This is a genomic window from Xanthomonas sp. CPBF 426, from assembly GCF_903989465.1.
Lineage (GTDB): Bacteria > Pseudomonadota > Gammaproteobacteria > Xanthomonadales > Xanthomonadaceae > Xanthomonas > Xanthomonas euroxanthea.
In genome coordinates this window covers 861,712-919,382 of record NZ_LR861805.1, presented here as the reverse complement: position 1 = coordinate 919,382, position 57,671 = coordinate 861,712, and the positions used below count along the sequence as shown (strand labels likewise).

Below are 57,671 nucleotides of genomic sequence, written 5' to 3'. Positions count from 1 at the left end.
CGATGATGACGCTCTCGCCCCAGCCCTTGTGGCAGCACTCCAGCGCCGACCGCATCACATTGACGTTGCCGATGCACTCGAAGCTGAAGTCCACGCCGCCATCGGTCAACTCGACGATGACCTCCTGGATCGGCTTGTCGTAGTCCTTGGGGTTGATGCAGTCGGTGGCGCCCATGCTGCGCGCCAGGTCGAACTTGCCCGGGTTGGTGTCGATGGCCAGGATGCGCCCGGCCTTGGCCTGCACCGCGCCCTGGATCACCGCCAGACCGATGCCGCCCAGGCCGAACACCGCCACGCTTTCGCCCGGCTTGACCTTGGCGGTGTTGTGCACCGCACCGATGCCGGTGGTGACGCCGCAACCGAGCAGGCAGACCTTTTCCAGCGGCGCGTCCGGGTTCACCACGGCCAGCGAAATCTCCGGCACCACGGTGTACTCGCTGAAGGTGCTGCAGCCCATGTAGTGGTAGATCGGCTCGCCGTTGTAGGAGAAGCGCGTGGTGCCATCGGGCATCAGGCCCTTGCCCTGGGTGGCGCGCACCGCCTGGCAGAGGTTGGTCTTGCCGGACAGGCAGAACTTGCACTTGCGGCATTCGGCGGTGTACAGCGGGATCACGTGATCGCCCACCTTGACACTGGTCACGCCCTCGCCCACTTGCTCGACAATGCCGCCGCCTTCGTGGCCCAGCACGGACGGGAAGATGCCTTCCGGGTCATCGCCAGACAGGGTGAATGCATCGGTGTGGCACACACCGGTATGGGTGATGCGGACCAGCACTTCGCCGGCCTTCGGCGGTGCGACGTCGATCTCGACGATTTCCAGCGGCTTGCCGGGTCCGAATGCAACTGCTGCACGGGATTTCATGTGATGGCGCTCCTGACGATGAGATTCAAGGACGGGCACGGCATGCGCCGGCCCGGTGGGAGTTCATTTGAGGTAGGACCGGACCAGCCCGAGCAATTCCTGCACCCGCTCGGCACGCTGCGCATCGGAAGCGGCGGCGTGGCCGAAGTCTTCGCGGATATGCGCTTCGAGCACCTGCGACATCAGTCCATTGACGGCCCCCCGGATCGCGGCGATCTGCTGCAGGACAGGCGCACAGTCTGCGCCCGCCTCCAGCGCGCGCTCAAGCGCGTCGCATTGCCCGCGCAGGCGTCGCACGCGCGCAAGCGCCCGCTTTTTCTCCTGTGGCGAATGCGGCATGGCGCCCCCGGTCAAATACTGGGGGGTAGTATATGGATCCGCTCGAAAAAAGCCACGCCTGCGAACACGCCTGCCCGAACAAAGCCCGGGCGGCCGCAGCCGGGGCCGGTCGTCCGTTGCGGCACCTTTGGCGTCAGCCATGGCGCTGGACATCCATCCAGGCGCCTGCAGGTGGTCGACGCGTTGTACCGGGGTGCTGCGGATTCCGCGCGCCTGCAGCCGCTGTCGTCGCACTGCAGCACGGCACTGGCAGGCATGTGCAGGCGCAGCACGCGTGTGTCAGCCCTCGTCGCGATCCAGGCGCATGCTCTCCGACACCGGGAGCTCGATGGTGCAGCGCACCCCGTCCGCCCCCATCACGTAGGTGGTCTCGGCCTGCAATTGGTACGGCAGCGCACGTTCGATCAGCTCGCGGCCGTAGCCGGACCCTTGCGGCGCCTCGCCAGGCGCCGGCATGTGCACGCCGGTCTCGCTCCACTCGATGCGCAGGCGGGTGCCCTGGGCCGGACGCAGCAAGCGCCAACGCACCTGCAACTGTCCGCCGGCCTGTGCAAGCGCGCCGTACTTGGTGGCGTTGGTGGCCAGTTCGTGCAGGGCAAGTGCGAAGGTCTGCACGGTGCTGGAGCGCAGACGCACGCCGTCCGGGCCGTCCAGGGTGACGCGGTCGCCATGGCCGTGGGCATTGATCGCGCCCATCGCCGACAGCTCGGCCCGGATCAATTCATCGAACAGGATGCGATCGCCTTCGTTCAGGCGCGACAGCAGCCCCTGCACACGCGCCAGGGCGTCCAGGCGGTCGTTATAGATCAGTGTCAGCTCGGCGATGGTCGTGCTGCTGCGTTGCGTGCGATTGAAGACCACGCGCACCACCCCCATCAGATTGCGGGTGCGGTGCTGCAGCTCGGCCAGCAGCACCTGCTGGCGATCTTCCCACTGCCGTCGCCGGGTCACGTCCTGGCCGATCTTGAGATAGCCCAGCGGCTCGGCGCTGCCGTCGCGCAGCGGCCGCGTCGCGCCTTCGATGAACACGCGCCGGCCGTCCTTGCGTTGATGCCAGCGAACATTCGGCGCGCCGCCGGTGTAATGCGCCTGCTCGATCTCGCGCTGCGGCACGCCGGTCAGGCGGTCCTCGGCCACGAAGGTCATTGCGATGTGCTGGCCGATCGCCTCCTCGGCGGTCCAGCCGAAGACCGCTTCGGCACCCGGCGGCCAGGTCTGGATATGCCCGCGCGTATCGGTGGTAAAAATTGCGTAGTCGAGCGCGCTCTCCACGATCACCCGGTAGCGCTCTTCGCTTTCGAGCAGCGCGGCCTGCGCGCGCGCACGCTCCAGCGCCGCCCAGGTGCGCTCGGCGGTCTCCTCCGCCAGGCGGATCTCGGCCGCACTCCAGTTACGCGCGGTCCGTTGATTGACCACGAAGGTGGCCACCAGCTGCCCGCCCTTGATCAGCGGCACCACGATCAGCGCGCCGATCTCGTGGCCCGCATCGGCCGGGCGCCGATCGTCGGGCAATGCAGGGTCAGCGACGGCATCGCGCACCACCCAGGTCTGCGCGTCGAGCAGCCAGGGCATCGGCCAGTCCGTCGACGCGAAGCGACGCGCATGACTGGTTTCATCGGGCTGATGCCAGTCGCGTTCAACCACGTACTGGTGCGCCCTGGCATCCACGTCCACGTAGTAGGCGCGGCCGGCGTTCAAATGCTCGCCGAGCACGCGCGCGGCCTCGGCCTGGATGGCGGCCGGATCGGGCAGCGGCCGCAAGGCGTCGGAGAGTTTCAGCAGGAAGGCATTGCGGTCCTGCACCTCGCGTAGCGCCGCCTCGGTGAGCTTGCGGTCGGTGATGTCGAGTACAAACTCGAAACCGGTGCCATCCGGCAGGCACTTGGACGCAAACAGGGCCCAGCGCCGGGTTCCGTCCTTGCACAGATATTGGCGCTCGTAAGGCGTGGCACTTCCCTTGCTCTTGAGCTCCTCGAAGGCCTGCTCGCACACGCCCCTGAATTCGGGTGGCGTCAGCGCCTGCCAGGAAAGCGTGCCCGCTTCCACGTCGGCACGGCTGTAGCCGCTCATCTTCAAGAACGTGTCGTTGGCATCGGTGAGGCGACCGCCCATGTCGAAATACGTCGCGCCGACGGTTTCGATCGTCAACGCGGTGCGGAAGCGTTCTTCGCTGGCACGCAGCCGCTCGTCGGCCCGGCGCTTGTCGGAGATGTCGCGAAAGTAGACCGACATTCCGCCATCGTTGGTGGGGTAGATGCTGACATCCACCCAGTACCCCAATGCCGGCGACACGGTTTCCAGCCTGACCACCTGGCGGGTCTGCGACGCCTGCACATAGGCCTGATACGGCAGCGACCCGATCGAGTCGGGAAATTGTTCCCACAGCAAGGTCCCGAGCAATTGATCGCGCGCGCGCCCCCACAGCAACTCGGCCTTCTGGTTGATGTAGGTGAAGCGCCCGTCCGCATCGACGCCGTAGAACGCGTCGGAAATACTTTCGAGAATGTCGCGATTGCGCTCGGCAAGCGCGCCCACCTCCATCTGCACCCGGCGTTGCGCAGTGACATCCTGCAACACTGCAACGCCACCGGTGACGCGGCCGGCTTCGCGCAGCGCTACTGCGGTAATCCGCAACCAGCGCTGTGCAGCGTCATGGGGGTCGAGGAAGTCCACCGGCGCGATCGTGTCTTCGCCACGCAGCGCGCGGGCGCAGGGAAAGTCCTGGATCGCAACCGCCTGCCCTTGCTGATCGACACCGGCGCGCGGCTGCTTCAGCGGCTGCGCGCACGAGGGGACCCGCGCAGCCAGCTGGTCCCGCAGTTGTGGATTCCGGTAGGTGAAGCGACCTTGCAGATCGAACAGGCCGATCCCGATGGGGACCTGGTCGAGCACGTACGTCAGCCGCGCCTCGCTATCGCGCAGGCATTCCTCGGCCTGCTTGCGCGCCGTGACGTCGGTTCCGGCACCGAACCACTCGGTGATGCGTCCCTCCGCATCCAGTGCCGGGACCGCCTTGGTCGCCATCCACGCAATGCTGCCATCGGCGCGTCGTACCCGGTGCTCGAACACGATCGCGCTGCGCGAGCGGATTCCTGCATCGATCCTGCTGCGCACCAGCGCCTGATCCTCTGCGGGAATGTAATCCATGATCCATGAACGACTGGTCGCCGGCGCATCGGCGGCACGCGTGCCGGCGGTCAGCTGGTGCATCTCGTCCCAGTCCGCGCTCATGCGGTAATGCACCTCGGAACTTGCCGCCGACAGCGCGGCCAGCCGCGACTCGCTGGTGCGCAATGCCAGCTCGGCCCGATGGCGCTCGATGTAGTCGGCGGCCGTCCATGCGAGCAGTTCGAGCAATCTGAGTTCGTGTTCCGCGGGCCGATACGGCACGGTGAACTGGGTTCCGAGCAATCCCAGCAGGCCACCGGCACGATTGAACAACGGTGTGAACTGGGCAGCACGGATGCCGCTGCACAGCGCTGCCTCGTAATCGGGCGTTCCCTTCAACGGGGTGAAGGTTTCGATGTCCTCGATCACCAACTGCCGGCGTTCGCGCCGCACGGTGTCGCAGGTGGCCTGGAAACCGTCTTTCAGGAATTGCTGGACGAAGGCGCTGCGTTCGTCATGTCCGCGATAGACGCGCAACTCCATCTCACTGTTGTGTGCGCTGACCAGTTGCACGCAGCCGCAGTCGGTACGCGCGAAGACGCAGGCAAGCGCTGTGATGTCCTGCAGCGCGATACGGGCGTCGGCCTGTGCCGCCAGGCTGACCTGCAAGGCATGCAGGCGACGCATGCCGGCGAGTTCGTCCTGCAGTGCCGCGTTGTCCTGCCTGGTGTTGTCGGGCATGGCACTCATCGTGTCCGGCCCTGGCCTGCGCCCATCGTGATCAATCATTCGTACCGGGTGAGCCCACACAGTGCGCACTCGATGGCGAAGGGCTTGTCAGTAGCGTGCTCGACACAGCGGGTTGTTGCCGGTGCCGCGCGTGCGGACAAGACGGCTGAAGCGAAGCCGAGGGGAATCGTTTAATTCGGCCTGCCGGCTGCCGGACCTCCGGTGCAGAGACCGCCAAGCGCGGCAAGCGTCCGCTTCGCTCGGGTTGCGCATTACAGCGAGCAGGGCGACTGTCGCACGTGCGGAGTTCACCAGCTGCAGCATCGCCGTGGGTAGCTGGCAGCGACGGTGGACGTGATCTCCACACCAGCAGGATCAGCCATGCCGGGGCGGCGGCCCGAAACCCTGGGCCTGCAGGCATTGCAGCAGCGCTGGCGATGGCGGGCCGAGGGACGATGCGTCAGGCGCAGCCCATGCGATGCCTTGCACGGTGGCACAGGCCTGCAACGCGGCGTCGAAGTCGGAATCATGGGGTGGCGGGCCACGACGTGCCTGTGGCGGCGCAGGCGGCGGCGGTGGCCCGCCGGCAGGCGCGCCGCAGACACTGGCGCAGCCGCCCAGGCCGAGCACTGCCAGCAGTGCGGTGATGGCGGCTGTGGTGCGTGTCTGGACCATCGTCGATCTCCCTGGCTGGATGGCGCACATGCGCGTCCTGCACGCACATGGCACTGCGGGACGTCCCCGCTTGGTCAGGGAGAGCGTCGCATCGCGCCATGTCGTGCATTTGCCGCTGCGCGCCGCCCGCTGGCGTACGCCGCCACGCGGCGCACAAGGTCTGCAACCACGCGGGCACTGCAGGCGATGTGCCCGGACCGTGGTGAAGGCCAGGCCGGGCGAACGTGTCAGTTTTCGACGATTGCCGGGGCCACGCCCGCGCTGAGGTCCGCCACCTCTGCGGGCAACGACGCCAGCACCGCAGTGCGAAAGCGCGCTGCGAATGCGGCATTGTTGGCCTGGTAGAACGCGCGCGCATTGGCCGACAACCGATCCAGCTGCGCTTGCGGCAACGCCAGCGCGGTTTCCACCGCCTGCGCGATGCCCGCCGCATCCACGTAGTAGTACGACGCCAGACGCCGCTGGCGCACCTCGGCCACCGGGATCAGCACGCCGTGCTCGGGCCTGACCAGTTCGTTCATCGGCTCACCGTCGGTGGCCAGGGTCACCGCGCCCACGCTCAGCGCTTCCATCAGGTAATGCCCGAAGCCTTCGGCCTCGGACGGACACAGATGGAACAGATGTGCGTTCTGCAGCCGCCGCAGTTCGGCATCGTCGAGATAGCGGACGCGGTGGTCGATGTTCGGCGCCACCACCGGCTTGCCGGCGGTACGCGGGCTCTGCACCACCGTCAGCAGCGGCCACTCCGGATGCCGTTGCCAGGTCTCCAGCAGCACCTGGGTGCCCTTGGCGGTGCTGCGCCCGGCCAGGTGGAAGAACGCACGCTGACGCGGGACCTGCGCGTCGTGGCGATCCGGGCTGGTGAAGCCGATGAAGCGCGTGGTGCAGCCCAGGCTGCGAAAAATCCGCTCCGCGTGATGGGTCTTGCACAGCACCGCGTCGAACTGCGGCAGCCGTGGCAGCCACTTGGGCAGCAACCATTCCGGATTGGGCACCAGCAGGTTGGTCTGGCCCAGCGGCAGGCAGCGCGCATACACACGCTCGGAAAAGATCTGCACCGGCACCCGCCCGAACAGCGCGCGACTGGCCCACAGACGGGCTTCGCGCGCGGTGTCGTGCAGCCGCTGACTGGTGAAGCCCACTTCCTGCACCGGGATGCCGCCGGCGCGCAGCGTCTGCGCCATCAGCACCATGTCCCGGGTCAGGCCCACGCCGTTGTCGCGGCTGATCACCCGCATCATCGGAAACGCCTTGTCATGCGTACACTCGCCATTGCAGCGGCGCAGTGTCGTTTGCCCGGTTTCCTGCACGATGTTCCGTTCTGTCATGGTGCGTCACGCGTGTGCCAAAGGTTGACAAATTCAATCATTATGATGCGTGCTCCAGCCTTGCAACTGCGAGCACCATGTATCCGGTAGCCACCACCCTGCGCGGGCCAAGCTCCGCGCCACCGACGATGACCTCCATGGACATGCAACAACCCTGCGTTCTCGTGGTCGACGACGACCCGGACCTGCGCAAGCTGATCGGCGAGTTCCTCAGCGCCCACGGCTACCAGGTCGAGGTTGCCGAAAACGTGGCGGAGATGCGCAAGCGCATCGCGCAGCGCCGCCCGGACCTCATCGTACTCGACGTGATGATGCCGGGAGAAGACGGCCTGAGCGCGGCGCGGGCGCTGGCCAGCGAGCGCGGTTCACCTGCGGTCATCATGCTCAGCGCGCTGGGCAACGACACCGACCGCATCATCGGCCTGGAAGTGGGTGCCGACGATTACCTGGCCAAACCCTGCAATCCGCGCGAGTTGCTGGCGCGGGTGCGCGCCCTGCTGCGCCGCAGCCAGGCCAGTAGCGAGCAGGCCGACCAGCGCGGCAACGTCTACGAGTTTGCCGGCTGGCGGCTGGACGTGGTCCGCCGCGACCTGCGCGACCCCACCGGCATCTTCATCAATCTGTCTGATGGCGAGTTCGCGCTGCTGCGCACCTTCGTCGAGCATCCGCAGCGGGTGCTGAGCCGCGACCAGTTGCTGGACTACGCCCGTGGCCGCGACACCGACGTCTACGACCGCGCCATCGACAGCCAGATCAGCCGCCTGCGCCGCAAGATCAACGAGCGCGTGCATACCGAGTTGATCCGCACCGTGCGCAACGAGGGCTACATGTTGCTGCCGGGCGTTTCGCGTCTGTGAGCAAACCGGCACGTCGCGGGCTGTCGATCTTTGCCCGTACCTTTGTGTTGCTGGCGGTGGCGCTGCTCACCGCCCAGGCGGTCGGCATCGCGCTGCTGGTGATGCGCACCCCGGTCTACGAGCCGCCGGTGCATCCGCCGGAGGTGGTGGCGCTGCTGTCCACCCGCATGCCGGCCGGCACCCAGACCCTGACGGTGCGCGAATCGGCCCAGGCCCCGCTGCCGCCGGCAGGCCATGTGCGCGATGGGTTTGCGGAAATGCTGCTGGCCCATTGGCTGGATGTCCCCGAACAGCGCGTGCGCTTCTACCGCAGCGCCGACGATCGCCAGGGCCCGCAGCTCGGCATGGCGCGGCCGCCGCGCATGCCCGACCAGCCGCAGCGCCCCGGGGCCGCTGGCGCCGATGCCAGCCCCGCCGGCGATCGCCGCGATGCCGCGCAGCGATCGCCGCCAGCGCCAGGCGCCTGGCCGGGCGATCCTGCCCCCGGCACCCCGCCGGTCGGCAACGGGCTGGGTCCGGACGCTCCCCCCGCCGCCTGGGAAAGCGAGCGGCTGACCCCGGGCGTGCCGTTGCTGGATGGCTTCACCGCCGCGCTGCAGCAGCCCGATGGCCGCTGGCGCACGGTCGAATCGCCGCCGCGCCAGCTGTCGGCCGAGTTCAAGACCCACGTGGTGCTGCTGTTCCTGGCCGGCCTGCTGGCCAACGTGCCGCTGGCGTGGTGGTTCTCGCGTGCGCTGTCAGCGCCGATCAAGCGCTTTGCCGAGGCCGCCGACCGGCTGGGCCGCAATCCGGATGCGGCCGCACTGCAACGCAGCGGCCCGCCGGAGATCGTGCGCGCGGCCGACTCGTTCAATGCGATGCAGGCACGCCTGAATCGCCTGATCAACGAGCGCACCCACATGGTGGCGGCAATCGCGCACGACCTGCGCACGCCGCTGGCACGTCTGTCGTTCCGCCTGGACGGCCTGCAGCCACCGTTGCGCGACAAGGCGCTGGCCGACATCGACGAGATGAAGGCGATGATTTCCGCCGCGCTGGATTTCATCCAGAACGATCGCCACCGCGGCAAGCGCGCGCCGCTGGATCTGCGCCTGCTGGTGGAAAGCGTGGTCGACAATGCCACCGACATCGGCGCCGATGCCGAACTGCTGCCCGGCCCGGAAATCACCCTGGATGGCGACCCGCTGGCATTGCGTCGGGCGGTGATGAATCTGCTGGAGAACGCGCTGAAGTACGGCAAGCGCGCGCGCCTGCAGCTGCAGCGCGATGGCGAGGACGGCGTGCTGTGGATCGACGACGACGGCCCCGGCATCGACCCGACCCAGCGCGACCAGTTGCTGCTGCCCTTCGTGCGCGGCGAGTCCTCGCGCAATCGCGACACCGGCGGCATCGGGCTGGGGTTGTCGGTGGCGCACAGCATCGTGCTGGCGCATGGCGGCGACCTGCGCCTGGACAACCGTGCGGCAGGTGGCGGCCTACGCGTGACGGTGCGCCTGCCGTGCATGCCGGAGCGACGCTAAGCCGGGCGGGAATGCGGTCTTGCGCATGCGCGCTCGGCGGTACCGTCGCGCCCGGGTCCATGCCTGCCAGCAACGCGCCGCGTGCCAGCCCGGCGAGGCGCTACGGCTGCGGCACTCCGCAAGCGCTCAGTACGCGAACTCGCGGAACACCCGATCGATATCGCCGTTCCATGCGCCGTGATACAGCGCCAGCTTGCGCTCGGCGGCGGTCACGCCGCTCTCGGCGATCTCGGCGATCACGTCCACAAAGCCGGTCTCGTCCTGGCCATCGGCATTCAGCCGCGCACGCCGGCGCAGGCCCTCGCGGGCGATCTTGACCGCTTCCACGGCCAGCTCGCGCAGCGTGCCGTTGCGGAATGGCAGGCCGAGTGCCTGCCTGGGCACCCCGTCGCGCAGCGCGTGACGCTCGGCGGTGCTGAAATCCTTGACCAGATCCCAGGCCGCATCCAGCGCGGTGTCGTCGTACAGCAGGCCGACCCAGAATGCCGACAGCGCGCACAGCCGATCCCACGGGCCGGCGTCGGCGCCGCGCATTTCCAGGTACTTCTTCAGACGCACTTCCGGGAACGCGGTGGTCATGTGATCGGACCAATCGCGCAGCGTCGGCAACGCGCCCGGCAGTGCCGGCAACCGGCCCTGCATGAAATCGCGGAAGCTCTGCCCGCTGGCGTCGACATAGACGCCGTCGCGGTAGGAAAAATACATCGGCACATCGAGCAGGTAATCGACGTAGCGCTCGTAGCCGAAGCCGTCTTCGAACACGAAATCCAGCATGCCGGTGCGATCGGCGTCGGTGTCGGTCCAGATGTGCGAGCGGTAGCTCAGGTAGCCGTTCGGCTTGCCTTCGGTGAACGGCGAATCGGCGAACAACGCGGTGGCGATCGGTTGCAGTGCCAGCGACACGCGGAACTTCTTCACCATGTCCGCTTCGGTGGCGTAATCCAGGTTGACCTGCACGGTGCAGGTGCGGGTCATCATGTCCAGGCCGAGCGAGCCGACCTTGGGCATGTAGTTCTTCATGATCTGGTAGCGGCCCTTGGGCATCCACGGCATTTGGTCGCGGCGCCACTTCGGCTGGAAACCCATGCCCAGGAACCCCAACTGCAACTCGCCGGCCACCTGGGCCACTTCGTCCAGATGGGTGCCGGTTTCCACGCAGGTGTGATGCAGGGTTTCCACCGCCGCGCCGGAGAGCTCCAGCTGGCCGGCCGGCTCCAGCGTCACCGAGGCGCCGTCGCGCAGCAGCGCAATGGTGTGGCCGTTTTCCTGCACCGGCTCCCAGCCGAAGCGGGTCAGGCCGGTCAGCAGCGCCTGGATGCCGCGCGCGCCTTCGAACGTGGGCGCGCGCAGGTCGTCGAGCTGGAAGCCGAACTTTTCGTGCTCGGTGCCGATCCGCCAGTCAGCACTGGGCTTCTCGCCGGAGGCCAGCACCTGGACCAGTTCCGCGCGTTCGGTGATCGGCGTTTCGGCAACGTGGCTGGGACTCGACAAGGGCAGGCTCGCAGGAAAAATTTAGGGGAACGATGTGGGGATCCTCCCCTGCCACCGCAAGGCCCGCACTATAACCGCAGGGCATGGAAAGAATTGCTGCCATCGACCGGGTCTGAGATTTCCATCCATGCGCACGGCGTGGCCGACGCAGCAGCAAGCGCGACCCCACCGCCCGAGGGCAGGCGTGACGGAGGGTGCGGCAGGCCGCAGCCGTTCACGCTGAACGCGGACACCCGCAAATCCCCGCAGGCAGGATGCACGGCGTTCGATTACCCAGGCCGCGCACCCGCGATCCTGTAGCATCGCCCGGCCATGACCGTTGCGCCCACCCCCACCGACGCCCTGCTCGCGCAGATGACCACTCTGATGCACTGCGAGCGCGCCGACGGCTACGCCTGCGTGAGCGCACGGCGCGAACACGGGGCGCGCTCGGTGGACCTGACCCAGCCGCAGTTCGCGATTGTGCTGCAGGGCCGCCAACAGGTGCGCAGCGCGACCCAGTCGCTGCAACTCGTGCCGGGCGATCTGTTCCTGGCAACGCGCCGTTGCCGGATCGATCTGATCAACACGCCCGACCCGCAGACCGGGCTCTACATGAGCGCGGTGGTACCCCTGTGCGAGGAGGCACTGGCCGCTGCGCGCGCGTTGTGGAACGAGCCGCTGCCCGAGGCCGGCGCCGACATCGCGCGGCTGCCGGCGATCGATGTCGCACTGCCGCTGCGGCAATGGCGCGATGCGCTGCAACGCGGCCTGTATACCGAAGCACGCCTGGCGCTGGCCTCACTGGTCATCCACGTGTGCCGTCGCGGCCATGGCGGCCTGCTGCTGCCGCCGGCGCCAAGCATCGCCGAGCAGGTGCGTACGCTGATCGTCGCGCAACCGCAGCGGGCGTGGCGCTCGCGCGATATCGAAGACAGCCTGGGCATCAGTGGCGCCACCTTGCGCCGGCATCTGGCCGCCGAACAACGCTCGCTGCGCGAACTGATCACCGATGCGCGGCTGGCGCACGCGATGGCCCTGCTTTACAGCACGCGCTGGCCGCTCAAGACCGTGGCCGCGCGCGCCGGCTATCGCTCCACCCGCAGCTTCAGCCAGCGCTTCCAGCAGCGCTACGGGCTGGATCCGGCCAGCATCGGCAATAGCCGCTAGGGCGCCAACGCGAGCGCTTGGCGCAGCGCATTGAGCGAATCGCGCAGCTCGCTGCCGCCAGCATGGCGACACCGCGGCGGTTGCCGCCTGTCCTGGAGTTGCTCATGTCTGTTTCCGTCCTGCGTACGCTGGTGCCGCTGCTACTGGCCGCAAGCGCCACGCTGGCGCACGCCGCTGCGCCCGCATCCCCCCACGCGCAGGTTCCCGGCTTCTACCTGCAGCGCATCGGCACGCTGCGCGTCACCGCGTTGTTCGACGGCCGCGTGGGGCTGACGCGTCAACAACTGTCCAATGTGGACCCGGCAGAGCGCGACCGCCTGCTTGCGCGGGGCTACGTGCCTGAAGACGCCAAGGGGCTGCAGACCGCAGTCAACGCCTACCTGATCCAGGACGGCAGCCACCTCAGCCTGGTCGATACCGGCACCGCGCAGTGCCTGGGGCCCGGCCTGGGCCAGGTGCTGACCAACCTGCGCGCCGCCGGTGTCGACCCCGCCCAGGTCGACGATGTGCTGCTCACCCACGCGCATCCGGACCACCTGTGCGGCCTGCTCGATGCGCAGGGCACACCGGCCTTTGCCAACGCCACGGTGTGGCTGTCCGACGCCGATGCCGCGTACTGGCTGGATCCCGCCTCGGAGGCCGCTGCCGCGCCGACGCTGCAGTTCGCCTTCCCGTTGGCGCGCGCGGCCGTCGCGCCCTATCAGGCCCAGGGTCGGCTGCGCCGTTTCCAGCCGGGCAAAACCACATTGCCGGCCGGCATCACCGCCCTGGACAGCCAGGGCCACACGCCCGGCCACGTCTCCTACCGCTTCGACGGCGGCGCTGGCAGCACCCTGCTGGTGTGGGGCGATGTGTTGCACTACCACGCCGTGCAGTTTGCCCAGCCGGACGCGTCGTTCGAGGCCGACAGCGATCGCACCAAGGCAATCGCCTCACGGCGTCGCCTGCTGGCGCAGGCCGCCGACGGCCGCTGGTGGGTGGCCGGCGCGCATCTGCCGTTCCCGGGCCTGGGCCATGTCCGCCGCGAGGGCGCCGCGTTCGCCTGGGTGCCGACCGAGTTCGGCCCGGTGCCACAATGAAAAAACGGCGAGCCCTGGCTCGCCGTCCTAATGGTCTGAAGGGCCAGGCGTCATCCGCCAGCCCGTCCCGGCTCACTCTGCGGCAGGCGCCGCTACGTCCAGGCCCAGCCAGCCGCCGACGATGCCGCGCAACTCGTCCACGCCCTGGCGCGACTCGCCCGAGTAGGTCTGCACGGTCACGCTGTCGCCGAAGCGCGAGGTCACTTCCTTCTTGACCTTCTGCAGGGTCTGCATCTGCTGGCCACGGCCGAGCTTGTCGGCCTTGGTCAGCAACCCATGCGCGGGCAGGCCGCGCTCGGCCGCATAGCCGAGCATCTGCAGGTCGTAATCCTTGAGCGGATGGCGGATGTCCATCACCACCACCAGCCCGCGCAAGGCCTCGCGGGTGCGGAAATAGCGGTCGATGAAGGCCTGCCAATGCGCCTGCAGGTCCTGCGGCACCTTGGCGTAGCCGTAACCGGGCAGATCCACCAGATAGCGCTCGGGCTGGATCTGGAAGAACACCAGCTGCTGGGTGCGGCCAGGGGTCTTGGACACGCGGGCCAGGGCGTTCTGGCGGGTCAGCGCATTGAGCGCGCTGGATTTCCCGGCGTTGGAGCGGCCGGCGAAGGCGACCTCGTATCCGCCATCGTCCGGCAATTGCCGGGCGTTATGGGCGGACAGGTGGTAGCGGGCTTGTTCGATAAGGAGCGACATCGCCCTAGGATCGCACGTTCGGGGCCTGACGGTTTTGCTGCACTGTTCGTTGACCCTGGCGCAAAGGCGTGTCGATAATCGAAGCACGCCTGCCACAGCCAGCACCCAACGCGCGCGGGCCGGGTCCATACGGAGCTTTAGCTGATGCGCCATGCTCGTGTGCTAGTCCTCGCCGCCGTCGCCGTGCCGGTCATTGCCGCCGTGGCGTTTGCGCAATCGGCGGTCACGCCGATCCCCGATCCGCCGCCGGTGCGCATTGCCCCGCTGGAGGTGGACCTGTCCAAGACCACCTGGGGCGATGCCAAGGCCGGCCAGGCCAAGGCCGCCGCCTGCGCGGCCTGCCATGGCCCGGACGGCAATCCGGCGGTGGCCATGTACCCGCGCATCGCCGGCCAGACCGAGCGCTACGTGGCGCACCAGGTCGCCCTGATCGCCAGCGGCGAGCGCAATACCGGCATGTCGGCGGTGATGGTGCCGTTCGTCAAGGACCTCACCGCGCAGGACATGCGCGACCTGGGCGCCTACTTCGCCACGCAGAAATCCGCAGCCGGCGTGGCCGACGACGCGGTGGTCAACGAGGGGCCGTACCAGGGGCTGAAGTTCTACGAGGTCGGCGAGAAGCTCTACCGTGGCGGCGACATCGCACGCGGCGTGCCGGCCTGCATGGCCTGCCATGGCCCGGCCGGCAGCGGCAATCCGGGCCCGGCGTATCCGCGCCTGGGCGGCCAGCATGCCGAGTACGTGGCGCGGCGCCTGAAGGAATACCAGGCCGGCACCACCCAGGAGCGCAACCCGGCGCTGTTCAATATCATGGCGCAGGTGGCGCACCCGCTGACCGAGCAGGAGATCCAGGCGCTGGCCAGCTATCTGCAGGGTCTGCACGACCGCGCCGACGATGCGGCCGCCGCGCAGCAACCACCCACAGCAACGCCCGCACGCTCATGAACTGACTGCCGCAACCGCCACACCGTGTCACGACGCCGGTCCCGCGACCGGCGTCGTCGTTTCCCGCTCTCCCCTCCCCATCCCCACGGAGCCCGCATGAATCTGCTTTCCCGTCTGTCCCTGCTGCTGTTGGTGCTGCTGCCGCTGGCGGCCTGCGCCGCCGACAAGAACGCCCCACCGGTGGAAGGCGACGACTACATCGTGATCGACGGCGGCCAGCCGTACGCGCCACTGGCCGGCAAGGTCGAAGTGACCGAAGTGTTCGGCTACACCTGCCCGCACTGCGCGCACTTCGAGCCCACCCTGGAGGCCTGGGTGGCCAAGCAGCCGTCCTATGTGCGCTTCACCCCGGTGCCGGCGGCGTTCGGCGGGTTCTGGGATGCGTTCGCACGCGCCTACTTCGCCGCCGACATCCTGGGCGTGGCCAAGCGCAGCCATCGCGCCATGTTCGAGGCCATCCACGAAAAGCAGACCGTGCCGACCCAGAACGTCGCCCCGGAGGAACTGGCCGCGTTCTACGCCGGCTACGGCGTGCCGCAGCAGCGCTTCATCGAGACCTACAAGAGCCAGGCGGTGGATGCCAGGCTCGATGCGGCGCGCGAATTCGCCAAGCGCAGCAAGCTCCCGGGCACCCCGGCCATCATCATCAACGGGCGCTACCTGATCGGCGCGCGCAATTACCCGGACATGCTGCGCGTGGCCGATTACCTGATCGCCCGCGAACACGCCGCGCCTGCCAAGCGCTGAACCGCGTAACCGCCACCAACGGCCGCCCGTGGCATCATGCGCCCCGCGGCCGTCCGGCCCTTTCCTCGCCCCACGCTGGAGATCCAATCCGATGAAGACCCGCTTCGCCCTGACGCTGATGGCGCTGCTGCCGATCCTGGTCGCCTGCAAGGCCCAGGACGGCTCGTCCGATACCGCACCTGCAGCCACCACGCCGGCTGCCGAAACGGCGCCTGCTCCGGCCGCTGCCACGCCGGCCGCCGACCCCGCCGCACCGCCTGCGGTGGGCGAGAGCGCCAGCACCCCGCCGGCCGCCGCCCCCAGCGCCGCACCGCGGGCGCCGAACGGCCCCGAGCCGGTCGCCGGCACCGACTATCTGGATATCGAAGGCGGCCAGCCCTACCAGCAGGCTGCCGGCAAGATCGAAGTGGCCGAAGTCTTCGGCTATGTCTGCCCCGCCTGCAACGCGTTCCAGCCGCTGATCGGGCCGTGGAAGGCCGGCCTGCCGTCGGACGTGCATTTCGTCTACGTGCCGGCGATGTTCGGCGGCCCGTGGGACGACTACGGCCGTGCGTTCTACGCCGCCGAAACCCTGGGCGTGCAGGAGAAGACCCACGAAGCGCTGTACAAGGCCATCCACACCGAGCAGACCCTCAAGGGCGAGCGCGGCAAGGATTCGGTGCAGGACATCGCCGCGTTCTACGCCAAGTACGGCGTGGACCAGAAAACCTTCATCGACACCATGAGCAGCTTCGGCGTGTCGGCCAAGACCAACCGTGCCAAGCAGTTCGCCACCCGCAGCAAGCTCACCGGCACCCCGTCGCTGATCGTCAACGGCAAGTACCTGGTCAAGGGCCAGAGCTTCCCGGACATGCTGCGCATCGCCGATCACCTGATCGCGCGCGAACGCGCCACGCTGGCCAAGTGATCCTGTCGATCGCAGCCCCGTGAACGCTTCGGATTCGCGCACCCTGCGGGTGCTGACGGCCAATATCCAAGCCGGCTCCAGCACCCGCCGGTACAGCGACTACGTCACGCGCAGCTGGTCGCATGCGTTGCCGCTGGGCAGCAAGCGCACCAGCCTGGACAGCATCGCCAAACTGGCCGGCGAGCGCGACATCGTCGGCCTGCAGGAGGCCGACCCGGGCAGCCTGCGCTCGGGCTTCACCAACCAGACCCACTATCTGGCCGAGCGCGCCGGCTTCCATTACTGGAGCCACCAGCCCAACCGCCGCATGGGCGGGGTCGCCTCCAGCGCCAACGGCTTGCTGAGCAAGCTGGAACCGCTGGAAGTGCAGGACCATGCCCTGCCCGGCCGGATCGGCGGGCGCGGCATCCTGCTGGCCAAGTTCGGGCAGGGCCGCGAAGGCCTGGCGGTGGCAGTGACGCACCTGTCGCTGGGCGCCAATTCGCGCATGGCGCAGCTGGCCTTCATCGCCGAGTTGTTGTCCGAGCATCCCAACGCGATGTTGATGGGCGATTTCAACTGCATGGCCGACCGGCCGGAAATGCAGGCGCTGTATCGGCATACGCGCTTGCAACCGCCCAGCTGCGAGGTGCATACGTTTCCGAGCTGGCGTCCGGACCGGGCGATCGACCATATCCTGGTCAGCGACAGCCTGACGATCGAACATATCGAAGCGATTCCCGCAGCGTTCTCCGACCATCTTGCGGTCGGCATGGATATCCGCGTGCCGCTGCACCTGCTGCGCTGACAGCCACGCAAAGTGGCTACGGGTTCGCACTGGCGGACTCGACCGATGACACCCCCTCGACGCCGCCTGTGCGATAACGCAGGCGGTTTTTCGTTGGGAGCACAGCACGTGATACGCATCTTATGAGTGTGTCGGCATGAGTGCGGTAGCGCCGCAGCCCTTGCCGGTGCGCACCCTGCGCCCGGTGTTCGTGCTGGCGGCAACCGTGGTCTGCACGTTTGCGTTGCTGGTGTCGTTGTTTCCGCTGGATGCAGGCCGTGTGCTGCTGGATGCGCAGACCTGGGCCTCGCGCAATGTCGGCTGGTACTACCTGCTGGCGATGACGGTGTACCTGGTGTTCGTGCTCGGCGTGGCCTTGTCCAGCTACGGCAACATCAAGCTCGGCGCCGATCACGACGAGCCGGAATTCAGCTATCTCTCCTGGGCCGGCATGCTGTTCGCTGCGGGCATCAGCATCACGCTGTTCTTCTTCTGCGTCTCCGAACCGCTCACCCATTATCTGCAACCGCCGCAAGGCGGCACCGGTAGTGGTGAAGCCTCGGCGCGGCAGGCGATGCAGTTGCTGTTCCTGCACTGGGGCCTGCATGGCTGGGGCGTGTTTGCGCTGGCAGCGATGGCGCTGGCGTATTTCGCGTTCCGGCACAATTTGCCACTGGCCTTGCGTTCGGCGCTGTATCCGCTGATCGGCAAGCGCATCAACGGGCCGATCGGCTACACCGTGGATGCACTGGGCATCGTGGCCACCGTGTTCGGCCTGGGCGCGGACATGGGCTTTGGCGTGCTGCATCTCAACGCCGGCCTGAGCACCTTGATGGAGGTGCCGCACGCCCATTGGGTGCAGGTGGCGCTGATCGTGGCGATGATGGGTGCGGCGATCGTGGTGGCGGTGTCCGGCGTGGAAAAAGGCGTGCGCTGGATGTCGGACATCAACATGCTGCTGGCGATCGCGCTGCTGCTGTTCATGCTGTTCGCCGGCCCCACGCACTACCTGCTCAACGCGCTGATGCAGAATCTGGGCGACTACCTTGGCAGTGTGGTCAACAAGAGTTTCGATGTGTACGCCTACGGCGGCCGCAGCGACTGGCTCGGCAACTGGACGGTGTTCTACTGGGCGTGGTGGATCGGCTGGGCACCGTTCGTGGGCCTGTTCATCGCACGCATTTCGCGCGGCCGCACCATTCGTGAGTTCGTGCTCGGCGTGCTGCTGATCCCGCTCGGCTTCACCCTGGCGTGGCTGTCGATCTTTGGCAACAGCGCGCTGGACCAGGTGCTGCATCACGGCCAGGGTGCGCTGGCGCAACAGGCCATCGCTGCACCGGAGACGGTGTTGTACACGCTGCTGCAGGGCTACCCGTGGAGCCGCACGGTGATCACGGTGACGGTGGCGATCAGCTTCGTGTTCTTCGTGACCTCTGCCGATTCGGGCACGGTGGTGTTGTCCACGCTGTCCTCCCACGGCGGCGAACCACACGACGATGGCCCGCGCTGGCTGCGCGTGTTCTGGGGCGTGCTCACCGCGGTGGTGACCGGCGGCCTGTTGCTGGCCGGCAGCATGGACGCGCTGAAATCGGCCGTGGTGCTGGCCTCGCTGCCGTTCTCTGCGGTGCTGCTGCTGATGGCCTGGGGCCTGTCGCGCGCGCTCAGCCAGGAATCGCAACGCAAGCGTGCGCAGCTCTACAGCCCCAGCCCGCTGATCGGGCAATCGCGTCACCACCGCGGCTGGCGTCAGCGCCTGGGCCAGGCGATGCACTTCCCGGCGCGCGATGAGGTCTATCGGTTCATGCACGACCAGGTGCGCCCGGCGATCGAAGCGGTCACCGCGCAGTTGCAGGAAGAAGGCTGGCAGGTCAGCAGCCGGCTCGACGACGACGACATGGAGATCAGCGTCGACCACGGCGAGCAGCAGGACTTCCGCTACCAGGTGGTGATGCGCGGCTACCTGACACCGTCATTTGCCGCGCAGCGCCTGCGCAACCAACGCTATTACCGCGCCGAAGTGTATCTGTACGAAGGCAGCCAGGATTACGACCTGGTCGGTTACAGCCGCGAACAGATCATCAACGACATCATCGATCAATACGAGCGTCACCTGCAGTTCCTGCATCTCACGCGCTGAGGTGCCGCCGCTGCAGCGTGCGCCCCACAGGAGGTTTGCCATGCCACGTTTCCCCGACCAGTTGCTGTACATCGGCGGCCGCTACGTCCCCGCCCGCGGCGGCCACACCTTCGAGGTGGTCAATCCCGCCACCGGCGAGGTGCTGGCCAATGTGCACAATGCCGGCGCCGACGACCTGGATGCTGCGGTCGACAGTGCCAAGGCCGGCCAGCAGCAATGGGCGGCACTGACCACGGTGGAACGCTCGCGCATCCTGCTGCGTGCAGTGGCGCTGCTGCGCGAGCGCAACGACGCGCTGGCCGAGCTGGAAACGCTCAACACCGGCAAGCCGCTGAGCGAGACCCGCAGCGTGGACATCGTCACCGGCGCGGACGTGCTGGAGTACTACGCCGGCGTGGCGCAGGCGCTGCAAGGTGCACAGGTGCCGTTGCGCGAAGGCAGCTTCTTCTACACGCGGCACGAGCCGCTGGGCGTGGTCGGCGCGATCGGCGCATGGAATTACCCGATCCAGATCGCACTGTGGAAAGCCGCGCCCGCGCTGGCGGCCGGCAATGCGATGATCTTCAAACCCAGCGAGGTGACCCCGCTCACCGCGCTCAAGCTGGCCGAACTGTTCACCGAGGCCGGCCTGCCCGATGGCGTGTTCAACGTGCTGCCCGGCGACGGCGCCAGCGTGGGCACCGCACTCACCGAACATCCGCAGATCGAAAAGATCAGCTTCACCGGCGGCACCGCGACCGGACGCAAGGTGATGGCCAGCGCCTCGAGTTCGTCGCTGAAGGACGTGACCATGGAACTGGGCGGCAAGTCGCCGTTGATCGTCTGCGCCGACGCGGACCTGGATCTGGCCGCCGACATCGCGATGATGGCCAACTTCTACAGCTCCGGGCAGGTATGCACCAACGGCACGCGCGTGTTCGTGCCGCGCGCGCTGCGCACCGCCTTCGAGGCGCGGCTGCTGGCACGCGTGCAACGCATCCACATCGGCGACCCGCTGGACGCGCGCACCACCTTCGGCCCGATGGTCAGCGCCGCGCACATGCAGCGGGTGCTCGACTACATCGAACAGGGCAAGGCCGAGGGCGCACGCCTGCTGTGCGGTGGCGAACGTCTGCGCGACGGCGCATTGGCACAGGGCTGCTATGTCGCACCGACCATCTTCAGCGATTGCACCGACGTGATGACCATCGTGCGCGAAGAGATCTTCGGACCGGTACTGAGCCTGCTCACCTACGACGACGAAGACGAAGCGATCGCACGCGCCAATGCCACCACCTACGGCCTGGCCGCAGGCGTGGTGACGCCGGATCTGGCGCGCGCGCATCGCCTGATCCATCGCCTGCAAGCGGGCATCTGCTGGATCAACACCTGGGGCGAATCGCCGGCACCGATGCCGGTGGGCGGCTACAAGCAATCCGGCGTGGGTCGCGAAAACGGCCTGGCGACGCTGCAGGCCTATACCCGCACCAAATCCATCCAGGTCGAACTGGAGCGCTACGCGTCGGTGTTCTGACGGGCCGACACCACCTGGCAGGCTGCCGCCACCGGCACCGCGCCATGCGCCAGCCGCAACCTGCGGACCGCGCTGCCGGCTTGAACGCTGCCGTTTCGAACAGCGGCCGCCGGTCCACCGCGCAATCGTTTTGAAAGCCGCTTCACACCGGCACCGCAACAAGGAGAACCCCATGCAACGCGAATACGACTACATCATCATCGGCGCCGGCTCGGCAGGCAACGTGCTGGCTGCGCGCCTGACCGAGGATCCGGGCGTCAGCGTGTTGCTGCTGGAAGCGGGCGGGCCGGATTACCGGCTGGACTTCCGCACCCAGATGCCGGCGGCGTTGGCCTTTCCGTTGCAGGGCCGCCGCTACAACTGGGCCTACGAGACCGAGCCGGAGCCGCATATGGACAACCGGCGCATGGAATGCGGGCGCGGCAAGGGGCTGGGCGGCTCGTCGTTGATCAACGGCATGTGCTACATCCGCGGCAACGCGCTGGACTTCGACCACTGGGCCAGGCGCCCGGGCCTGGAGGACTGGAGCTACCGCGATGTGCTGCCGTACTTCCGCAAGGCCGAAACACGCGACATCGGCGCCAACGCGTATCACGGCGGCGAAGGCCCGGTCAGCGTGGCCACGCCGAAGAACGACAACAACGTGCTGTTCCACGCCATGGTCGATGCCGGCGTCCAGGCCGGTTACCCGCGCACCGACGATCTCAATGGCTATCAGCAGGAAGGCTTCGGGCCGATGGACCGCACGGTGACGCCGCAGGGGCGCCGTGCCAGCACGGCGCGCGGCTATCTGGACATGGCGCGCCCGCGCGAGGGCCTGCACATCGTCACCCATGCCACCACCGACCGCATCCTGTTTGCCGGCAAGCGCGCAGTCGGCGTGCACTACCTGGTCGGCAACAGCAGCGAAGGCATCGACGCACATGCGCGCCGCGAAGTGCTGGTGTGTGCCGGAGCAATTGCCTCGCCGCAGCTGCTGCAGCGCTCCGGCGTCGGCGCGCCCGACCTGCTGCGCGCACTCGATGTGCAACTGGTGCACGACCTGCCCGGCGTCGGCCAGAACCTGCAGGATCATCTGGAGGTCTACATCCAGTACGCCTGCGCCAAGCCGGTATCGTTGTATCCGGCATTGCAATGGTGGAACCAGCCGGCCATCGGTGCGCAGTGGCTGTTCGCCGGCACCGGCACCGGTGCCAGCAATCAATTCGAAGCCGGCGGTTTCATCCGCACGCGCGAGGAATTCGACTGGCCCAATATCCAGTACCACTTCCTCCCCGTCGCGATCAATTACAACGGCAGCAATGCGGTGAAGGAACACGGTTTCCAGGCGCATGTAGGCTCGATGCGCACCCCCAGCCGCGGGCGCGTGCATGCCAAGTCGCGCGACCCGCGCCAGCATCCGTCGATCCTGTTCAACTACCAATCCACCAATCAGGACTGGCAGGAATTCCGCGATGCGATCCGCATCACCCGCGAGATCATCGCCCAGCCCGCACTGGACGCCTACCGCGGCCGCGAAATCAGCCCGAGCGCAGACTGCAAGACCGATGCCGAGCTGGACGCCTTCGTGCGCGCGCGCGCAGAGACGGCGTATCACCCGTCCTGCTCCTGTGCGATGGGCAGCGATGACATGGCGGTGGTCGATGGACAGGGCCGCGTGCACGGCATGGAAGGCCTGCGCGTGATCGATGCATCGATCATGCCGCGCATCATCACCGGTAACCTCAATGCCACCACCATCATGATCGCCGAGAAGATCGCCGACCGCATGCGTGGCCGCACGCCACTGCCGCGCAGCACGGCCGACTACTACGTGGCCGGCGATGCGCCCGTGCGCGGGTGACGCTGGAAAACGCGGTGCGACGCCCGGGTCGAGTGCGCGGTGCCCTCACCAGAAAGTTGGTCGGCGCTTGTTCGAAAAGCTGTCTGTGGTGCGGTGTGCATCACGTGGAGCCGATGCTTCATGACCGAACGAGGCGCATCAGCACCGCTCTTACCCTGCAGACCGACTATCTCGACTGGTCCTTGCCCGCCCACCGTCGCGGGACCTTACGCGGCATGGATGCCGCGTAAGAGCCTACACGGACGTACTTGCGGCGTGTCCCGCGAGGGTGGGCGGGCAAGGGCCCTGCAGCCAACTCACAGCGTCGAGGGCGCGGCGAGGACACCGCACCAGACAGTTGGTCGGCGCTTGTTCGAAAAGCTGTCTGTGGTGCGGTGTGCATCACGTGGAGCCGATGCTTGATGATAGAACGAGGCGCATCAGCAACGCTCTTACCCTGCACACCGACTATCTCGACTGGTCCTTGCCCGCCCACCTTCGCGGGACCTTACGCGGCATGGATGCCGCGTAAGAGCCTACACGGACGTACTTGCGGCGTGTCCTGCGATGGTGGGCGGGCAAGGGCCCTGCAGCCAACTCACAGCGTCGAGGGCGCGGTGAGGACACCGCACCAGAAAGTTGGTCGGCGCTTGTTCGAAAAGCTGTCTGTGGTGCGGCGTGCATCACGTGGAGCCGATGCTTCATGATCGAACGAGGCGCATCAGCACCGCTCTTATCCTGCACACCGACTATCTCGACTGGTCCTTGCCCGCCCAGCATCGCGGGACCTTACGCGGCATGGATGCCGCGTAAGAGCCTACACCGACGTACTTGCGGCGTGTCCCGCGAGGGTGGGCGGGCAAGGGCCCTGCAGCAAGTCCGCAGATCAGCCGCTCTCCGCTTTACGACTGCCCAGACAGACTAAAACTTCAGGTCGACCCGCGCATACCAGAAGCGCCCACCAGGGATGTCGTAAGTGGACGCGTCATAACCATTGAGGGAGCACGACAGGCACAGCGGCGGATCCTTGTCGAAGACGTTGTTCAAGCCGGCCGTGAGTTGCAGGCCTTTGAGCCAATCGACGCGATAGCCCAGCTGCGCATCGTGATAGGTGATCGCATCCAGGCGGTTGGTGCCCACTGCAGGATCGGAGCACACCGCAAATTCCACCGCATCGCCGCATTGTTCGGTGAGTTTGGAAATGTGGCGCGCGGTCCATGATGCAGTCCAGCGGCCCAGCGACCAGTCCAGCACCGCGTTGCTGGTCCATTCCGGGATCGCGCTGTCCACCACTTCGATGCCTGGCCCCTGCGGCTGCCGTTGCCCCGCCGCACCGAGCGCCTCGTAACGGCCCACGAAGGTGTTCTGCCAGGACACCTTGAAACGGCCAAACGCCGTTTCCGGCAATGTCCAGAACAGGTCCACATCCCAACCGTCGGTCTTGATCGAGCCCAGGTTGGTCAAGCGATTGTTGAACGCATTGATGCCGCCGGTGGACGCGCGCCCGATGCCATTGCAATACAGCGCGTCCAGGGTATCCACACACAGGTCCAGCTGCGTTTGCGCATTGATCGCCTGGATCGCGCCATCGACATGGTGCCGATAGAACGTCATCTCCAGATCGAGGCGATCGGACCAGCTGGCATTGCTGGCAAAGCCCGGGCTGAACACGAAGCCGGCGCTGAAGCTGCGCGAGCGCTCCGGATCCAGCTGCTCGTTGCCGCCGGTGGTGACCGAGATCTGCTGGTTGGCCTGTTGATAGCCGGCCGGTACGCCGAGCGATGCGCAGTTGGCGGCGCTGCCGCGCGGCGCGGTGCCACCCAACCCGATCGAGCATGGATCGGACAACTGCAGATCGGCGCGCGCGGCCGAACCGAACAACTCGCCGATGGTCGGCGCACGGAAGCCCTCCGCGTAACTGGTGCGCAACACCAACTCATCGGTGACCTGCCAACGCAAGCCGTATTTTGGCGTGAACTCGCCGCCGAAGGTGGAGTAATCCGAATAACGGCCAGCGATGTTCAAGTCGAGTTTGTCGCCCAGCGACGAATTGGCGAAGATCGGGATATTGAGTTCGAGATAGGCCTCGTTGACGTCGTAGCTGCCCGAGGTCGGCAATGACGGTACACCGTTGTAGCGCCCCGCCACGGTGAGCGGATCGGGTTGGTACGACCCTTCGTACTTGCGGTACTCGTAGCCGGTGGCGAACGACACCGCGCCGCCTGGCAGCTGGAACAACTCGCTGCTGAGATTGGCGGTGAACAGGCTCAACTCGTTCTGGCTGCGGTCGCGCACCACCGGCTGGATCCACCGCAACATCTCCGGCGTGATGCTGCCGGCGCCGCCGAAGATATCCAGCGGCACGCAGCCGGCCACCGCCGCGCACGCGGCCGGATCGCCCAGGCCCAGATTGATGTTGTAGAGGTTGTAGCTGCCGTAGTTGGTCTGTTCGGCCTTGTTCTTGCTGTACATGCCGTTGACGTCCCAGTACCAGGTCCGCGCCGCGCCTTCGAAGGTGCCCACCAGGCCGGTGCCGAAATACTGCGTGTCGACCTGCTGCTCGAACCGGCGCGCGCCGCCTTCCACCGGGCGGCGGCCAATCTGGATCAGGTTGGTGGCCGAGTTCAACGCGAAGCCGAATGGATTGAAGGGATTGAGCGCGGAAATCACGATGTTGTCGGCCAGCGGATTGCCGGTGCCGGCATCGGGGCCGAGAAAGATCGGCTCGGGCGCGGCCTGGTTGGTCGACTCGCGCCGGTTGCCCAGCGCCTTGACGTACCACTGCACATCGTCGTTGAAGTAATAGCGAAATTGCGCGAACACGCCCTTGCGCTCGGACGGCGTCAGCAACAGATTCTGCTCTGCAAAGTTGTAGCGGTCCGCGGTGCCGAAACAGTGGTAATCGTCGCTGCGCGTACAGCCGGCACTGCCATCGTATTGCGGCGTGCCAACGCCGGCGTTGGGCGTGAGGTTCTGGCGCACGCCGGTGTTGGGGTCGACGAACTGGAAGCGGCCATCCGGCGTTGCCGAACTGGCGAAGGTCAGCCCGGTGCCCGGAATCGGGAAACGGGCCTGCGCACGATCGCGCGCGTAGATGGGATCCTGCTTGACGTAGCTGGCCCCCAGAAACAGGCTGAAGTCCTCGCCACTGGTACCCCAGGCCAGGTCCATGCCCTGGTTGGTGCCGTCGCCCTTGCCGTATTGCCCGTAGTTGAGCGTGACCTGCGCACCGTCGAAGCTGCGCCGGGTGATGATGTTGACCACGCCGGCAATCGCGTCCGAGCCGTACAACGACGAGGCGCCATCCTCGAGCACCTCGATGCGCTCCACGATCGCCAACGGAATGGTGTTGAGATCGGTCGACGAGCCCACGCCCGAGGCCGAGGATTCGTTGACCCAGCGGATGCCATCGACCAGGACCAGCACGCGCTTGGAACCGAGATGGCGCAGATCCACCTGCGCCGAGCCGGCGCCCACACCACCGCCATCGGGCGGAAAGCCGAAGTTGCCGGACGAATTGAATTTGGCGTTGAGCGCCGACCCCGAGGCGGTGAGTTCCTGCAGCACCTCGCCGATCGAGGTCAGGCCGGTGCGTTCGATGTCGGCGCGGTTGAGCGTCTGGATCGGCACCTGGCCCTGCAACTCTGCGGTCCGGATGCGCGTGCCGGTGACCTGTACGCTGTCGAGCGTGCGCGTGCTCGGGGCGGCCTCGGGCTGTTGCGCCCAGGCGAGTGTAGGAACCAGACACAAGGACAACGGCACGGCCAGGCATGACCGACGGGGGCCAATCAGACGCTTCATCCTTTCTCTCTCCAGAAGGATTCTTGAGTGTCCGCACGCCCCCGTGCCCTGCGGTCCGCCCCCACTTTTAAACGAAACCTTAACGCCCCGCAAGCCAGCCGTGACGCAGTGGGAAGTGGTCCGCAGTGCTCCGCAGCGGCAGGCCACGGTGCACATGCGCGGTGCGCACCGGCATCGCACGCCCATCGCTGCCGTCAGCGACGGTCGGCACCGGTCTGCTGCGCATTCACTCAGGGGCGCCGGCGTGCTTCGGTATCATCGCGCAATGACCTATACCCCCCGTCTTGCCACTGTTTTCGTCGGTTTGCTGTGCCTTGGCAGTACTGCGCTGCATGCCCAGAGCCTGGACCCGCAACTGACCGCCATGCGCGATGCCATCGCTGCTGCAGAGCGCGGCCAGTCCGATGCCGGTCAGCTGGCCGCGTTGAACCGCCACCCGCTCTATGGCTGGCTGGAATTTGCCACGCTCAAGCGCAACATCGACAACGTCTCCACGGCACAGGCGCAGGGATTCCTGCAGCGTTATGCAGGCCAGCCGGTGGCCGAGAGCTTCCGCGGCACCTGGTTGCCGGCGGTGGCACGCCGCCAGGACTGGAACACGTTGCTGGCCAACTGGAAGCCCACCGACAACCTGGGCCTGCGCTGCGCGCAGCTGACCGCGCGCCAGGCGACCGGCAAGCTGGATGCACAGTGGAGCCGCGACGCGTTGACCCTGTGGCGCACCGGCAAGGGCCTGCCCGATGCCTGCGATCCGGTGGTTGCCGGGCTGGAAGCGCGGGGCGAACTCACCCCGGCGCTGCGCTGGGAGCGCGTGGAGGCGGCGGCCGATGCACAGCAGCCTGCGGTGATGCGCACGGCCGCGCGCGGCTTGCCGGCGGCCGATCTGGCATTGGCTAACGATTACGCCGCGTTTCTGGACAAGGTGCACCCGCGTGCACTCGGTTGGCCAAAGACCGAGCGCAGCCGTCGCATCGCCGTCGACGGCCTGGCCAAACTGGCCAAGAACGATCCGGACGCGGCCGAGCAGCAGTTGCCACAGCTGGCTAGCGCACTCGGCTTCAGCGAGGCGCAGCGCGGCCAGGTGCTGTACCAGATCGCGCTGTGGACGGTGGCGTCCTACCTGCCGGATTCGGCACGGCGCCTCAATGCAGTCCCCGATGCCTCATACGACGAGCGCCTGCACGAATGGCGCGCGCGCGAAGCGATGGCGCGCGGCGACTGGCCGGCCGCCTTGGCCGCGATACGCAAGATGCCCGCCACCCAGCGCAGCGATTCGCGCTGGCAGTATTTCGAGGCGCGCCTGGCCGAGAAGACCGGCGCTGCCGCGGCCGCGCAGCCGCTGTATCGCGCAGCCGCGCAATCGCCGACCTTCCACGGCTTCCTGGCCGCCGATCGTCTGCAGCAGCCTTATCGGCTGTGCCCGTGGGAGCCCAAGGACACCCCGCAGGCCAAGGCCGCCGTCGCGCGCGATCCGGCGTTGCTCCGTGCCATCGCCTTGTTCCAGATCGACCGCCCCGGTTGGGCCGTGGCCGAGTGGAACGATGCCGCAAGCCGCTTCGACGACACCCAGCGCCGGCTGGCGGTGCAGGTGGCCAGCGAGAATGGCTGGTTCGATCGCGCAGTGTTCGCGCTCGGCAAGCAGCCGGACGAACAACGCCTGTATGCATTGCGCTTTCCGCTGCATCACGACGACAGCATTCGCCGCGAAGCGGCCAAGAACGCGATCGACCCGGCCTGGGTGGCAGCGGAGATCCGTGCCGAAAGCATCTTCAATCCGCGCGCCCGCTCGCCAGCCAACGCGATGGGCCTGATGCAGGTATTGCCGGGCACCGGCGCGGCCGTGGCCAAGGGCATCGCCCTGCCTGGTTACGCGGGCGCCACCAGTCTGTACGAGCCGGACACCAACATCGCCATCGGCACCGCCTACCTGCGCCAGTTGCTCAATACCTACGGCCTGCCCTACCTCACCATCGCCGCCTACAACGCCGGCCCGGGGCCGACCGGGCGCTGGCAATCGCAGCGGCCCAACTTCGAGCCGGACTTCTGGATCGAGACCATCAGCTACAAGGAAACCCGTGAGTACGTCGCGCGTGTGCTGGCTTTCAGCGTGATCTACGACTGGCGGCTCAACGGCGACATGCTGCCGCTGAGCGATCGCCTGATGGGCAAGCTGGTGGACAAGCGCCTGAAACCGGTGTGCACGCCAGGCCAGGCGACCAATAACGCGGCGCAGGACTGAGCTCCAAGTCAGCCGCCGAACATGGCGGCCGGATGAGGTGGTCGTGCTTGTGCGGTTGCAGGGGTTGTCTTTGCCTGGGGCGCAAGCTAGGCGATGCCGCTCTGATACTTGCCTTTCGTTCGCTCCTAGGCTTGAAGCTCTGAGGCTTCAGGCTCTCAAGCTCTGGGGCTCTGGGGCTCTGGGGCCAACCAAGCGTTCCCGTCGTTGCGTTGTTTCGGTGCATCGAAGGCTCGGGTCGTCGAGGGCGCGGTGCCCTCACCGCTTGCGGGACACGCCGTGAATCCGTCCGTGGAGGCTCGGTGGCGGCATCCGTGCCGCCACACGGTCCCGCAACCGGCAAGGACACCGCACCAGAAGGTTGGTCGGTAGTCACGTGAAAGTAGCTTGTTACACGACGTGCATTGGACGTTGGCCGTTGGGCCGGGCAAGTACATCACTATCCGAAATGCACATCACGCGCTGCTCTTACCCATGCGCAGCAGACGTCCCGACTGGTTGCCGCTCGACGTGCATCGCGCATTGAGCCGGCGCATCGGCATCAAGCAACGCGCATCAAGCATTGCGCTTAGCTGTGCACACCGACCATCTCGACGGGTCCTTGCCCGCCCATCGTCGCGGGACCTTACGCGGCATGGATGCCGCGTAAGAGCCTACAGGGACGTACTTGCGGCGTGTCCCGCGAGGGTGGGCGGGCAAGGACCCTGCAGCAAAGCCACACCGCACCGGCTCTACAGCTGATCTATCCGCAAAGCCGTAGATCGTCCACTGTGCCTTACGGCATGTCCGCGATGATGGGCGGGCAAAGGCCCTGCAGCCAAGCCGTGGATCAGTCGCTCTACGACGCACGCACCGCATCGGGCATCATGTCGCGATGAAGATCTATCTTGTTGGCGGCGCAGTCCGCGATGCCCTGCTTGGCCAGCCCGCTGGCGACCGCGACTGGGTGGTGGTCGGTGCCGATCAGGCGCAGATGGAACGCCTGGGCTTCAAACCGGTGGGGAAGGATTTCCCGGTATTCCTGCATCCGCGCAGCGGTGAGGAATATGCGTTGGCGCGTACCGAGCGCAAGTCCGGGCGCGGCTATCGCGGCTTTGTGGTGGATGCCGATCCTTCGGTGACGCTGGAAGAGGATCTGCTGCGCCGCGACTTCACCATCAACGCGATCGCACGCGACGAGGACACCGGCGAGTTGTTCGATCCGTATGGCGGCGCGCGCGATCTGCAGGCGCGCGTGCTGCGGCACGTGGGGCCGGCCTTTGTCGAAGATCCCGTGCGCGTATTGCGTGCTGCCCGCTTCATGGCACGCCTAGCACCGCTTGGTTTCACTGTCGCGCCAGAGACCGCAGCACTGATGCGCCAGATGGCCGCCAGCGGCGAGCTGGACAGCCTGGTGCCCGAACGCGTGTGGCAGGAACTGCGCCGCGTGCTGGAGAGTGCGCAGCCGTCGGCCTTCCTGCGCACGCTGCACGACACCGATGCGCTGCGCGTCATCCTGCCCGAGATCGATGCGCTGTATGGCGTGCCGCAACGTGCCGAGTTTCATCCGGAGGTGGATACCGGCATTCACCAGGAAATGGTCAGCGACATGGCCGCGCGACTGGCGCCCGGCGACGCGCTGGTGGGCTTTGCCGCATTGACCCACGACCTAGGCAAGGCACTCACGCCGGCGGAAGAATGGCCGCGCCACATCATGCACGAACAGCGCGGCGTTGCCCCGCTGCAGACATTGTGCGAGCGGCTCAAGGTGCCGCAGGATTATCGCCAGCTCGCCATCACCGCCTGCCGCGAACACTTGAACGTGCATCGCCTGGCCGAACTGCGCGACCGCACCGTGCACGAGCTGCTGGTGCGCTGCGACGCGTTTCGCCGCCCCGAGCGCATCGCGCAACTCGCGCTGGTGTGCGAAGCTGACAAGCGTGGCCGGCTGGGCAGCGAAGACGCCGCGTATCCACAGGGCGAACAACTTAAACACCTGCACGCCGCTGCGCTGGCCATCAATGCGCGCGACCTGGCCGCACAAGGCCTGCAAGGCCCGCAGATCGGCGAGGCATTGGCGAAGGCGCGGATTGCGGCGATTGCGGCGGCGCGCAAGACCAGCGCATAGCCAGGGCGTCGCGCATACCGTCGTAGCAACGCAACAAAAATGCGAGAGCGCCAGGCAGGACGTGACTGCACCGCTCCGGGCTGGCGACCACCCAACCCGGTCGACGTCAGGGATGCGGGGCACACGTAGGGTGTTCGCCATTCAACCAGGCGGCTGCAGAACAGCAGCCGCCCGGCCATGCGTCACAGCTTGAAGTTCAGACTCAGCATGAAGGAGCGGCCGTTCTTGTAGATATAGTACGGCTGGTTCTTGTTGCCGATGTAGCTGAAGTAGGTTTCGTCCAGCAGATTGGTGGCTTCCAGCGCCACGCGCAGCCGCTCGGTGGCCTGGTAGCCGAACGATGCATCGACCTGGGTGAACGCATCGGTCATCTGCTGCCCGTTGAGGCGACCGATCTGGGTGAAATATTCCGAGCGCCAGCCCAGGTTCACCCGTGCGCTCCATTTGCCCTGCTCGTAGTACGGGCTGATGTTGTAGGCGTTGCGCGAGTTGTACGGCAGGCTGTAATCGCCATCGGTTTTCGAATCGGAGTAGGTGTAGTTGGCCACCACGCCGAACCCGTTGCCGAAGTTGTGCTGCAGGTTGAGCGCCACGCCTTGCACCTTGGCATCGCCGGCGTTGGTCGGCACGGAGGTCTGGTAGGTGCTTGAGCCGCCGGTGGCGTTGTTGAAGAACACCCGGTCTTCCACCGTGGTGAGGATGTAGTTGGAGATATCGCGCGAGAAGAACTCGCCGCTGAGCAGGCTGCTGTCGGAGAAATACCACTCCAGCGAAGCGCCCAGGTTGGTGGACTCATACGGGCTCAGGCCGGGATTGCCCGTGGACGCGGTAAGCGTGGTGTCGTCGGTGGCCACGTACGGGGTCATGTTGGTGTAGCGCGGCCGCGCAATCACCTTGGAGGCAGCCAGGCGCAGCATCAGGTCATCGCGCAGGTCGTAGGCGATGTTGAACGACGGCAGCCACTTGCCGTAGCTGTTGAGGAAGTTGACCGGTGTGTAGCCGCCACCGGGCGCGTAGCTGAAACCATCGGTGGAATCACGCGTGTGCACGTACCGCACGCCGATGTTGCCGCGATAGCGCTCGCCGGAAAAATTGCCCTGCAGGAACCAGGCGCGGTTCTGCTCCTCGATGCTGTAGTTGCCGGCGTAGCTGATCGGCAGGCCGGCATCGCCTTCCAGGCCCCCGATGTAGCGACCGATCGCACCGCGGCCGATGGTGGACCAGCGTTGCATGTCGGCGCTGGTGGACAGCCCGTCCAGGTAGCCGGACGGCGTGGTGCCTGGCGAGAAATCCGCGAGCGTGCTGCCGTCGTTCGGTGTCCAGGTACGGCTGTAGGACGACTGCCCGGTGGCGTGATTGGTGAGCTTGATGCCGGTCAGGATCTGCGTGAACGGCCCCCACTCCACCGCATGGTCGAAATCCAGCTGCAGGTAGCGCTCCTTGTCGTACTGCGGGCTGTGGCTGGCCGAGGCGTTGTTGAGTTGCATCGCCGCCGCGTTGGTGGGGTCGGTGCTGTAGTCCATCGCGGTGCGGCGCCCGTCGATGTCGTAGCTGTAACCTGCGAGATTACGGAACTGGATGCCGTAGATGCGCTCGGCGCCGCCTTGCGAACTGGTATACCCCACCTGGCTGGATGCATTCCAGCCGTCGCCATGCCAGTCCGCGCGCAGATGGATGCTGCCGGTGCTGACATCGCTGTTGCGCAGGTAGCCATCCAGGAATGTGGTGGACTGATTGCCGAAGGTGCCCGAGGTCGCCACGCCGTTCTCGAAGCCCAGCGCCTGCGCATCGCCAGGGTTGGAGCCCCAGTACCCGTAGCGGCTCTGGTTGTAGTTGTCGAAACTTTCCTTGACGTACAGGCCGGTCAGGTTGAGCTCGAAATCGGCATCCGGCTTCCACTGCAATGCAGCGCTGACACCATCGCGTTTGCGCGTCTGCTGAAACAAGGCGGTGTTGATCGAGGTCGGAAACACGCCGGTGTTATTGCCGACCACGGCCGGCGGAAACGCAGCGCCGGCGACATCGTCGTAGCCGAAGATCTCCACGCCATCGCGACGCAGCACGCGCTGCGAATGCATCACCGAGGTGAGGACACCGAACGTTTCATCCTGGTTCTTCCAGCTATACAGCGCTGACGCGTTCGGCTTGCCTTCGTCGGACCGGTCGTTGTAACCGTAGCTCACCGTACCGGTCAGCGTATTGCGTTCGAGCTCCAGCGGCTTGCGCGTGTGCACGATCACGGTGCCGCCGATCGAACCCTCGTCGATGCGCGCCTCCGGTGTCTTGTAGACCTCCATCAGGCCGACCACTTCCGGCGCCAGCGTGCTGTAGTTGAACGAGCGGCTGTCCGGGTCGTTGGGGTCGCCGCCCCAGCTGGTGGAGGCAATGGTCTGGCCGTTGAGCAGCACACGGTTGAGCGCCGGATCGGTGCCGAGGATGCTGACCTTCTCGCCTTCGCCGAACTGCCGGTCCACGGTGATGCCGGACAGGCGCGACAGTGACTCGGCGACGTTGGTATCGGGGAATTTGCCGATGTCTTCGGCGCTGATCGCATCGACGATCGCATCGGCATTGCGCTTGACGTTGAGTGCCTTGCCGAGGCTGGCCTGATAGCCGACCACCTTGACCTCGTCCAGCGTGGACACCGATGGGTTGGTCTGCGCGGGCGGCTGTTGCTGGGCGGGTTCCGCCTCCTGCGCAAACGCGGGAAGCATGCTGGCACCGGCAAGGGCAGCGCCACCCAGCAGCAGGCGACGGACGGCAACGCTCAGTCGCGAGCGACATGGTGCACGCTCGCCAGCGTTGGCGGAATCACGGGACAACTCACACACACGGGCTTGCAGCATTGCGTGGACCTCTTGGCTGATGCGTCGGGTCGCAACCGTCCGGTTGCTTGAGAACGCGCAGAGCGCGCGCCACACCCGCGATCCGTCCCCCTGTACACCGGACGGCGAGCAGCGTCTTCCCGCAGGCCGGTGGCGGCGCGCGGGGCAAGGCGCCAGGCCGATGCGTGACCGGCCGGCAACGTCTTTCATGAAGTCGGAGCACGCTCCTGATCGCTGACAACGTTATCAGCGAAGGTGCCTTCCCCACGCGGCGCTGTCAACTCAACGACACAAATAGCCACTTTCATGCCTGAAACCGCGCCTTGAGTGCAGATATTGGAATGACAACGCAATCGTGGCCGCATTCCCTCGCCTCGATGAATAGACCACTGCCGTTAGAGGACGGCCGCCATAGGCCGCGCGGCCGAATGCCGCAATGCAGCGTGTTTGCAGACATCGATGTGGTGCGTGCAAGCGTTTGATGTTCCGCAGGCAGTGTTCGCGCACTGCAGATCGCCTTGCGATCGCGGCACTCGGCGGCGAAGCAAGCCATTGCAACCACGTCGGGTCCATACGGCTGAAAGCGCACCGACACCGGTCGATCGTCACATGTCTGGCGGATACGTCAGCCCCTCGAACAGGCGATCACCTGGAACGGATGCAGGCCTGCGTCCGCAGCCACTGTGCAGCAGCATCGATCATATCCACCTGCGAGCCAAGCAGGACATCCGGCTGCAGCCGGCCGTCGGTGCGACGCCCGTTGCGATCCTGCGTGTGGCTACTGGCAATCGCAAGGACAGCGCCGCCAGGCAGGTCCACAGAGCGATTGCCGGTGGTCTGGCCGGCGCTTGGCTGACCGAAGCTACGCGTATTTGCACGGCCGCGAAAGGAGATCGCGACCATCTCGCCCGCACTTGCGGTCCTGGGGCCGATCAAGATCGCGACCGGGCGATCTATTTGCAGCGAGGCAGTCGCGCGTGCCGAAGATCGTGCCCGCCAGGGCGATTGCTTGCCTGCCGCATCGACAAAGCTGCCGAGCACTGCATCACCCAGTAGCGGATGCAGCCCGTTGATCATTGGCCACATCGTGCCGCCGGTGTTATTGCGTACATCGACGATCCAGCCACAGCTGGCCTGTGCGGCGGCTTGATCCAGCGCCGTTGCAAGCGATGTCCCGTAAGCATTGCTGACTTCCTTGGAGGACGTCATCAGGCCGGGGACGTCGAGATAGGCGATGCCGGATGGCAGCAGACGCGCCTGCATGGTGGGCCGCTCGCGCTGTGCAACGGCTTCCACGGCATGTCGCCTGGAAGGACGCATCAGGAAACTATGGCCGTCATCGAGCTGGGCGACCAATGCATCGATGGCGACATAGGCGTCCACTTCGCGCATGTCCGCGGCCTGCGCACGCAGCTGCGGCTCACGCGTGGTCCAATCGATGCGGGCGCTGTGCAAGGCGTTCTCCCGGATCGCGGGGATGGCGACATCCAGGATCGCGCTGGCCGATGCCGCATCGGCCAGCGGCTCTGCAATCAAACGCAGCTGGCTTACGTCCAGCGCTCCATCGCCTCGCAGCACAACACCGATCAACACCTTCTGCGCACCCATCGGTACCTGTAGCGCAATGGAGCGGCTTGCACGCGTCGTACCGACGACCGGGTCGGTTTGTGAGCTTTCGAACGCCAGGCGTTTGCCATGCGCATCGTCGGCGCGCATCCACAACGTAGCGCCCTGCGATGCGTTGGAGGTTGCCAATACACCGGACAACAGCAACGACTGGCCGCGCAAGGAAACCGCGTCCAACGCTGCGGAGGCAGCCCCGAACGGCGCAGTGCGCGCGGCAACTGCGGTCAGACGCAATTGCGCCCCTTCACCGGACTGCACGTCGCCTTGCACGGCAGTCAGTTGGTAATCAGCGCCACCGGCAGCCGCGTACCAGTGTGGAATCGCTGCCACCGCATGCACGCTGCACAACAGGCTCAGCAGCAGCCACCATCGCGTCCATGCGTAGTTCATCCTTCACCCGTCGCAAGCTGAGGTCGGACGCAACTCTAGCAGTCATCTGAATGCGCTGCATGCCGTACGCGAGCTGCGACATCCAACCCGCCGGACGTGGCGACGAGGGGCACTGCAGCCGCAGATCGCGCGCAACAACCGCGGTGGTTGAACAACACATGCGGCGTCGCGCAGTCATCAAGCCCGCTTGACGCGGGCGTCTGCGGCCCGGCCGATATGCTTACGCGCCCTGCCCGGCCACCCAGGTGCCGAGCACCTGCACATCGGCATCCACCAGCACCAGGTCGGCCTGGTAGCCCGGTGCGATGCGCCCCAGCCGGTCGCCCAGGCCGATGCATTGCGCAGGATAGGTCGATGCCATGCGTGCGGCTTCGGCCAGGTCCACGCCCAGCCACTGCACGCTGTTGCGCACCGCGGTGGCCATGTCCAGCGCCGAGCCGGCCAGGGCGCCGTCGGCATTGCGCACCACGCCGTCGACGGCAGTGATGGTTTCGCCGTACAGATCGAAGCTGGGGCTGTCGGCACCGACCATCGGCATGGCGTCGGTGACCAGCAACAGCTTGCCGCGCGGCTTGGCGGCCAGCGCCAGGCGCAGGCTGGCCGGATGCACGTGCACGCCGTCGACGATGATGCCGCACCACACAGCGGGGTCTTCCAGTGCGGCGCCCACCGCGCTGGGCTCGCGCCCGGTCAGTTGCGACATCGCGTTGTACAGATGGGTAAACCCGCTGACGCCGGCGGCAATGCCAGCGTGCGCCTGCTCGTACGTCGCTGCCGTGTGGCCGGCGAACACGATCGCACCACCGGCGACGAAGGCGCGGATATCGTCCAGCGGCACGCGCTCGGGCGCGAGCGTGATCAGGGTGACGCCGTTGTCCAGCGAGGTATCGACGGCAATCTCGTGCGCGTCGGGCAGGCGGAACTTGTGTGCATCGTGGGTGCCCTTGCGCGCCGGGCTCAGGTACGGGCCTTCCAGATGGATGCCGAGCACGCCGGGTACGCCTTGCGCGATGGCCTGGCGCGTGGCGTCGATCGCCTCGGCCATGACCTCGGCGGTGTCGCTGATCAGCGTCGGCAGCATGCCGGTGGTGCCGTAGCGACGATGGGCTGCGGCGATGGTGGCCAGGGCCTGCGGGTCGCGCGCGTTGTTGAACAACACGCCGCCACCGCCATTGACCTGGATGTCGATAAACCCGGGCAGCAAGGTGCCGCCACCCAGATCCACGCGCGTGTGCGCCTGCGCAACACGCGCATCGTCGGCCGCCACGATCGCCAGGATCTGCGTGCCGGCCAGCAATACGGCCAGTCCATCCTGCAGGCCGTCGTCGGTGAGCACGCGTGCATTGCATAACGCCTGAATCGGGGAAGCATCCATGTTCAAACGGTTTCCGTGACCTTGTTCAAATGCGGCGGCAGATCGGGATTATGGCCGCGCTGCAGGGCCAGCGCGTTGATCGCGCGGTAGAAGCTCTGCACGGTCAGCAGCGGTGCGCTGGCCGGATGCACGGCATCGACGAGCGGCAGATCGCCATCGGGCGCGGCCAGCCACACCTGTGCGCCGCGTGCGCGGAACTCTTCGGCCAGCGCGCGCGTGCCCGCGCCGGTTTCATCCGGCTGCGCAAATACCAGCACCGGGAAGCCCGGCCCCACCAGCGCCATCGGTCCATGCTTGACCTCGGCCGAGCTATACGCTTCGGCATGCAGGCCGCAGGTTTCCTTGAACTTCAGCGCCGCTTCCTGCGCCGCGCCCAGGCCCAGGCCACGGCCGAGCACGAACAGGTTGTGCGCGGGCACCAGGCCGGCGGTGAGTGCGGACCAGTCGGCCTGCCAGGCGCTGCGCAACTGCTGCGGCAACGCATCCACCGCCGCGAGCAGGGCCGGGTCGTTCTTCCACACCGCGCCCAGGTGCAGCACGGCGGCCAGCGAGGCGAGATAACTCTTGGTGGCGGCGACGCTTTTTTCCGGGCCGGCGCCGAGCGGAATCACCACCTCGGCCAGCTGCGCCAGCGGCGAATCCTCCACATTGACCAAGGCGACCACGCGCGCGCCGGCCGCCTTGGCGGCCTCGGCATTGCGCAACAGGTCCGGGCTCTTGCCCGACTGCGAAATCACGATGTACAGCGCGCCGCGCAATTGCAGCGGCGCTGCATAGACCGAGCCCACCGACGGCGATGCAGAGGCCGTCACGATGCCGAGCTGGGTTTCGAACAGATACTTGGCGTAGGTCGCAGCGTGGTCGGAACTGCCGCGCGCGCAGGTCACCACGAACGGCGGCGGCGTATCGCGCAGCGACTGCGCCAGTGCGGCAACGGTGTCGGCATTACGGGCGAACTGTGCGGCGACCACGTCGGCAGTCTGCGCCGCCTCGCGGAACATCAAGGTCTCGGTTTCGGTGGGAAGGCTCATCAGGCTCAGGCGGATTCGGGGGGAAAGGATTTGGCGGCCGGCGTCTGCGCCGGTGCGGTGGAACCGCGCACCACCAGCTGCGGCACGAAGCCGCGGTTCTGCAGTTGCGCGGGCTGGTCGTCGTAGGCATCGCTGCGCAACTGGCTGATCAACAGGCGTGCGGCATGCCGTGCGATGTCGTCGGTGGCCTGCTTGGCGGTGGTCAGCGCCGGCCAGGACTGGCGCGAGAACGGGCTGTCCTCGAAGCCGGCGATCGACAATTGGTACGGCACGTTCATGCCGGTGGACTTGGCCGCGGCCAGCACGCCGGCGGCGATTTCGTCGTTGCTGCCGAAGATGGCGGTCGGCGGCTCGCGCAGCGACAGCAGGCGGCGCGCGCCACGGAAGCCGTCGTCGAAGGTGTAATCGCCGGGAATCACCAGGTGCTTGTCCAGGGTGATGCCGTAGTCCTTCAACGCGGCTTCGTAGCCGGCGTAGCGCTCGCCGCTGGAGCGGTGCTGCGGGCCGCCCCACAAAAAGCCGATGCGCTGATGGCCCAGCTGCACCAGATGCTCGGTGATCTCGTAGGCGGCAGCACGGTCGTCGATATACACGCAGGGACCATCGCCCGGATCGTCAGTGGCGGCGATGATGCGCACGCTCTTGATGCCGCGCGCGGCCAGGCCGGCCATCAGCTCGGGGCGTTCGGACATCGGTGCGGTCAGCACCACGCCGGCCAGCCGCGAGCGCTGCACCCATTCGGCCAGTTCTTCGGCCAGCAATGGCGAGGTGGAATCGCAGGGATGGATCTGCAGGCCGAAGCCGGTTTCGCGGCAGGCGGCCAGTACGCCATTCTGGATGCCGATGATGTGGTACGGGTTGGGGTTGTCGTAGACCAGGCCGATCACGAACGGCGTGCCGCTGCGCAGGTTGCGCGCGGACGGATCCGGTTCGTAATCCAGATCGGCAATGGCGCGCAGCACGCGCGCGCGCGTGGCCTGCATCACCGAAGGTTCGTTGTTGATCACGCGCGACACGGTCTTCAACGAGACCTTGGCGCGCTCGGCGACATCTTTGATGGTGGGCCTGCGCATGGGTGTACCTTGTTCGTCGGAACGCATCATGCCGCCCGGTTCACTTGGCCTGGGCCGGCAGGCCCACACGGTAACCGCGCAGCGAATAGAACAGGATGTACAGATAGCACGGCACCATCAGCGCAGCGAACACGACCTGGAAGTCGTAGTGCTGTTTGAGAATGGCAAACAGCTGCGGAATGATCGCGCCGCCGGCAATGCCCATGACCAGCAGTGCCGAGCCGATCTCGGTGAAGCGGCCAAGCCCGCGAATGGCCAGCGGAAAGATCGCCGGCCACATCATCGCGTTGGCAAAACCGAGCGCGGCCACGAAGCCCACCGACACATAGCCGTGGGTCAGCAGCGCGCCCAGCGAGAACAGCACGCCCAGCACCGCCGACACGCTGAGGTAGCGCGCCTGCGAGATCACCCGCGGGATCAGCACCAGGCCGGCCAGATAGCCCAGCAGCATCGCGCCCAGCGTGTAGGAGGTGAAGATCTTGGTGCTGTCCAGTGGCAGATCGAAACCGTGGCCGTAGGTGCCGATTGCATCGCCGGCCATCACTTCCACGCCCACATAGACGAACAGGCACAGCACGCCCAGCCACAGATGCGGGAACTGGAAGATGCTGGACTTCTGCACGCCGGCCGCGCTGCCGGGCGTGGCATTGGCCTCGGAGGCCCGCAGCTCCGGCAGCGGCGAGAACAGCACGCCGATCGCCAGCAACAGCAGCACGCCGGACATCACCAGATACGGTGCGTGGATCTTGGCGGCGAAGGCGGTGAGCAGTTGTTCCTTGGTGCCGGCATCGGCGCTGGCCACCTGCGCGGACAGATCGCCGATGCCGTGCAGCACCAGCGAACCGATCAGGATCGGCGCCAGGATGCCGGCGATCTTGTTGCAGATACCCATCAGCGCGATCCGCCGCGCCGCGCTTTCGATCGGCCCGAGGATGCTGATGTACGGGTTGATCGCGGTCTGCAGCAGCGCCAGGCCGCTGCCGATCACGAACAGGCCGCCCAATGCGCCCGGATACCAGCGCTGGGTGGCGAACTGGCCAAAGCCGGCCGCGCCCACCGCCATCACCACCAGGCTCAGCGCCAGCCCCTTCTTCATGCCGGTGCGCTTGAGGATCCACGACGCCGGCAGCGCCAGGAAGAAGTACGACAGGTAGAACACCATCAGCACCAGGAAGGCATTGACCTCGTTGAGGTCGAACGCCAGCCGCACGAAGGTGATCAGCGGCCCGTTGATCCAGGTGAAGAAGCCGATGATGAAGAACAGCACGCCGACGATGGCGATCGAGACAACGGGATTTGCGGGCCTGGCGGTAGTCATGGATCGGCGGGCTCTTGAGTTGTCAGTTGGGGGGCGCCGCGCTGGATCAGCGACGCAGTTCGGCAACGAAATCGTAGAAATCGTTGTGGCAATAGGTGTCGGTCAATTCGATCGCACTGCCGTCGCGCGCATAGCCCACGCGCACCACGTGCAGGATCGCCTCGCCGGTCTTCATGCGCAGGTGCTCGGCCAGCCGCGCAGGCAGATTGATCGCGCGGAAATACTGCAGGGCGCGCACCACCGGGGTGCCCTGTGCATCCAGGTAGCTGTAGAGCGAATCGCCGATCTGCTGCGGGTCGGCGACGATGCGTTGCGGCAGCACCGCGTGCTCGTAGGCCATGACGCGCTCGTCGGCGCTGCGCAGGCGGGTCAGCGAGGCCACCGCCGCGTCCGGCGACAGCCCCAGCCGCAGGATCTCTTCGCCATGCGCCGGGCGCAGCCGCCGCTCCAGCCAGCGCGTGCCGGGCTCGTAGCCCTTGATGCGCAGCGTCTCGCTGAAACTGGTCAGGCCGCTGAGCTGATGCTGGATCTGCGTGGTGACGAAGGTGCCGGCGCCCTGCCGACGCGAGACCAGGCCCTGTTCGACCAGCACGTCCACGGCCTGGCGCAGGGTCACCCGCGAGATCTGCAGCCGCTCGCACAGCTGGCGCTCGGCCGGCAGCGCTTCGCCGGCCTTCCACTGCGCGCCGCGGATCTGCTCGTCCAGCTTGCTCGCCAGTTGCAGATACAGTGGCGTCGGCGCGGAGGCATCCAGCGTCAGCGCGTCCATCCGGGGGTCGGTGTCCGTCCTGGCTTCGGTTTTCGGTTTGGCCATTGCCTGTCCTCCGGACCGACTTGGATTCGTTAGGTCCAATATAGTACCAATTTGCCTGCAGCGCATTAGCCGCCGTCGGCCCCGGCAGCGTGGCTGGCGCTGACCTGCTGCCCAGCGGCCCGCTGACACGACGCCGTGGTCAACGCCCGTTTCCCGTCACCGGCGCATGCAGGCGCCCAGTGGCTGCGCCATCGCCTGGCTGGCGATGCCGTCACAGCCGCAGGTACCAGCGCCGCCGGTCCATCCACCAGCCCACGCCCCAGCACAGCAGCGTGTAGCTCAGCGCGCACAGCAGCGACCCGAGCGGGCCCGGCGCGATGGTCTGGAACACGCGGATGCCGGCCCAGGCGTAGAGGTCCAGGCCGGAGCTACCGGCCGGCAGCAGCCGCAACACCACCACGAACAATTCCGAGAACAGATAGATCGCCAGCGGGTTGCGCCCCAGCACGGTGAAAAACCCGCTGCCGCCGGTCCAGCCACGCAGCTCCAGCAGGTAGACCAGCACGCCCAGCGCCAGCAGATCCAGGCCCACAGTGCAGGCAACGAAGGACCCGCTCCAGAGCTTCTTCGACAGCGGCCAGGCCGGGTGCCAGAGCAGCGCCAGCAGCACCAGCCCCGCGCCCGCCAGCAGCATGCTGCGCGTGGCGGCAGCGGTCTTGCCGTGCCGCTGCAGGAAGCGCCCGCTCAGATAACCGGCCAGCACGTTGACCGTGGCCGCCAGCGTGCCGAGCAGGCCCTCGGGGTCGAAGCCGTCATCCTTGCGATACAGATGCGCGCGCCCGTACAGCCACAGATCCAGCCGGGTGCCGGCATTGCCGGTCTTGCTCAACTCCGCGCCGGGCTGGCCGAACACATACAGCACTGCCCAGTAGCCCAGCAGCAGCGCCACGCAGACCGGCGCGATACCGCGTGGCGGCAGATAGCGCACCAGCAGCGCCGCGAGCAGATAACACAGGCCGATCCGCTGCAGCACGCCGGTCAGGCGGAGTTGATCGACCGCCGTGAACGCCCAGCCACCGTCGGGTTGCAGATGGAAGAACGGAAACCAGTACATCAGCACGCCGCATAAGAAGATGAGCGCGGCGCGCCTGCCCACACGGCCGAGGAACTGCCGATGCGGCATGCGGGTGGCCAACGCAAAACTCATCGCGCTGCCGACGGCGAACAGGAACGAGGGAAACACCAGATCGGCAAGCGTGACGCCGAACCAGGCCGCGTGGGTCAGCTGCGCATATGGCTGCGCGCCGGGTCCTGCGGTGTTGACCAGGATCATCAGGAAGATGGTCAGGCCGCGGAACACGTCCAGCGACAGGAAGCGTTCGCGCGTCGGCGGTGTGGTTGCGGTGCCAGCTGCAGCAGGGAATGGGTATGCGCTCATCGCAGCTCCTTGCCCAGTGACTGCCGATGGGGACGACATGCATAGGTGCCGCCTATGCCCTGCGTCCTAGCATCGGCGCTACCGTGCCCCTGCGCGAGCATCAGGTGCAATGCGGATCTGTTCATTGCGCAGTTCCTTGCGTGGTGCTGTGCGCGGCGCCGTGCGCACTTTCTTGCACGTTGCCCTGGTCGAAGCCTTGCGTCGCGTCTTGCCTGGCGCTTTCCGCTGCGTTCTGCACGCCATCCTGCGCATCCACCTGCGCCAGCAACGTACGCAGCAAGGCCAAGGGATCGCGCGGTGGCTGTCGCTTCGGCAGCGCGTCCTGCTCGGCCCATTGGCGTTCCCAGGCTGCAAGCTGCGTGTTGACCGCCGCTGCGTCGAACGGCGTGCCGGCCTTGCGCGCGGCGCGATACGCGCGCAGAAAGCGTGTCCAGCGCTGCAGGTAGAAATCCGCGTACATGCCCTGCCATGCCTTGGACGCGTAATCGGCCAGGTTGCCGTCGCCGCCCCAGATGCTGACCTGCGCACGCGCATTGCCGACATAGGCGCGACGCAATGCGGCATCGTTGCCGGCGGCCGCGGCGGCCTGGCCGGTCCAGTCGGCCAGGGTTTCATGCTGGCCGCCGACCAGTGCATCCAGCCCCTGCACCAATTGCGTGGTGCGCGCCAGCAGCGCATCGCCACGCGCGAACTCGCCGGCGTCGTAGGCCTGCACCACCGCCTGCAATTGACGGTCGGCATGCAGGCTCAGGTAGTGCCGCGCGTCTTCGATCAGGTCGTAGCGGTACAGCGGTGCATCGGCATAGCGGCCGGCCTGCTGCAGCAAGGCATCGATGGCGCGGCGCAGGCGTTTCGGATCACCGGGACGGTCGTCGAAGCCGACGATGTCGGCGGTCGGCCGCTTGAACAGCAGATACGCACCGGCACGCTTGTTCCACCAGCGCGGCGACCAGTAGCGGGTCTGGTAGATGCCCGCTTCCAGATCCGACCAGGCCTGCAGCAAGGCCGCATCGCTGCGGCCGTAGCGCGCGCGGGTGTATTGCGTGAGCCATTGCGACCAGGACTGCTGCGGCCTTTCCCAGGCCAGCGCGTAGAGATACTCGTAGACCACCGAGTTGCTATGCAGCCCTTCCGGGAACACACCGAAGCCGCGCAGATTGCGCTTGTCCGGATCGGCCAGCAAGGCCTGCAGATCCTGCCGATAGAACGCAAAGTCGCCATACAGCGGATTGCTGGCGCCATAGTTGTGCACATAGCCGTAGATCCACTGCTTGTTGTCGAAGGCCTGCGAGGCCTTCCAGGTGCCGGGGTAGCGGTCGTTGCCGATGTCCAGCACCATCAACCGCGCATCCGGCACCTTGCCGAGAAACGCGGCAATCGCCTGCGGTTGCCAGAACGCTCTGTCGGCACCGAACAGCCAGCCCTGCATCACCCAGGTGGCCTGCGGGTTGACCTGCGCGATCGAGCGATACAACGCCTGCCCGTACTCGGCCAGGCGTGCGTCGCGTTGCGCTGGCGGCACGGCCTTGGCACGTGCAGCGTCGGAGTTGGCGATGCTGTCGCCGTACCTGGCGGCGGCCACGTCGCTGCCGTCGTCGGCCACCGGCGGCAGCATCTCGTTGAAGGCGTCGGCCAGATAGAACTCGCCTGCACCGTAGGCCTGCGTGTACAGCTCCAGGAACCGCCGCGCGACCTGGGCAAACAAGGGATCACGCGGATCCAGCCAATAGGTTTCGTGGAAGCCCTCCCAGGCGCGCATGCGGTAGATGCGCGCGTTGGGATGCGCCTGCGCGAATGCCTTGGGCACGTAGCCGGCAAACGCCGGCAGCACCGGCTGCATGCCCAGCTCGCGCATGCGGGTGAGGATCTGCGTCTGCAGCACGCGCTTGCTGTCGATCCAGTGCTGCGGCAACGGTGCGCGATAGCCTTCGATATTGCCCATGCGCTGCCACGGGGTGAACGCGGGGCCGGAGAAATACTCCGCCAGCGCGTCATCGCCCACGCCGAACTCGCGCCACAGCGCCTGCCAGATCGCCTCCTGCCCTTCCATCGCCAGCGGCATGTCGATGCCGTGCAGCGCCATCCAGTCGATCTCGCGCTGCCAGCGCGGCCAGTCCCAGAACGGCGTGGTGTAGCCGTAGGTGCAGGTGTTGAGATAGGCGCGGTGGGCAAACGGCGTGCGCACCTGGCCGCTGTTGTAGGCCGGCCATTGCACCGGCAGCGCCACGCGGTCGCCCTCCCAACTCATCGAGGCCGCACCGGCCTGGCCGAGATAGGCATAGGCGCCACGCGCCAAGGCCACCTGCGAGGAGCCGGCAATGCGCACCGCATCGCCACCGGCGTCGATGCGGTACCAGTCCGCGCCATCGCCGCGCGGCGCCATCGTCATCTCGAACTGTGCGGCGCGTGCGCCAATCAGGCGTTGCAGCACCGCCTGTGCGGGCGGCTCGGCCAGCACGGTGAGGGGAATGGAGAGCAATGCGCCCAGCACGGCACCGGCGAATAGGCGCACAGGCGTCGACGGAGAAAACGGTGAGGCAATCATGGCGAGTTCCGGTAGTGCACGGTGACGACGTCGTGGAATCCAAACGGCTGATCGGCAGCGACCTGCAGGATCACCGCCAGCGTGCGCGCGCCGGTCGCGGGTGCAAGCGTCAATTGAATCGGCGTGCCGGCAGGTGCCTGGGCAACTGCACGGCCATCCAGAAACACCTGCGCCGGCCCGCTGAGACGACCCAGATCGAGCATGCCGCCGTGGGTCTGCACGCCCTGCCACGGCGTGACCTCGGTGCGGTACAGCACGTAGCCGGCGCGTTCGGGTGCGGTTTCCAGCGTGCCGGGCAGCGTATTGCTCCAGCTGTTGTTGTCATTGGGGCGGCGCGGCAGATCCGGCGCCGGCGGCTGCGCGAAGGCGGCGGTGTGGCGCCAGCTCTCGACCACCATCACCGGCGCCACGATCGGCACCGTGGCTGGCAGCGGCACGGCCGCGCACGCGATCTCGAGCACCGCATCGCGCAAGCCTGCGCTGCGCGCCTGCAGCCGTAACACGCCTGCGCCACGCCCGGCCTGCACGATTGCCTGCGCCAACCCGTTGAACAAGGCCACTTGCCTGCCCTGATCGGGCGTGTGCGCATTCGGGTCGCCATTGCCGACACCCAGCAAGCGGCCACCGCTGATCTGCAGCGTCAGTGATGCATTGCAATCGGGCACGTGGCGGCCTTGCGCATCCAGCGCTTCCAGGGTCACCGGTTGCGCATCGCGGCCATCGCCGCGTAGCCGGGTGCGGTCCGGCGTGAGCCGCAGCGCGACCGCCGCGCCGGTGGTTTCCACCCGCGTTCGCGCCACCTCGCGGCCATCGCGCCAGGCCACCGCTTCGAGTACGCCCGGCGCATAGTCCACCTGCCACTGATTCATCTGCGCCCGATCCACCACCTGCTTTCCCAGCGAGCGGCCGTTGAGCCACAGCTCCACCTGCGCGGCATTGCAGAACGCCATCACCTTGATCGGCTGGCCTTCGCGGCCGGGCCAGTTCCAGTGCGGCAACAGGTGCAGCACCGGCGCATCGTCGATCCACAACGCGCGGCGCAACCAGTAGGCACCCTTGGCAAATCCGCATTGGTCCATGATGCCGAAGAACGACCCCACCGACGGCCATTCGAACGGCGTGGGCTCGCCGCGATAATCGAAGCCGGTCCACACGAAACTGCCGGCCACGAACGGGCGTTCGGCAATCAGTTGCCAGGCACGCCGATGGGTATTGCCCCAGTCGGCCGCCAGGCTGTCGTCTTCGGCCACCACATGCGCATCCAGATCAGTGAACCATGCGCCACGCGTCTGAAAGGCGCTGGTGTCCTCGCTGGACAGCATCGGTGTGCGCGGCCGCGCGGCATGCACCCGGTCGTAGTTGTACTGGCGGTAGTTGAAGCCGAGCACGTCCACCGCGTCGGCCGCGCCGCGGGTGGCGAACATGCCATCGTTCATGCCCGCGGTGATCGGGCGACTGTCGTCGAGCGCACGCACCGCGCTGGCGGCGCGCGCCATGATGGCGTAACCGGTGGCGGTGCCCTGCAGCGGCTCTTCGTTGAGCAGCGACCACAGGAACACGCTGGGATGGTTGCGCTGGCGCCGCACCACGCTGCGCAGCAGCGCCACATACTCGGGTGCGGGATTGAACAGCCGGTTCTCGGCCATCACCAGCATGCCGAGCCGGTCGCAGGCCTGCAGCAATTCCGGTGCCACCGCATGATGCAGGCGGATGGCATTGCAGCCCATCGCTTTCAGGCGCTGCAGGCGAAACGCGTGCAAGGCATCGGGCAGCGCCACCCCGACGCCGGCATGGTCCTGATGCAGGCAGACGCCCTTGATCTTGAGCGGGCGGCCATTGAGGAAGAAGCCGTGGTCGGCATCGAAACGCAGGCTGCGAAAACCGATTTCGCACCCGGCACGGTCGCTGCGGCCGTCTGCGCCACGCACGCTGGCCTGCAGGCGATACAGCACCGGCGTGTCCACGCTCCAGCGCTGCGGCTGCGCCACCGCGACGCTGACCGTCGCCTGCGCGGTGCCGAATGCAGCCACGCGCAGTTGCGTCTGGCCACTCGCCACGACAGCACCGTTCGGGTCGCGCAGCGCCACATCCACCCACGCCTCGGCAGGCTGTTCGCCGCTGTTGACCAGGTCCAGCTGCGCCGGCAGCTGCCAGACATCGCCAGCGCCTTCGCGCGGCACCGCCGCCAGGCCGTCGCCGGCGATATGCAAGGGCGCACGCAGCACCAGCCAGGTGTGCCGGTAGATGCCGCCGCCCTCGTACCACCAGCCATCCATGGCCTCGGCATCGACGCGGATGGCAATGCTGTTCAGGGCATTGCCGTAGCGCGCGACCGGCGTGAGGTCGATGACCAGCCCGGTGTAGCCGCTCCAGCTGCGCGCCATCAGCATGCCGTTGACCCACACGGTGGCATGGCTGGCGATGCCGTCCAGACGCAGCTCCACCGCCTGGCCGCGCAGGGACTCGTCCAGCCGCAGCGTGCGTCGGTACCAGGCAATCCCGCGCGGGCGATACCCCTGCGCGATATTGGCGTCGGCGCGCACCGCCTGCTCCACCACAAAATCGTGCGGCAATTGCAGCTGCCGCCAGCCGGTGTCGTCGAAGTCCGGTGCCGCCGCCCCCCAGGCGCGGCCGGCCTTGGCGTTGTCGTAGGTCTGATCCTGCGCAAGCAGGCGCGGCAACGCCAGATCGCCGGCATGGAAGCGCCAACCTTCGTCCAGATCCAGCCATTGGCCGCCGTCATCCATGCCCGCTGGCGGTGGTGCGGGACGCGCTGTGTCGCCGCTACCAAGGCGCGTCGTTGCGGCGCTCGCTGCGCCTGGCAGCAACACCGGCACGCCTAGCAACGACGAGGCGCAGACGCTGCCGGCAAGGAACTCACGCCTGCGCATGACAGCGCCCGCGCGCCTGCAATGCAGGCATGTCATAAGGCGCGCGCGGCGCAGCCACTCCCACGGCCGCGGCATAACGCGCTTTCATCACGACGGCAGCGTTGCACACACCCCTGGCCGCCGCACGCAGCGATGCACGGCCGCACCACGCTCGCTCGCCCGTCATCAAAGCATGTCCCACTGCATCGACAGGTAGTAACTGCGACCGGTGACACCGGTCATCTGCCAGCGGCTGGCGATGTCCTTGTACGCCTCCTCGGTGCGGTTGGTGAGATTCAGGCCACCCAGCTGGAAGCTCAGCCTGTCGTTGACCTGGTAGCCAAGCACCGCATCCAGCTGGGTGCGCGCCTTCATGGTGTGGCCCTCGCGCGCGAAGAAGCTGTCGCTGCTGTCCTGTTCGTACTCGCTGCGGTGGTTGAGCGAGACGCGCGCCGAATAATGCGCGCTCTCCCAGTACGCGGTGGCGTTCCAGGTCTGTTCGGACAGGTTGCGGATCTGGAAATCGGTATCGCGCTGCGGAATCACCCGGGTGAAGTTGGTGGTCACCCCGAAGCCGTCGATCGGCAACCAGGCGTCCAGCGATTGCGTCCAGCCCAGTTCGTAGCCGCGGATCTTGACCTTGCTCGGGTCGTTGGTGGTGGCGGTGATCTCGTAGATATCGCCGCCGCTGTCCACGCAGTCGCCGGCCGCGTTGCTGGACAGCGCAGTGCCGTTGAAGGCGGCCGGGCAGACGATGCTGTTGAAGGTGCCGTTCTTGATGTTCTTCCAGAAGCCGGCCACGGTCAGCGCGCCACCGTTGCCGTAGTACCACTCCAGGCTCAGGTCGGCCTGGTCGGCAGTCAGCGCCTTCAGATCGGTCTGGCCCTGGGTGACGACATAGGTCGTCGTGCCGCCGGTATTGGTGCCGGTGGAAATGGTCGAGGCGATGGCGGTATTGCTGTCCAGGATCGGCCGCACCAGTACCTTGGCGGCGGCAAAGCGCAGCAGCAGGTCCTCGCGCATGTCCAGCACCAGGTTCAGGCTGGGCAGCCAGTTGGAATACTCGTACGGCGCACGCGCGGTGCCGATCACCACATTGGCATCGTCGCTGGCGGCCTGCGCCTGGGTCAGGTAGGTGTCGGTGGTGCGCTTGGTGTTTTCGTAGCGCAAGCCAAGGTTGCCGCGCAGGCGCATGCTGCCGATGTCGGTGTCGATGCGCGCCATCGCATAGGCCGAGGAAATGTCATTCTCGATGCTGTAGCTGCTTTGCGGCGCGAACAGCACCGGCACGCTGATGCCGGCGGCCGCCAGCGAGCGCGCGTAGGCGGCGATATCCGGAGTGACCCAGCTGTCCTGCGAGGCGAGCTGCCCGTCGAGGAAATTGCTGACCGTGCTGTTGGCGGCCGACAGTTCCGGGAACATGTCGAAGCCCGATACGGCACCGGTCCTGAGCAGATACAGAAAGTCGCGCCGGCGCACATCGCGCTCGAAGGTCTCGCGGCGGTATTTGGCACCGAAGCGCACCGCATTCAATGCACCCAGCTCCAGATACCGTTCGGCATCCAGCTGCAGCGACCATTCCTTGTTGCTGAGCGACTGGATGGAACCGTTGGGATACTCGCTACGCACCAGATTGGCCTTGTCCCAGGCGCTGGCATCGGTGGCGTCGGCATCGGTGGTCAGCGAGATCGCGTCGGGATTGGAGGTGTCCAGCAATGTCGCCGACGGAATCCGGCCCAGGATCGCGGCACGTTCGTTCTCGTCGGTCTTGCCCTGGGTGTAATTGGCCGCGCCACTGAGCGTCCAGACATCGCCCTTCCATTTGAAGTCGTAGCTGAGCAACTGCGTGGACAGGTCGTGTTGTTCGATCTGGCGGTTGTTTTCCAGCCAGTAGTCCGATGCCGACACCTGCGTGGCGGTCAGGCCGTTGGTCTGCAGCACCGTCAGCGGGGTGCGCTCGAACGAGTACACCAGCTGGTTCATGTCGTTGGCGGTCTTGTCCTGCGAATACAGCGCAGTGAGGTTCATCTCCAGCTGGTCGTTGGGCTTCCACTGCAGGCCGCCGTTGAACATCTTGCGGGTGGTCTCGCGCTCGATCGAGCGATAGCGCGGGCGGCGCGGAATGTACAAGCTGCCGGCGTCGGTGTCCTGCGTGTACCAGCGGTCGATCCACAGATAATCGGCGCGGTCCTTGAGCTTCTGGTAGCCGGCGCTGAGGAACACGCCCAGCTCGCCGCCACCGGCCTTGAACTGGTCGATATAGGTCAGCACGCCCTTGGGCGTGGGCGAGCCACCGGCGAACTCCGCATATTGCGTCTTGGCCGAGAACAGCAGCTTGGTCTGCTGGTAGTCCAGCGGTTTGGTGGTGTTGATGTTGACCGTGCCGGACAGGCCACCGGCGTCCATGTCCGCCGACGGCGATTTGATCACCTCGATCCCGGCGGCCACTTCCGGCTGGATGATGTCGTAGCGGAACCCATCGGTGAAGTCGGCGCTCTTGATCACCTGGCCGTTGATGGTGGTGGCCGAGTACTGCGGGCCCAGGCCACGCACGCTGATCGTGGAGCCGCGCCCGTTGATGGTGGAGATCTGCACGCCCGGGATGCGCTGGATCGCCTCGGCGATGTTTTCGGCGGGAAACTTGCCGATGTCCTGCGCGGAGATGCCATCGGTCATGCGCACGTCGTCGCGCTTGTTGTCCATCGCGGTGATCAGGCTCTTCTGGTAGGAGCTGGTGACCTTGACGGTGTCGAGCTGGGAAATCTGCGCCGATGCCGCCGGCGGCGATTCCTGCGCCTGCGCGTTGGCGCCGCAGGCAAGCAGCGACAGCGCAATGGCCAGGGACAGCGAGGAGGGCGAACAACAACGCAACGCGGCACGCGGGACAGGTGACATGGGAGATCCTGAGGTGGAATGGCTGGACGACGACGCGGCTGGCATTCCGATCGATCAGCGCTGACAGATCCCGGCGTTGGGCAACCCACCCACGCGCGCACAGGCCACCAGTCCCGGACGTCCGGAACCGCCTGCGATCTGTTGTCTACGAGCACCCCGTACGGCCCCCCGTGGGTGCCGATGCCGTCTCCCTCCCAGGACGGTCATCGCCTGCCATTGCTGATCAACGGCCCTGACTGGCAAATACCAATTCAGTGGATTTGATTCTTATGGTCTTTAAAAGATCCTGTCAACAGTCACTGTCGAAAGCGTTCTCCGCCCGGCAGAGGTCGCGCGCTAAGGCTTGTTTTCAAAGACCTTCGACGGTGCGTACAGGGTCATTTGGGTGCGGCGCGGGTATCGTTGTCACAGGACCAGTCGCCGACCAATCGCCGGTAACCAGACCAATTTCTCGAGGATCGGGCGGCAGCCGATGCAGCGGAAGCATTGTGGGTGGCATCACAGTCCGGTGCCGCGCGCTTCTCCGTCATCGAGGGCGGCATGCCTGCCGCATCGCCGCAGCCACGCGCTGCAGCGATGACTGCTGGCCGCGCCAGGGCGACAACGATGTCAGCGGACTGGATAGAAGCGGCGCTGCGTTGGCCGGGACAAGGACACCGGCTGTGCCCATGCACGCGAATGGTGCAGATGGAAAATCGCGCCGCACCCGGCCAGCAAAGCTGCGCTCAGCGCAGTTGCCCCTGGTCGACGCGCAGCAAGGTGCGCTCCGGGGTGGCGGCAAAGCCCAGCAGTTGCAAGCCCACGCCCAGCACCGCGTCCTGCCCCGGATCGACACGCGACTGCAGCTGCCAGCGTCCATCGCGCCACAGCTGCAGCTGTGCATCGGCCTGCGCGCCGGCAGGCAGCGCGGCGTCGGGCAGCAGGGTCAGCACGGCGGTATCGCCCACGCAGCGCGGTTGTCCGGACAGGCGCAACGGCGGTAGCCCGGGCAGCTCGCCCGCCCCACTTGCCAGCACTTGCAGGCCGACCCGCCCAGCGGCCTGCACGCAGCCGGTGGCATCGAACAACAGATCCACCTGCTGCAGCTCCAATGCCAGATCGATCAACGCCATGCCCGCTGGCTGGCGCAACAGCAACTGGCCCTGCGCATCGCGGATGCCGTGTTGCGCGCCATCCACCAGCAGCAGTTGCAGCTGCGTGGCCTGCAGGTGCACCTGGCGCTCTCCACGCACCAGTGGCCACAGCCGCGGCCGTACCGTGACATCGCCGAAGGCGACGCCTTGCCATTGCACCTGCCGCAAGGTGCCGGCCCATACCGGCCCCTCCACGTCCAGCGCCGAGAATGGCAGGCCCTCCCGTGGCAGCACCAGGCGCAGCGGCAGCCATGCCAGCAGCGCCACACCCACCATCAGCAGGAAGATCAGGATCCAGCGCAGGCGCGTCACGGTGCAGGCTCCGCAAACCCGCAGCGTACCCGGAGTTGGCCCTGGTCGCGCACGATGCGCAGCTGGGTCGGCACCAGGCCATGCGCCTGGCGCAGCCGCTCCAGCCAGCCGAACAAGGTGACTGCACTGACCGCATCGATCTGCACGTCCACCCCACCCGCCGCGCTGCGCTGCTGGGAGGTGATGCTGACGCCGGCATCGCGCGCGCTGCTGGCGATGCGCTCGTTCAGTGCCGCCGTACCAGGTGCCGCCGTACGCCTGCTCGCCGATGCCTGCGCAGATGCATCGAGCACCAACTGCGCCGCAGCGGCATAGCGTGCCTGCGCCTGGGCGTGCCAGTGCCGCAACGGGGTGTAGAGCGCGTACCAGCCGACAAACGCGGCCAGCGCGGCGCACATCACGCCCAGCATCAACCGCTCGCGCGGCGCGCGCGCCTGCCACCACTGCGTGCTGCGTTGCAGGCGTGCATTCATCGCGACTGCTCCAGTGCGAACGGTGTCCGCATGCGCTCGTCTTCGGTCTGGCTACTGCCCGGCTGCAGCTGCCATCCTGCTTCGGCCAGCCGCGCGGACAGCTGTTGCAGGCTGGCGCCATCGCTGTGCAGCAGTGTGCCGCGCAGCGGCTGCGCGGCCTGATAGTCGAGCTGATCCAGTTCCGCCGCCGGAACGGCATCGACCGCTGCGAACAGGCTGCCGAGCTGCACGGCCAGGACATCGGCGGCCGCACCCGCGTGCCGGCGTGCCTGCAATGCGGCCGGTACCGCCGCCGCATCGCGCACGCCCAACTGCGCAGCGGCGCGCGATTGCAGCAGGCGCGCGCCGAGTTCGTAGCGCAGTGTCTGCGCCAGCAACAGCACCAGCGGCGACAGCAGCACCAGCGCGACCAGCACCGCAAGACGGCGCGGAGTGACCGTCTGTGCAGCGGCCGGCCTTGCGGCGAATGCGTGTTGCAGCAGGTTGATCGGCGCGCGCGTGGCGCATCGCGCAAAACCGGCAATGGCTTGCGCGGTGTCAGGTGCCGGCGGCGCTGCCGGTGCGCGTTCGCCCAGCAGCATGCGCGCGGCCTCCGGCTCCAGGCTGCAGGCCAGCCCTGCGCCGCGGATCAGCCAGCGGCCATCCCAGTCCATCACTGCTGCCGCAGCGTCCGCGCCGGGCTCCAGCAACAGGCAGTCCGGCACCACCGCGTCGGGGACGACACCCAGCTGCGCTGCACGCGCCAGCCACTGCTGCATCACCGCGTTGTCGACCGCAGCGACCAGACGCGTGCCATCGGCCTCGACGCGATCGGCAATCACCACATGCAGGCCCGGCGTCTCGACCGCCAGGTGCTCGGCCAGGTGCAGGCGTGCAGCCGCGACCGATTGCGCGATGCTGCGGCCGGGCAAGCACAGCCAGCGCAGATGTACATCCACGCCCGGCACCACCAGCACGGTACGTGCAGACGGTTCCCACGGCGCGCTGGCCGGGCGCTGCGACAGCACCTGACCCTGCGCATCCACACGCACGGCAATCGCCGGCGCAGCGGCATCGGCGGGCAGCAACAGCAAGCTGGTACTCATTCGTCGGAACTCCATTGACGCGCCACCAGCCGCACGCGCCCTGCAGGGTCTTGTTGCAGCAAGGCATCCAGCGTCACCTGCGCGCCTGCATGGTCGACCTGGCTGTAGAGCGAGAAGTAACCGGTGCGTAGTGCGATCTGTTCCAGCACCGCATTGGAAGGCTCGGCCTGGATCAGCGCAGGCTGGCTCAGGAACGCCCTGACGTCGCGCCATCCTGCGGCCGGCCGCGCGGCGATGACGCGGCGCGCGGCCGGCAGTTCCAGAACGCCTTCGGTCAGTGCCACCAACACCGGCGCATCTTGCGGGCGCAGCGTATTGATATTGACCGGCGACAGGCGCGCCTCCGGCAATGCACACACATACGGCCGCAACTGCGCGATCACCTGCGGCGTGTAGCCGGCAATGGCGCGCAGCTCGCCGACGCCCGCCAGCAGGGTCGCACCGGTGCGTCGCGGCACTGCCAATTGCAGATAGTGTGCGTCTTCGGCCCCCTGTGCGCCGGGTTGGCTGTCGCTGTCGATCCAGTCCACCAGCGCATCGGTCAGCGCCTGTGCTTGTTGCGGTGCGATACCCAGCACGTCCAGCAATGCGCGGTACTGGCCTGCGCCGCCGTCGCTGCGCTGCCATTGCTCGGGCGCACCGGCGACCACGCTGTTGAGATTGAAGCAGCCGCCGCGATCGCGCAGGCGCACGCTCACCGTGCCGTCGTCCAGCGGGAAGATGATCGGCTGATCGTTCCAGCCGCCTTCCAGTGTGGTGCGCATCGGATCACGCCTGGCCAGTGCCTGCAGGCGCGCGCGCGCAACGGTTTCGGTGCCCAGCGCATACCACTGCGCCTGCGTCATCGCCTCGCCGTTGCCGGTGCGACGCAGGCCAAAGCGCAGATCGTCCAGCACCGCGACCATCAGCAGCGTCATCACCGCGACCAGCAACAGCACCGTCAGCAGTGCGACGCCACGTTGCTGCCTGCGTGCATTCAAGGCCGTCATCCGCGCTCCTCCGGCAACAGGAACAACTGGCGTACGCGGCCCCATTGCTCCAGGTCCAGCTCCAGCGAGATCGCATCCGGCAGCGCGTCGAGTCCCCCGCTCCAGCCGTCGCTCCACTGCGCGCGATAATGGAACCCCACCACCGCCGAGCGCACGCCACGCAACACCACCTGCGGCGTGCCGGCGACCGCACCGTCGAGTGCGGGGCGCGCACTGCGCTCCAGGCGTCCGTCGACCACGCGGTATTCCACGTATTGCAAGGATGCGCGCGGCGCCTGATCCGGATTGCTCCAGCCGCGTCGCACAAAACCGAATAGGGGCCCGGGCACACCGGGCGGGCTTGCGACGAACGCGGTGCGTGCAGCGCCGCCCTCGCTATTGCGCGTGCGCCGCACTGCGGCCTGCTGCAGGTCACTGCGCAGCAGGCCATGGGCAAGCTGGAACTCGCGGACCTGCTGCAGGCGCGCACGCACGGCATCGCGCTGGTCGATGCTCTGCCGCATCACCACCACCGCGGCGACCGCCACCAGCGCGAACACCGCCAGGGCGACCAGCAGCTCGATCAAGGTGAAGCCCGCGCTGCCACGGACACCCCCTGCACTGCGACGCGCGCGGCTCATTCGGCACTCCGCAGCACGCTCAGGCTGGCGAGTTCCTGCGCCTGCGCTGCGGCCCGCACCTGCACCTGGATGCGCACGATGCCCGCAGCACCGGCCGGCATCGACTGACGCTGCCAGTCCCAACTGCGTCCGCCCAGCGTTTCCTGCCCGTTGGCCGGTATCAGTGCTGCGGCCGTGGGCGCGAGCATCGCGTCGATCGCCTGGTTTTCCGCCACCACCGCGGCCAGCGCACGCTCTTCCAGCACCACCGCGGTACGCGTGCTTTCGCCGGACACGTTCAACAGACCGACCACGGCCATGCCGAAGATCGCCAGCGCGACCATCAGTTCGAGCAGCGAAAATCCGGCGCAGGCATCGGGCTTACCGTAGGGGCGCATCGACCCGCACCACGCCGGCGGCGTCCACCACCACCTGCAGCTGTTGTTGGCCGTCGGCCAGCGCGATGCGTTGCGGCGTGGCCGCACCGGTGGGGTCGAAGCGCACGCTCACCTGCGTGCCGCCCACCGGCATCTGCGCCTGCACGCCGGCAGGCCAACGCATCGCGGCGAAAGGTTTTTCATCCAGCGGCACCCAGCGTTGCTGCGCCTGGCGGCGGAACCTGTAGCCACCTGCATCCACGGTCACCTCGACCATGCGCAGGCTCAGGATCGCCTCGTCGCGTGCATGGCCCAAGGCACCGGCCAATGCATCGGCCTGGTCGTGCAGCTCGCGCCGCGTATCCGGCAAGGTCAGCACCACCAACGTGCTGGCGAGTGCGGTGATCACCAGCACCGCCAGCAACTCGAGCAAGGTGAAGCCGCGCGCAGGCGCCAGCGACGCGCGTCCACGGGATTGGCTTGCCATGGCGGCTTGCGCGAACACTGCCCGGCCTCAGCGCCAGTTGCCGATATCGGCATTGTCGGCTTCGCCGCCTTCGGCACCATCGGCACCGAACGAGTAGACGTCGAAGCCACCACTGCGGCCCGGGCGGCGGTATTGATACGCATGGCCCCACGGATCTTCCGGCAGGCGGCGGATGTAGCCGCCCTGGCGATAGCGCTCGGGCCGGGTCAATCCGCTCGGCGCATTGAGCAAGGCCTGCAGGCCCTGTTCGGTGCTCGGGTAGCTGAGGTTGTCCAGGCGATAGGTCTCCAGCGCCTGCTCCAGCACCGCCACGTCGGCACGCGCCTTCTCGACCATGGCGCGGTCCTGGCTGGGCATCACGTTGATCATCACCACCGTGGCCAGCAGGCCGATGATGACGATGACCACCATCAACTCGACCAGGGTGAAGCCGCGCATTCGCGCTTGCGAGGACAGCGAGCAAGAACGTTGGCGGTGACGGATGGACTGCATGAGGATCTCCAGGGATAAGCGGCCGCGCTCAACCAAGCGCGAGGGTGTTGAATTGCAGGATGGGCAGCAGGATCGACAGCACGATCACCGCCACCACCCCGCCGAGCAGCACGATGATGGCCGGCTCCAGCAGGCTCATCGCCGCGGTGGTGAAGGAGGCGAACTCGCGCTCCAGATAATCGGCGGCGCGCTCCAGCATCGGCGCCAGGCGCCCGCTGTTTTCGCCGCTGGAGGCCATGTACAGCAGCGTCGGTGGAAACACGGCGGCGCGCTTCATCGCCGCAGCCAGGCTGCCGCCCTCGCGGATTGCCGTGACCATGTTGTCGGTGGCCAGCCGCAAGGCGCGGTTGTCGACGGTGCGCGCGGCGATCATCAGGCCTTCCATCAACGGCAACCCGCTGTTGACCATGATCGCCAGCGTGCGCGCCATGCGTGCGGCATGCAGGTCGCGGATCAACCGGCCGAGCAAGGGCGCGCGCAGCACCGCACGATCGGCCGCCAGGCGTAACTCCGGGCGCCTGAGCAGGCGCAGCGCTGCGATCACCGCAATGACCAGTGCCACCAGCAACGGAATGCCTGCATGCAACAGGAAGTTCGACACGCCGATCACCGCGCGGGTCAGCCATGGCAATGCGCGGCCCATCGAATCGAACTGGTCCACCACCTTGGGCACCACGAAGGTCATCAGCACGATGACCACCGCACCGGCGGTCAGGGCCAACGCCGCCGGATACACCAACGCAGACTGCAGCTTGCTGCGCACCTGCGCC

41 protein-coding genes (2 of these 41 only partly in view) are annotated in these 57,671 nt (G+C 67.0%); 13 read left to right on the top strand and 28 right to left on the bottom strand.

What is annotated here, in order from left to right; translation table 11 throughout:
• The 5 genes from H7A87_RS03790 to H7A87_RS03770 all read right to left on the bottom strand — a co-directional run.
• Nucleotides 1–862, bottom strand: partial view of an S-(hydroxymethyl)glutathione dehydrogenase/class III alcohol dehydrogenase gene (locus tag H7A87_RS03790; RefSeq protein ID WP_104585998.1) — the 5' portion only. The gene continues 248 nt to the left of window position 1, outside the view; 862 of the gene's 1,110 nt are visible here — the first part of the coding sequence; the start codon lies at nt 860–862; the stop codon falls past the left edge of the window.
• 63 nt (nt 863–925) lie between these two features.
• Nucleotides 926–1,201: a formaldehyde-responsive transcriptional repressor FrmR gene (gene frmR / locus H7A87_RS03785; RefSeq protein WP_016902624.1), complete on the bottom strand. Its 276-nt coding sequence runs from the start codon at nt 1,199–1,201 to the stop codon at nt 926–928.
• A 279-nt stretch (nt 1,202–1,480) separates the two neighbouring features.
• On the bottom strand, nt 1,481–5,050 hold the full coding sequence (locus tag H7A87_RS03780) for a PAS domain S-box protein (protein ID WP_232087921.1): 3,570 nt from the start codon (nt 5,048–5,050) through the stop codon (nt 1,481–1,483).
• Nucleotides 5,051–5,413: 363 nt separating this feature from the next.
• Entirely contained in the window at nt 5,414–5,713 is a 300-nt protein-coding gene (locus H7A87_RS03775) for a hypothetical protein (protein ID WP_104649704.1), read from the bottom strand.
• Between the two features lie 227 nt (nt 5,714–5,940).
• Nucleotides 5,941–7,041, bottom strand: a complete 1,101-nt coding sequence (locus tag H7A87_RS03770; protein ID WP_119129608.1) for a glycosyltransferase — start codon at nt 7,039–7,041, stop codon at nt 5,941–5,943.
• Nucleotides 7,042–7,178: 137 nt separating this feature from the next.
• Here H7A87_RS03770 and H7A87_RS03765 point away from each other — a divergent pair, with 137 nt between their 5' ends.
• Nucleotides 7,179–7,898, top strand: coding sequence for a response regulator transcription factor (locus tag H7A87_RS03765; protein ID WP_104649706.1), 720 nt, complete (start codon nt 7,179–7,181; stop codon nt 7,896–7,898).
• Complete coding sequence (locus H7A87_RS03760) at nt 7,895–9,418, top strand: ATP-binding protein (RefSeq protein ID WP_119129607.1); 1,524 nt, start codon at nt 7,895–7,897, stop codon at nt 9,416–9,418. The genes H7A87_RS03765 and H7A87_RS03760 overlap by 4 nt, the downstream gene beginning before the upstream one ends.
• Before the next feature lie 126 nt (nt 9,419–9,544).
• Here H7A87_RS03760 and H7A87_RS03755 read toward each other — a convergent pair whose 3' ends face one another.
• Nucleotides 9,545–10,909, bottom strand: a complete 1,365-nt coding sequence (locus H7A87_RS03755) for a glutamate--cysteine ligase (protein ID WP_104586009.1) — start codon at nt 10,907–10,909, stop codon at nt 9,545–9,547.
• A 312-nt stretch (nt 10,910–11,221) separates the two neighbouring features.
• Here H7A87_RS03755 and H7A87_RS03750 point away from each other — a divergent pair, with 312 nt between their 5' ends.
• Nucleotides 11,222–12,058: a helix-turn-helix transcriptional regulator gene (locus H7A87_RS03750; protein WP_104649709.1), complete on the top strand. Its 837-nt coding sequence runs from the start codon at nt 11,222–11,224 to the stop codon at nt 12,056–12,058.
• A 104-nt stretch (nt 12,059–12,162) separates the two neighbouring features.
• A complete protein-coding gene (locus H7A87_RS03745) occupies nt 12,163–13,137 on the top strand; it encodes an MBL fold metallo-hydrolase (protein ID WP_119129606.1) in 975 nt (324 codons plus the stop codon).
• 72 nt (nt 13,138–13,209) lie between these two features.
• Here H7A87_RS03745 and yihA read toward each other — a convergent pair whose 3' ends face one another.
• Nucleotides 13,210–13,833: a ribosome biogenesis GTP-binding protein YihA/YsxC gene (gene yihA / locus H7A87_RS03740; protein WP_024939454.1), complete on the bottom strand. Its 624-nt coding sequence runs from the start codon at nt 13,831–13,833 to the stop codon at nt 13,210–13,212.
• A 144-nt stretch (nt 13,834–13,977) separates the two neighbouring features.
• On the opposite strand from yihA, the gene H7A87_RS03735 reads away from it, so the two are divergent.
• From H7A87_RS03735 to betA, 7 genes are all read left to right on the top strand, one after another.
• Entirely contained in the window at nt 13,978–14,778 is an 801-nt protein-coding gene (locus tag H7A87_RS03735) for a c-type cytochrome (RefSeq protein WP_164739036.1), read from the top strand.
• A 96-nt stretch (nt 14,779–14,874) separates the two neighbouring features.
• On the top strand, nt 14,875–15,525 hold the full coding sequence (locus tag H7A87_RS03730; protein ID WP_104586010.1) for a thiol:disulfide interchange protein DsbA/DsbL: 651 nt from the start codon (nt 14,875–14,877) through the stop codon (nt 15,523–15,525).
• Between the two features lie 91 nt (nt 15,526–15,616).
• Nucleotides 15,617–16,432 carry a thiol:disulfide interchange protein DsbA/DsbL gene (locus H7A87_RS03725; protein WP_016902612.1) on the top strand — a complete coding sequence of 272 codons (816 nt, stop codon included), beginning with the start codon at nt 15,617–15,619 and terminating at the stop codon, nt 16,430–16,432.
• 49 nt (nt 16,433–16,481) lie between these two features.
• Complete coding sequence (locus H7A87_RS03720) at nt 16,482–17,219, top strand: endonuclease/exonuclease/phosphatase family protein (protein ID WP_119129742.1); 738 nt, start codon at nt 16,482–16,484, stop codon at nt 17,217–17,219.
• Between the two features lie 136 nt (nt 17,220–17,355).
• Complete coding sequence (gene betT / locus H7A87_RS03715; protein ID WP_119129605.1) at nt 17,356–19,335, top strand: choline BCCT transporter BetT; 1,980 nt, start codon at nt 17,356–17,358, stop codon at nt 19,333–19,335.
• Between the two features lie 40 nt (nt 19,336–19,375).
• Entirely contained in the window at nt 19,376–20,848 is a 1,473-nt protein-coding gene (gene betB / locus H7A87_RS03710; RefSeq protein WP_119129604.1) for a betaine-aldehyde dehydrogenase, read from the top strand.
• Between the two features lie 172 nt (nt 20,849–21,020).
• Nucleotides 21,021–22,691: a choline dehydrogenase gene (gene betA, locus H7A87_RS03705; RefSeq protein WP_119129603.1), complete on the top strand. Its 1,671-nt coding sequence runs from the start codon at nt 21,021–21,023 to the stop codon at nt 22,689–22,691.
• A 900-nt stretch (nt 22,692–23,591) separates the two neighbouring features.
• Here the strand turns inward: betA and H7A87_RS03700 are convergent.
• On the bottom strand, nt 23,592–26,471 hold the full coding sequence (locus H7A87_RS03700; protein WP_119129602.1) for a TonB-dependent receptor: 2,880 nt from the start codon (nt 26,469–26,471) through the stop codon (nt 23,592–23,594).
• A gap of 265 nt (nt 26,472–26,736) precedes the next feature.
• Here H7A87_RS03700 and H7A87_RS03695 point away from each other — a divergent pair, with 265 nt between their 5' ends.
• Nucleotides 26,737–28,710 (top strand): transglycosylase SLT domain-containing protein, encoded by a 1,974-nt coding sequence (locus tag H7A87_RS03695; protein ID WP_180496886.1) that lies wholly within the window; start codon nt 26,737–26,739, stop codon nt 28,708–28,710.
• 871 nt (nt 28,711–29,581) lie between these two features.
• Nucleotides 29,582–30,814, top strand: a complete 1,233-nt coding sequence (locus tag H7A87_RS03690; protein ID WP_119129601.1) for a multifunctional CCA addition/repair protein — start codon at nt 29,582–29,584, stop codon at nt 30,812–30,814.
• Between the two features lie 182 nt (nt 30,815–30,996).
• Here the strand turns inward: H7A87_RS03690 and H7A87_RS03685 are convergent, their stop codons facing one another.
• The 20 genes from H7A87_RS03685 to gspF form a co-directional block, all read right to left on the bottom strand.
• Entirely contained in the window at nt 30,997–33,528 is a 2,532-nt protein-coding gene (locus H7A87_RS03685; protein ID WP_119129600.1) for a TonB-dependent receptor, read from the bottom strand.
• 756 nt (nt 33,529–34,284) lie between these two features.
• Nucleotides 34,285–35,655 carry a S41 family peptidase gene (locus tag H7A87_RS03680; protein WP_180496885.1) on the bottom strand — a complete coding sequence of 457 codons (1,371 nt, stop codon included), beginning with the start codon at nt 35,653–35,655 and terminating at the stop codon, nt 34,285–34,287.
• 220 nt (nt 35,656–35,875) lie between these two features.
• Nucleotides 35,876–37,030 (bottom strand): N-acetylglucosamine-6-phosphate deacetylase, encoded by a 1,155-nt coding sequence (nagA, locus tag H7A87_RS03675; protein ID WP_119129599.1) that lies wholly within the window; start codon nt 37,028–37,030, stop codon nt 35,876–35,878.
• Nucleotides 37,031–37,032: 2 nt separating this feature from the next.
• Nucleotides 37,033–38,061, bottom strand: coding sequence for an SIS domain-containing protein (locus tag H7A87_RS03670; protein ID WP_119129598.1), 1,029 nt, complete (start codon nt 38,059–38,061; stop codon nt 37,033–37,035).
• Between the two features lie 5 nt (nt 38,062–38,066).
• Nucleotides 38,067–39,134 carry a LacI family DNA-binding transcriptional regulator gene (locus H7A87_RS03665; RefSeq protein WP_104583816.1) on the bottom strand — a complete coding sequence of 356 codons (1,068 nt, stop codon included), beginning with the start codon at nt 39,132–39,134 and terminating at the stop codon, nt 38,067–38,069.
• A gap of 40 nt (nt 39,135–39,174) precedes the next feature.
• Nucleotides 39,175–40,452, bottom strand: a complete 1,278-nt coding sequence (locus H7A87_RS03660; RefSeq protein ID WP_104583815.1) for a sugar MFS transporter — start codon at nt 40,450–40,452, stop codon at nt 39,175–39,177.
• Between the two features lie 46 nt (nt 40,453–40,498).
• Nucleotides 40,499–41,221 carry a GntR family transcriptional regulator gene (locus H7A87_RS03655; RefSeq protein ID WP_164739039.1) on the bottom strand — a complete coding sequence of 241 codons (723 nt, stop codon included), beginning with the start codon at nt 41,219–41,221 and terminating at the stop codon, nt 40,499–40,501.
• 256 nt (nt 41,222–41,477) lie between these two features.
• Complete coding sequence (locus H7A87_RS03650) at nt 41,478–42,644, bottom strand: heparan-alpha-glucosaminide N-acetyltransferase domain-containing protein (protein WP_119129597.1); 1,167 nt, start codon at nt 42,642–42,644, stop codon at nt 41,478–41,480.
• Nucleotides 42,645–42,765: 121 nt separating this feature from the next.
• Nucleotides 42,766–45,189: an alpha-N-acetylglucosaminidase gene (locus H7A87_RS03645; protein WP_119129596.1), complete on the bottom strand. Its 2,424-nt coding sequence runs from the start codon at nt 45,187–45,189 to the stop codon at nt 42,766–42,768.
• On the bottom strand, nt 45,186–48,080 hold the full coding sequence (gene galA / locus H7A87_RS03640) for a beta-galactosidase GalA (RefSeq protein ID WP_119129595.1): 2,895 nt from the start codon (nt 48,078–48,080) through the stop codon (nt 45,186–45,188). The genes H7A87_RS03645 and galA overlap by 4 nt, the downstream gene beginning before the upstream one ends.
• A 165-nt stretch (nt 48,081–48,245) precedes the next feature.
• Nucleotides 48,246–50,954: a TonB-dependent receptor gene (locus tag H7A87_RS03635; protein ID WP_119129594.1), complete on the bottom strand. Its 2,709-nt coding sequence runs from the start codon at nt 50,952–50,954 to the stop codon at nt 48,246–48,248.
• A 725-nt stretch (nt 50,955–51,679) separates the two neighbouring features.
• Nucleotides 51,680–52,390 (bottom strand): type II secretion system protein N, encoded by a 711-nt coding sequence (gspN, locus tag H7A87_RS03630; RefSeq protein ID WP_119129739.1) that lies wholly within the window; start codon nt 52,388–52,390, stop codon nt 51,680–51,682.
• 5 nt (nt 52,391–52,395) lie between these two features.
• The gene (gene gspM, locus H7A87_RS03625; protein ID WP_119129593.1) at nt 52,396–52,872 is read right to left on the bottom strand and encodes a type II secretion system protein GspM; all 477 of its coding nucleotides are present in this window, start codon (nt 52,870–52,872) and stop codon (nt 52,396–52,398) included.
• On the bottom strand, nt 52,869–53,957 hold the full coding sequence (gene gspL / locus H7A87_RS03620) for a type II secretion system protein GspL (protein WP_119129592.1): 1,089 nt from the start codon (nt 53,955–53,957) through the stop codon (nt 52,869–52,871). The genes gspM and gspL overlap by 4 nt, the downstream gene beginning before the upstream one ends.
• Nucleotides 53,954–54,946 (bottom strand): type II secretion system minor pseudopilin GspK, encoded by a 993-nt coding sequence (gene gspK / locus H7A87_RS03615; RefSeq protein WP_119129591.1) that lies wholly within the window; start codon nt 54,944–54,946, stop codon nt 53,954–53,956. Before gspK ends, gspL begins: the two co-directional genes overlap by 4 nt.
• The gene (gene gspJ / locus H7A87_RS03610) at nt 54,943–55,566 is read right to left on the bottom strand and encodes a type II secretion system minor pseudopilin GspJ (protein ID WP_119129590.1); all 624 of its coding nucleotides are present in this window, start codon (nt 55,564–55,566) and stop codon (nt 54,943–54,945) included. Before gspJ ends, gspK begins: the two co-directional genes overlap by 4 nt.
• On the bottom strand, nt 55,563–55,943 hold the full coding sequence (gspI, locus tag H7A87_RS03605) for a type II secretion system minor pseudopilin GspI (protein WP_119129589.1): 381 nt from the start codon (nt 55,941–55,943) through the stop codon (nt 55,563–55,565). The genes gspJ and gspI overlap by 4 nt, the downstream gene beginning before the upstream one ends.
• Complete coding sequence (locus H7A87_RS03600) at nt 55,927–56,409, bottom strand: GspH/FimT family pseudopilin (protein ID WP_119129738.1); 483 nt, start codon at nt 56,407–56,409, stop codon at nt 55,927–55,929. Before H7A87_RS03600 ends, gspI begins: the two co-directional genes overlap by 17 nt.
• A 27-nt stretch (nt 56,410–56,436) precedes the next feature.
• Nucleotides 56,437–56,901: a type II secretion system major pseudopilin GspG gene (gene gspG, locus H7A87_RS03595; RefSeq protein WP_119129588.1), complete on the bottom strand. Its 465-nt coding sequence runs from the start codon at nt 56,899–56,901 to the stop codon at nt 56,437–56,439.
• A gap of 28 nt (nt 56,902–56,929) precedes the next feature.
• On the bottom strand, nt 56,930–57,671 hold the 3' portion of the coding sequence (gene gspF / locus H7A87_RS03590) for a type II secretion system inner membrane protein GspF (protein WP_119129737.1). 455 nt of this gene lie beyond the right edge of the window; the window shows 742 of its 1,197 coding nt (coding positions 456–1,197); its start codon lies off the right edge, out of view; the stop codon is at nt 56,930–56,932.

Coding starts and splice junctions, on each gene's coding strand:
- H7A87_RS03770 (WP_119129608.1), bottom strand. CDS start 7,041: ATGACAGAACGGAACATCGTGCAGGAAACCGGGCAAACGACACTGCGC.
- yihA (WP_024939454.1), bottom strand. CDS start 13,833: ATGTCGCTCCTTATCGAACAAGCCCGCTACCACCTGTCCGCCCATAAC.
- H7A87_RS03635 (WP_119129594.1), bottom strand. CDS start 50,954: ATGTCACCTGTCCCGCGTGCCGCGTTGCGTTGTTGTTCGCCCTCCTCG.
- H7A87_RS03745 (WP_119129606.1), top strand. CDS start 12,163: ATGTCTGTTTCCGTCCTGCGTACGCTGGTGCCGCTGCTACTGGCCGCA.
- H7A87_RS03750 (WP_104649709.1), top strand. CDS start 11,222: ATGACCGTTGCGCCCACCCCCACCGACGCCCTGCTCGCGCAGATGACC.
- gspG (WP_119129588.1), bottom strand. CDS start 56,901: ATGCAGTCCATCCGTCACCGCCAACGTTCTTGCTCGCTGTCCTCGCAA.
- H7A87_RS03735 (WP_164739036.1), top strand. CDS start 13,978: ATGCGCCATGCTCGTGTGCTAGTCCTCGCCGCCGTCGCCGTGCCGGTC.
- betT (WP_119129605.1), top strand. CDS start 17,356: ATGAGTGCGGTAGCGCCGCAGCCCTTGCCGGTGCGCACCCTGCGCCCG.
- frmR (WP_016902624.1), bottom strand. CDS start 1,201: ATGCCGCATTCGCCACAGGAGAAAAAGCGGGCGCTTGCGCGCGTGCGA.
- H7A87_RS03690 (WP_119129601.1), top strand. CDS start 29,582: ATGAAGATCTATCTTGTTGGCGGCGCAGTCCGCGATGCCCTGCTTGGC.
- gspJ (WP_119129590.1), bottom strand. CDS start 55,566: ATGAGCCGCGCGCGTCGCAGTGCAGGGGGTGTCCGTGGCAGCGCGGGC.
- H7A87_RS03775 (WP_104649704.1), bottom strand. CDS start 5,713: ATGGTCCAGACACGCACCACAGCCGCCATCACCGCACTGCTGGCAGTG.
- nagA (WP_119129599.1), bottom strand. CDS start 37,030: ATGGATGCTTCCCCGATTCAGGCGTTATGCAATGCACGCGTGCTCACC.
- H7A87_RS03780 (WP_232087921.1), bottom strand. CDS start 5,050: ATGCCCGACAACACCAGGCAGGACAACGCGGCACTGCAGGACGAACTC.
- H7A87_RS03725 (WP_016902612.1), top strand. CDS start 15,617: ATGAAGACCCGCTTCGCCCTGACGCTGATGGCGCTGCTGCCGATCCTG.
- gspI (WP_119129589.1), bottom strand. CDS start 55,943: ATGCGCCCCTACGGTAAGCCCGATGCCTGCGCCGGATTTTCGCTGCTC.
- H7A87_RS03695 (WP_180496886.1), top strand. CDS start 26,737: ATGACCTATACCCCCCGTCTTGCCACTGTTTTCGTCGGTTTGCTGTGC.
- H7A87_RS03650 (WP_119129597.1), bottom strand. CDS start 42,644: ATGAGCGCATACCCATTCCCTGCTGCAGCTGGCACCGCAACCACACCG.
- H7A87_RS03660 (WP_104583815.1), bottom strand. CDS start 40,452: ATGACTACCGCCAGGCCCGCAAATCCCGTTGTCTCGATCGCCATCGTC.
- H7A87_RS03655 (WP_164739039.1), bottom strand. CDS start 41,221: ATGGACGCGCTGACGCTGGATGCCTCCGCGCCGACGCCACTGTATCTG.
- gspK (WP_119129591.1), bottom strand. CDS start 54,946: ATGACGGCCTTGAATGCACGCAGGCAGCAACGTGGCGTCGCACTGCTG.
- H7A87_RS03645 (WP_119129596.1), bottom strand. CDS start 45,189: ATGATTGCCTCACCGTTTTCTCCGTCGACGCCTGTGCGCCTATTCGCC.
- H7A87_RS03685 (WP_119129600.1), bottom strand. CDS start 33,528: ATGCTTCCCGCGTTTGCGCAGGAGGCGGAACCCGCCCAGCAACAGCCG.
- H7A87_RS03680 (WP_180496885.1), bottom strand. CDS start 35,655: ATGAACTACGCATGGACGCGATGGTGGCTGCTGCTGAGCCTGTTGTGC.
- gspM (WP_119129593.1), bottom strand. CDS start 52,872: ATGAATGCACGCCTGCAACGCAGCACGCAGTGGTGGCAGGCGCGCGCG.
- H7A87_RS03600 (WP_119129738.1), bottom strand. CDS start 56,409: ATGGCAAGCCAATCCCGTGGACGCGCGTCGCTGGCGCCTGCGCGCGGC.
- galA (WP_119129595.1), bottom strand. CDS start 48,080: ATGCGCAGGCGTGAGTTCCTTGCCGGCAGCGTCTGCGCCTCGTCGTTG.
- H7A87_RS03665 (WP_104583816.1), bottom strand. CDS start 39,134: ATGCGCAGGCCCACCATCAAAGATGTCGCCGAGCGCGCCAAGGTCTCG.
- H7A87_RS03765 (WP_104649706.1), top strand. CDS start 7,179: ATGGACATGCAACAACCCTGCGTTCTCGTGGTCGACGACGACCCGGAC.
- betA (WP_119129603.1), top strand. CDS start 21,021: ATGCAACGCGAATACGACTACATCATCATCGGCGCCGGCTCGGCAGGC.
- gspL (WP_119129592.1), bottom strand. CDS start 53,957: ATGAGTACCAGCTTGCTGTTGCTGCCCGCCGATGCCGCTGCGCCGGCG.
- betB (WP_119129604.1), top strand. CDS start 19,376: ATGCCACGTTTCCCCGACCAGTTGCTGTACATCGGCGGCCGCTACGTC.
- H7A87_RS03700 (WP_119129602.1), bottom strand. CDS start 26,471: ATGAAGCGTCTGATTGGCCCCCGTCGGTCATGCCTGGCCGTGCCGTTG.
- H7A87_RS03670 (WP_119129598.1), bottom strand. CDS start 38,061: ATGAGCCTTCCCACCGAAACCGAGACCTTGATGTTCCGCGAGGCGGCG.
- H7A87_RS03730 (WP_104586010.1), top strand. CDS start 14,875: ATGAATCTGCTTTCCCGTCTGTCCCTGCTGCTGTTGGTGCTGCTGCCG.